Annotated in this window: 48 protein-coding genes, 2 rRNA genes and 2 pseudogenes (1 of these 52 running past the window's edge); 39 read left to right on the forward strand and 13 right to left on the reverse strand. The window is 72.8% G+C overall.

Annotated elements, in window-relative coordinates; all coding sequences use genetic code 11:
* The 4 genes and pseudogenes from E6R62_RS20260 to E6R62_RS20275 form a co-directional block, all read left to right on the forward strand.
* Positions 1-95: ribosomal RNA gene (locus E6R62_RS20260) — 23S ribosomal RNA — on the forward strand; the annotation flags it as partial.
* 106 nt (positions 96-201) lie between these two features.
* Positions 202-318: ribosomal RNA gene (gene rrf / locus E6R62_RS20265) — 5S ribosomal RNA — on the forward strand.
* Between the two features lie 180 nt (positions 319-498).
* Positions 499-1131, forward strand: a pseudogene (locus tag E6R62_RS42190) (RNA helicase); the annotation flags it as partial.
* A 765-nt stretch (positions 1132-1896) separates the two neighbouring features.
* Positions 1897-2724, forward strand: coding sequence for a tetratricopeptide repeat protein (locus E6R62_RS20275; RefSeq protein WP_136215018.1), 828 nt, complete (start codon positions 1897-1899; stop codon positions 2722-2724).
* A 75-nt stretch (positions 2725-2799) separates the two neighbouring features.
* Here the strand turns inward: E6R62_RS20275 and E6R62_RS20280 are convergent, their stop codons facing one another.
* Positions 2800-4071 carry a DUF1015 domain-containing protein gene (locus E6R62_RS20280; protein WP_136214908.1) on the reverse strand — a complete coding sequence of 424 codons (1272 nt, stop codon included), beginning with the start codon at positions 4069-4071 and terminating at the stop codon, positions 2800-2802.
* A gap of 109 nt (positions 4072-4180) precedes the next feature.
* Between E6R62_RS20280 and E6R62_RS20285 the strand changes: the two genes are divergently transcribed.
* From E6R62_RS20285 to E6R62_RS20300, 4 genes are read left to right on the forward strand one after another with little or no spacing between them, the layout of a single operon-like run.
* Positions 4181-5215, forward strand: a complete 1035-nt coding sequence (locus tag E6R62_RS20285; RefSeq protein ID WP_136214909.1) for an HAD-IIA family hydrolase — start codon at positions 4181-4183, stop codon at positions 5213-5215.
* A gap of 49 nt (positions 5216-5264) precedes the next feature.
* Complete coding sequence (locus tag E6R62_RS20290; RefSeq protein ID WP_206308784.1) at positions 5265-6311, forward strand: iron ABC transporter permease; 1047 nt, start codon at positions 5265-5267, stop codon at positions 6309-6311.
* Positions 6308-7384, forward strand: coding sequence for an iron chelate uptake ABC transporter family permease subunit (locus E6R62_RS20295; protein WP_136214910.1), 1077 nt, complete (start codon positions 6308-6310; stop codon positions 7382-7384). Before E6R62_RS20290 ends, E6R62_RS20295 begins: the two co-directional genes overlap by 4 nt.
* The gene (locus E6R62_RS20300; protein WP_136214911.1) at positions 7381-8211 is read left to right on the forward strand and encodes an ABC transporter ATP-binding protein; all 831 of its coding nucleotides are present in this window, start codon (positions 7381-7383) and stop codon (positions 8209-8211) included. The genes E6R62_RS20295 and E6R62_RS20300 overlap by 4 nt, the downstream gene beginning before the upstream one ends.
* Before the next feature lie 49 nt (positions 8212-8260).
* On the opposite strand, the gene E6R62_RS20305 is transcribed toward E6R62_RS20300, so the two are convergent.
* Positions 8261-8608, reverse strand: coding sequence for an SCP2 sterol-binding domain-containing protein (locus E6R62_RS20305; protein ID WP_136215020.1), 348 nt, complete (start codon positions 8606-8608; stop codon positions 8261-8263).
* A 64-nt stretch (positions 8609-8672) separates the two neighbouring features.
* On the opposite strand from E6R62_RS20305, the gene E6R62_RS20310 reads away from it, so the two are divergent.
* From E6R62_RS20310 to E6R62_RS20330, 5 genes are all read left to right on the forward strand, one after another.
* Positions 8673-8933, forward strand: a complete 261-nt coding sequence (locus E6R62_RS20310) for a hypothetical protein (protein WP_136214912.1) — start codon at positions 8673-8675, stop codon at positions 8931-8933.
* 7 nt (positions 8934-8940) lie between these two features.
* Positions 8941-9756, forward strand: a complete 816-nt coding sequence (locus tag E6R62_RS20315) for a TlyA family RNA methyltransferase (RefSeq protein ID WP_136214913.1) — start codon at positions 8941-8943, stop codon at positions 9754-9756.
* On the forward strand, positions 9753-10709 hold the full coding sequence (locus E6R62_RS20320; RefSeq protein WP_136214914.1) for an NAD kinase: 957 nt from the start codon (positions 9753-9755) through the stop codon (positions 10707-10709). The genes E6R62_RS20315 and E6R62_RS20320 overlap by 4 nt, the downstream gene beginning before the upstream one ends.
* A gap of 93 nt (positions 10710-10802) precedes the next feature.
* Entirely contained in the window at positions 10803-12521 is a 1719-nt protein-coding gene (gene recN / locus E6R62_RS20325) for a DNA repair protein RecN (protein WP_136215021.1), read from the forward strand.
* Between the two features lie 227 nt (positions 12522-12748).
* On the forward strand, positions 12749-13876 hold the full coding sequence (locus E6R62_RS20330; protein ID WP_136214915.1) for a glycosyltransferase family 4 protein: 1128 nt from the start codon (positions 12749-12751) through the stop codon (positions 13874-13876).
* A gap of 527 nt (positions 13877-14403) precedes the next feature.
* On the opposite strand, the gene E6R62_RS20335 is transcribed toward E6R62_RS20330, so the two are convergent.
* Entirely contained in the window at positions 14404-16026 is a 1623-nt protein-coding gene (locus E6R62_RS20335; RefSeq protein ID WP_136214916.1) for a PucR family transcriptional regulator, read from the reverse strand.
* 183 nt (positions 16027-16209) lie between these two features.
* On the opposite strand from E6R62_RS20335, the gene E6R62_RS20340 reads away from it, so the two are divergent.
* Both E6R62_RS20340 and E6R62_RS20345 read left to right on the forward strand, forming a co-directional pair.
* Positions 16210-17745 (forward strand): APC family permease, encoded by a 1536-nt coding sequence (locus E6R62_RS20340; RefSeq protein WP_136214917.1) that lies wholly within the window; start codon positions 16210-16212, stop codon positions 17743-17745.
* Positions 17746-17923: 178 nt separating this feature from the next.
* Entirely contained in the window at positions 17924-19552 is a 1629-nt protein-coding gene (locus tag E6R62_RS20345; protein ID WP_168714118.1) for an NAD(P)/FAD-dependent oxidoreductase, read from the forward strand.
* A gap of 26 nt (positions 19553-19578) precedes the next feature.
* Here E6R62_RS20345 and E6R62_RS20350 read toward each other — a convergent pair whose 3' ends face one another.
* The gene (locus E6R62_RS20350; RefSeq protein ID WP_136214918.1) at positions 19579-20961 is read right to left on the reverse strand and encodes an FAD-binding oxidoreductase; all 1383 of its coding nucleotides are present in this window, start codon (positions 20959-20961) and stop codon (positions 19579-19581) included.
* Positions 20962-21052: 91 nt separating this feature from the next.
* Entirely contained in the window at positions 21053-22858 is a 1806-nt protein-coding gene (locus E6R62_RS20355) for a glycoside hydrolase family 15 protein (RefSeq protein ID WP_206308785.1), read from the reverse strand.
* A gap of 472 nt (positions 22859-23330) precedes the next feature.
* Here E6R62_RS20355 and E6R62_RS20360 point away from each other — a divergent pair, with 472 nt between their 5' ends.
* From E6R62_RS20360 to E6R62_RS20420, 13 genes are all read left to right on the forward strand, one after another.
* A complete protein-coding gene (locus tag E6R62_RS20360) occupies positions 23331-24992 on the forward strand; it encodes a CTP synthase (protein WP_136214919.1) in 1662 nt (553 codons plus the stop codon).
* 77 nt (positions 24993-25069) lie between these two features.
* The gene (locus tag E6R62_RS20365) at positions 25070-25747 is read left to right on the forward strand and encodes an NUDIX hydrolase (protein WP_240801787.1); all 678 of its coding nucleotides are present in this window, start codon (positions 25070-25072) and stop codon (positions 25745-25747) included.
* Between the two features lie 142 nt (positions 25748-25889).
* Complete coding sequence (locus E6R62_RS20370) at positions 25890-27854, forward strand: AAA family ATPase (RefSeq protein ID WP_240801788.1); 1965 nt, start codon at positions 25890-25892, stop codon at positions 27852-27854.
* 152 nt (positions 27855-28006) lie between these two features.
* Complete coding sequence (gene ald / locus E6R62_RS20375) at positions 28007-29122, forward strand: alanine dehydrogenase (RefSeq protein ID WP_136214921.1); 1116 nt, start codon at positions 28007-28009, stop codon at positions 29120-29122.
* Between the two features lie 449 nt (positions 29123-29571).
* Positions 29572-30609: a ParA family protein gene (locus E6R62_RS20380; RefSeq protein WP_240801789.1), complete on the forward strand. Its 1038-nt coding sequence runs from the start codon at positions 29572-29574 to the stop codon at positions 30607-30609.
* The gene (locus tag E6R62_RS20385; protein WP_136214923.1) at positions 30594-31103 is read left to right on the forward strand and encodes a hypothetical protein; all 510 of its coding nucleotides are present in this window, start codon (positions 30594-30596) and stop codon (positions 31101-31103) included. Before E6R62_RS20380 ends, E6R62_RS20385 begins: the two co-directional genes overlap by 16 nt.
* A gap of 503 nt (positions 31104-31606) precedes the next feature.
* Positions 31607-32776: a ScpA family protein gene (locus E6R62_RS20390; protein ID WP_136214924.1), complete on the forward strand. Its 1170-nt coding sequence runs from the start codon at positions 31607-31609 to the stop codon at positions 32774-32776.
* The gene (gene scpB, locus E6R62_RS20395; protein WP_136214925.1) at positions 32773-33402 is read left to right on the forward strand and encodes an SMC-Scp complex subunit ScpB; all 630 of its coding nucleotides are present in this window, start codon (positions 32773-32775) and stop codon (positions 33400-33402) included. The genes E6R62_RS20390 and scpB overlap by 4 nt, the downstream gene beginning before the upstream one ends.
* Positions 33402-34721, forward strand: a complete 1320-nt coding sequence (locus tag E6R62_RS20400; RefSeq protein ID WP_136214926.1) for a pseudouridine synthase — start codon at positions 33402-33404, stop codon at positions 34719-34721. Before scpB ends, E6R62_RS20400 begins: the two co-directional genes overlap by 1 nt.
* 163 nt (positions 34722-34884) lie before the next feature.
* Positions 34885-35496 carry a nicotinamide riboside transporter PnuC gene (gene pnuC / locus E6R62_RS20405; RefSeq protein WP_136214927.1) on the forward strand — a complete coding sequence of 204 codons (612 nt, stop codon included), beginning with the start codon at positions 34885-34887 and terminating at the stop codon, positions 35494-35496.
* Positions 35493-36650, forward strand: coding sequence for an AAA family ATPase (locus E6R62_RS20410; protein WP_136214928.1), 1158 nt, complete (start codon positions 35493-35495; stop codon positions 36648-36650). Before pnuC ends, E6R62_RS20410 begins: the two co-directional genes overlap by 4 nt.
* A complete protein-coding gene (locus E6R62_RS20415; RefSeq protein WP_136214929.1) occupies positions 36647-37378 on the forward strand; it encodes an NUDIX domain-containing protein in 732 nt (243 codons plus the stop codon). The genes E6R62_RS20410 and E6R62_RS20415 overlap by 4 nt, the downstream gene beginning before the upstream one ends.
* Positions 37375-38424, forward strand: coding sequence for an ADP-ribosylglycohydrolase family protein (locus E6R62_RS20420; protein ID WP_136214930.1), 1050 nt, complete (start codon positions 37375-37377; stop codon positions 38422-38424). Before E6R62_RS20415 ends, E6R62_RS20420 begins: the two co-directional genes overlap by 4 nt.
* A 44-nt stretch (positions 38425-38468) precedes the next feature.
* On the opposite strand, the gene E6R62_RS20425 is transcribed toward E6R62_RS20420, so the two are convergent.
* The 3 genes from E6R62_RS20425 to E6R62_RS20435 all read right to left on the reverse strand — a co-directional run bounded on the left by E6R62_RS20425 (position 38469) and on the right by E6R62_RS20435 (position 40124).
* Positions 38469-39182, reverse strand: a complete 714-nt coding sequence (locus tag E6R62_RS20425) for a nucleotidyltransferase domain-containing protein (RefSeq protein WP_136214931.1) — start codon at positions 39180-39182, stop codon at positions 38469-38471.
* Between the two features lie 28 nt (positions 39183-39210).
* Entirely contained in the window at positions 39211-39684 is a 474-nt protein-coding gene (locus tag E6R62_RS20430) for a Rieske (2Fe-2S) protein (protein ID WP_136214932.1), read from the reverse strand.
* Between the two features lie 98 nt (positions 39685-39782).
* Positions 39783-40124 carry a DUF952 domain-containing protein gene (locus E6R62_RS20435; RefSeq protein WP_136214933.1) on the reverse strand — a complete coding sequence of 114 codons (342 nt, stop codon included), beginning with the start codon at positions 40122-40124 and terminating at the stop codon, positions 39783-39785.
* A 97-nt stretch (positions 40125-40221) separates the two neighbouring features.
* On the opposite strand from E6R62_RS20435, the gene E6R62_RS20440 reads away from it, so the two are divergent.
* The 4 genes from E6R62_RS20440 (at position 40222) to der (ending at position 44307) form a co-directional block, all read left to right on the forward strand.
* The gene (locus E6R62_RS20440) at positions 40222-41310 is read left to right on the forward strand and encodes a prephenate dehydrogenase (RefSeq protein WP_136214934.1); all 1089 of its coding nucleotides are present in this window, start codon (positions 40222-40224) and stop codon (positions 41308-41310) included.
* A gap of 106 nt (positions 41311-41416) precedes the next feature.
* Positions 41417-42124, forward strand: a complete 708-nt coding sequence (cmk, locus tag E6R62_RS20445; protein ID WP_136214935.1) for a (d)CMP kinase — start codon at positions 41417-41419, stop codon at positions 42122-42124.
* Between the two features lie 56 nt (positions 42125-42180).
* Positions 42181-42768: a 1-acyl-sn-glycerol-3-phosphate acyltransferase gene (locus tag E6R62_RS20450; protein ID WP_240801796.1), complete on the forward strand. Its 588-nt coding sequence runs from the start codon at positions 42181-42183 to the stop codon at positions 42766-42768.
* Between the two features lie 75 nt (positions 42769-42843).
* Positions 42844-44307, forward strand: coding sequence for a ribosome biogenesis GTPase Der (gene der, locus E6R62_RS20455; RefSeq protein WP_136214937.1), 1464 nt, complete (start codon positions 42844-42846; stop codon positions 44305-44307).
* 44 nt (positions 44308-44351) lie between these two features.
* Here the strand turns inward: der and E6R62_RS20460 are convergent, their stop codons facing one another.
* Positions 44352-44771, reverse strand: a complete 420-nt coding sequence (locus E6R62_RS20460) for a hypothetical protein (protein ID WP_240801790.1) — start codon at positions 44769-44771, stop codon at positions 44352-44354.
* A gap of 230 nt (positions 44772-45001) precedes the next feature.
* Positions 45002-45817, reverse strand: coding sequence for a hypothetical protein (locus E6R62_RS20465; protein WP_136214939.1), 816 nt, complete (start codon positions 45815-45817; stop codon positions 45002-45004).
* Between the two features lie 299 nt (positions 45818-46116).
* Between E6R62_RS20465 and E6R62_RS20470 the strand changes: the two genes are divergently transcribed.
* Positions 46117-46836 carry a transglycosylase family protein gene (locus tag E6R62_RS20470; RefSeq protein ID WP_136214940.1) on the forward strand — a complete coding sequence of 240 codons (720 nt, stop codon included), beginning with the start codon at positions 46117-46119 and terminating at the stop codon, positions 46834-46836.
* 300 nt (positions 46837-47136) lie between these two features.
* Positions 47137-48090 (forward strand): annotated as a pseudogene (locus tag E6R62_RS20475) (helix-turn-helix transcriptional regulator); the annotation flags it as partial.
* Between the two features lie 364 nt (positions 48091-48454).
* On the opposite strand, the gene E6R62_RS20480 reads toward E6R62_RS20475, so the two are convergent.
* Together E6R62_RS20480 and E6R62_RS20485 are read right to left on the reverse strand one after the other, a co-directional pair.
* Entirely contained in the window at positions 48455-49492 is a 1038-nt protein-coding gene (locus E6R62_RS20480; protein ID WP_136214942.1) for a phosphatase PAP2 family protein, read from the reverse strand.
* A 240-nt stretch (positions 49493-49732) separates the two neighbouring features.
* Complete coding sequence (locus E6R62_RS20485) at positions 49733-50842, reverse strand: glycosyltransferase family 39 protein (RefSeq protein ID WP_306432449.1); 1110 nt, start codon at positions 50840-50842, stop codon at positions 49733-49735.
* 382 nt (positions 50843-51224) lie between these two features.
* Here E6R62_RS20485 and E6R62_RS20490 point away from each other — a divergent pair, with 382 nt between their 5' ends.
* Together E6R62_RS20490 and E6R62_RS20495 are read left to right on the forward strand one after the other, a co-directional pair.
* Entirely contained in the window at positions 51225-52820 is a 1596-nt protein-coding gene (locus E6R62_RS20490) for an MFS transporter (protein WP_136215026.1), read from the forward strand.
* A gap of 133 nt (positions 52821-52953) precedes the next feature.
* Positions 52954-54123: an acyl-CoA dehydrogenase family protein gene (locus E6R62_RS20495; RefSeq protein WP_136214943.1), complete on the forward strand. Its 1170-nt coding sequence runs from the start codon at positions 52954-52956 to the stop codon at positions 54121-54123.
* 9 nt (positions 54124-54132) lie between these two features.
* On the opposite strand, the gene E6R62_RS20500 is transcribed toward E6R62_RS20495, so the two are convergent.
* On the reverse strand, positions 54133-54594 hold the full coding sequence (locus tag E6R62_RS20500) for a cell division protein SepF (protein ID WP_136214944.1): 462 nt from the start codon (positions 54592-54594) through the stop codon (positions 54133-54135).
* 283 nt (positions 54595-54877) lie between these two features.
* On the opposite strand from E6R62_RS20500, the gene E6R62_RS20505 reads away from it, so the two are divergent.
* The 3 genes from E6R62_RS20505 to E6R62_RS20515 form a co-directional block, all read left to right on the forward strand.
* Positions 54878-56149, forward strand: coding sequence for a DUF5685 family protein (locus E6R62_RS20505; RefSeq protein ID WP_136214945.1), 1272 nt, complete (start codon positions 54878-54880; stop codon positions 56147-56149).
* A 79-nt stretch (positions 56150-56228) separates the two neighbouring features.
* Positions 56229-57062, forward strand: coding sequence for a DUF1684 domain-containing protein (locus E6R62_RS20510; protein ID WP_136214946.1), 834 nt, complete (start codon positions 56229-56231; stop codon positions 57060-57062).
* 143 nt (positions 57063-57205) lie between these two features.
* Positions 57206-57671: the 5' portion of a S1 family peptidase gene (locus tag E6R62_RS20515; RefSeq protein ID WP_136214947.1), read on the forward strand. The gene runs 416 nt beyond the window's last position; the window shows 466 of its 882 coding nt (coding positions 1-466); the start codon lies at positions 57206-57208; the stop codon falls past the right edge of the window.

A 57671-nucleotide genomic window follows, 5' to 3' on the forward strand; every position in this document is an offset into this window, starting at 1 on the left:
AAGGCTCCCAGTAGACGACTGGGTTGATAGGCCAGATGTGGAAGCCCGGTAACGGGTGGAGCTGACTGGTACTAATAGGCCGAGGGCTTGTCCTCAGTTGCTCGCGTCCACTGTGTTAGTTCTGAAGCAACGAACAGTTGCTGGTTTCTTGAGCTGGAACACAACTACAAAGTGTGCTTGTTCGCTCGAAACCGATAGGGTTTCGGTGGTCATAGCGTTAGGGAAACGCCCGGTTACATTCCGAACCCGGAAGCTAAGCCTTTCAGCGCCGATGGTACTGCAGGGGGGACCCTGTGGGAGAGTAGGACACCGCCGAACAATCTTTCAAAGGACCCTTGGTCCAGCGTTCAACGCTGGACCAAGGGTCCTTTTGTTTTTGTATCTCTTTACGCCGAAGCGCGGCCATGGGTTGGTTGCGCGAGAATGACTAGCGGTACCCCGAAGACAGGAGTCACACCCATGTCCAACTCTCCCGACGATCGTCCGGAGCGCGAGCCTCGGCGCAACGACGGTGGTGACAGGGGCGGCTACCGCGGGGGCCGTGACGACCGTGGCGGTGACCGTGGTGGTTTCCGTCGCGACGACCGCGGTGGCCGCCCGGCCGGTGGCGGTGCCGGTGGCAGCTTCCGCCGTGACGACCGTGGTGGGCGCCCCGCCGGCGGCGCCGACCGTCCCTCTGGTGGTGGCTACCGGGGTCGCGACGACCGCGGTGACCGCCCGTCCGGTGGTGGTTTCCAGCGTCGCGACGACCGTGGTGGGGATCGTCCGAGCTACCCGCGTCGTGACGACCGCGGTGACCGTCCCTCCGGTGGTGGCTTCCAGCGTCGCGATGATCGTGGCGAGCGTCCGAGCTACCCGCGTCGTGATGACGACCGTGGTGGGCGTCCCTCCGGTGGTGGTTTCCAGCGCCGTGACGACCGTGGCGGCGACCGTCCCAGCTACCCGCGTCGTGACGACCGTGGTGGGGATCGTCCGAGCTACCCGCGCCGCGATGACGACCGTGGTGGGCGTCCCTCCGGTGGTGGTTTCCAGCGTCGCGATGACCGTGGTGGCGACCGCCCGAGCTTCCCCCGTCGCGACGACCGCGGTGGGGATCGTCCGAGCTACCCCCGTCGCGATGACGACCGTGGTGGTTTCCGTGGCGGTCGCGACGACCGTGGCGGTGACCGTCCCAGCTACCCGCGTCGTGACGACCGCGGTGGCGAGCGTCCGAGCTACCCGCGTCGTGATGACGACCGTGGTGGGCGTCCCTCCGGTGGTGGTTTCCAGCGCCGTGACGACCGTGGTGGCGACCGCCCCAGCTACCCCCGTCGCGATGACGACCGCGGTGGTTTCCGTGGCGGTCGCGACGACCGTGGCGGCGAGCGTCCGAGCTACCCGCGTCGTGACGACCGCGGTGGGGATCGCCCCTCGTTCCGTCGCGATGACCGTGGCGAGCGTCCGAGCTACCCGCGTCGTGATGACGACCGTGGTGGGCGTCCGTCCGGTGGTGGTTTCCAGCGCCGTGACGACCGTGGCGGCGACCGTCCCAGCTACCCGCGTCGAGACGACCGTGGCGACCGTCCCTCCGGTGGTGGTTTCCAGCGTCGCGATGACCGTGGTGGGGATCGTCCGAGCTACCCGCGTCGAGACGACCGTGGCGACCGTCCCTCCGGTGGTGGTTTCCAGCGTCGTGACGACCGTGGTGGCGACCGCCCGAGCTACCCCCGTCGCGATGACCGTGGCGACCGGGGCGGCGACCGTGGTGGGTTCCGTGGCGGTCGCGATGATCGTGGTGGCTTCCGTGGTCGTGATGACCGCGGTGGCGATCGCGACTTCCGCGCCGACCGCGACCGCGACCCGGTCAAGCGGCTTCCGATCGACGAGGACATCACCGGTCACGAGATCGACGCCGATGTGCGTCAGGAGCTCCTGAGCCTGCCCAAGGGCCTGGCCGAGGAGGTCTCGCGCAACCTGGTCATGGTGGCCCGGCTGATCGACGAGGACCCCGAGCAGGCGTACGCGTACGCCCGTATCGCCCTGCGGCTCGCCTCCCGCGTCGCCGCCGTCCGTGAGGCCGCCGGCTTCGCCGCGTACGCCACGCAGAAGTACAGCGAGGCGCTCGCGGAGTTCCGCGCCGCCAAGCGCATGACCGGCTCGGTCGAGCTGTGGCCGGTCATGGCCGACTGCGAGCGCGGCCTCGGCCGTCCGGAGCGGGCGCTGGCGATGGCCGGTGAGCCCGAGGTGCAGAAGTTGGACAAGGCCGGCCAGGTCGAGATGCGTCTCGTGGCCGCCGGTGCCCGGCGGGACATGGGCGAGCTGGACGCCGCCATCGTGACCCTGCAGAGCCCGGAGCTGGCGTCGAACTCCGTGCAGCCGTGGACCGCGCGCCTGCGGTACGCCTACGCCGACGCCCTGCTGGCCGCAGGTCGTGAGGACGAGGCCCGCGAGTGGTTCGCCAAGACCGCCGAGGCCGACAAGGACCAGGCGACGGACGCCTCCGACCGGCTGGCCGAGCTCGACGGGGTCGAGTTCGTCGACGCCGCCCTGCCCGACGACGAGGACGACGACCTCGCCGACGTCGAAGAGGACGACGACGAGGGCGACGAGGACGACGCCGAGGTGGCGGCCGCCGAGCGCGCCGCCGACCAGGCCGAGTACTACGACGAGGACGACGAGGAGTACGAGCCCCTCGACGCCGCCGCCGACACCGCGGAGCGGGCCGAGGGCCGCGACAAGGCCTGACGGCCGAACTGAAAGGGCGGTACCCCCTTCCCGGGGGTACCGCCCTTTCGCATGTCCGGAGCCGGCCGACGCGGGTCAGTCCAGGCTGCGCAGCACCAGACCCGTCGCCGGCTTCGGGCCGAAGGACGTGGACTTGCGGGGCATGGTGACGCCCTGGCGGGCGAGGTCCCGGACCACGTCCTCGCGAACCGGGTGAAGCAGCACCGCCGTGCCGCCGTGGCGTTCGGCCATCTCCACGGTCGCGGCGGCGTCGTGGATGTAGGAGATGTGCTCCGGCTCGTCGGGGATCTGCCACAGGGTGTCGAGGAGGGCGGCGTGCAGCACCGTCGCGTCCAGCCGGCGCCAGGCCTCGGGGCGATCGTGACGGACGGTGCGTTCGATGAGGGCCGGGTCCGGGTCGGTGACCAGGTGGAAGGTGCCGTCGCCGGTGAGCAGGAAGGCGTTGCCGCGTTCCGACGCGTCGGTGAGGGCTTCCAGGGCGAGCGGGAGCGGGCCCTCGATCGGGCGGACACGGAACGATCCGTCGAGCGCGGCCAGCGCCCGCGCCTTCGGCAGCCGGCGCAGCATCCGGTGGATGGCGCGGACCTGGAGCGGGTAGCGGGCGGTGTCCACGAGCAGCACGAGGCCGAAGTCCCAGGCGGTGGGCGACGGGTGTTCCTGCTGGAGGCGCAGGTACGTCGCCCAGCGGTGGTGGCCGTCGGCGATGAGGGCCTGGCGGTCGCCGAGGTCGGCGGTGACGGTGGCCAGGTCGGCGGGGTCGGTGATGGCCCACAGGCTGTGCCGGAAGCCGTCCTCGGTGACCGTCGACAGCAGTGGCTCCCCCTGCGCCGTCCGTTCGATGACGGCGGCCGCGCCCGTCGCGGGGTCGCCGCCACGGTAGGTGAGCAGGAGGGGTTCGAGGTTCGCGGAGGTGGCGCGCATCAGGCCCGCGCGGTCGGTGACCACGTGCGGCATGACGTCCTCGTGGGGCAGGACGATCCCGGCGTCGGCCGTGGTCAGGGCCAGGGCACCGATGACGCCGCGCTGGAGTACGCCCGGCTTGCGCTGCTCGTAGACGTACAGGGCAGGCTCGGGGTCGGCGCTGAGGACGCCTTCGTCGAGCCAGTGGCGCATGGTGCGCGCGGCCTGTTCGTTGCGGGCGGCGGGGGTGTCGGCCTGGGGGAGGATCAGGCGGACGATGTTGTGCGGGTCGGCGGATTCGAGGTAGTCGACTCCGTCGGGTCGGACGACCACGTCGTAGGGCGGTGAGGTGACGGCGGCCAGGCTGCCGACGCGTTCGGGGTCATAGCGCAGTCCGGGGAAGGGGATCAGGCGCAGTCCTCGGTCCGCGTTACCAGGTGTGGTCATTGGTGCATGGTAAGACGCGTCTCACGGTGCGGGATGATCGGGGGAGCGCATGCTCAGGGCTACACCGGACAGATTCGATCGAGGATCGAGCGGATGAGGAGCGGACACGATGACCCGGCAGAGCAGGACCGGCCCCGCCGGCAGTGAGCGGAGTCTTCACCAGGCGTACGACACGGCCCTGCTGGACCTGGACGGGGTGGTGTACGCGGGCGGCCGGGCCATCGCGCACGCGGTGGAGTCGCTGGGGACCGCCCGGGCGGAGGGCATGCACCTCGCGTACGTCACCAACAACGCGCTGCGGACCCCCGACGCGGTCGCGGAGCACCTGTGTGAGCTGGGAATCCCGACGGAGGCGCGCGAGGTGATCACCTCGGCGCAGGCGGTGGCCCGGCTGATCGCCGATCAGGTGGCGGCGGGGTCGAAGGTGCTGGTGATCGGCGGGGAAGGGCTGCGGGTCGCGCTGCGGGAGCGTGGGCTGGTGCCGGTGGAGTCCGCCGACGAGGAGGACCTGGCGGCGGTCGTGCAGGGGTACGGCGGTCCGGAACTGGCGTGGGGGCGGTTCGCGGAGGCTTCCTACGCGGTCAACCGCGGGGTGCCCTGGTACGCGTCGAACACGGACCTGACGATCCCGGGGGCGCGTGGGATCGCGCCGGGCAACGGGGCCGCCGTGGAGGTGGTGCGGATCGCCACGGGCGCGGAGCCGCAGGTGGCGGGCAAGCCGTTGCCCCCGATGCACCGGGAGACGGTGCTGCGGACCGGTGCGCAGCGGCCGTTGGTGGTCGGGGACCGGCTGGACACCGACATCGAGGGCGCGTTCAACGGGGACGTGGACTCGCTGCTGGTGCTGACCGGGGTGACGGACGCGGCGCGGTTGCTGCGGGCCGAACCGAAGCACCGGCCGACGTACGTGGACCGGGATCTGCGCGGGCTGCTGACGGGGCAGCCGGAGGTCGTGGCGGCCGGGGACGGGTTCCGCTGTGGTGCCTGGACCGCGGTCGCGTCGGGCGACGGACTCACCCTGCGCGGTGAGGAGGGCGATCCGCTGGACGGGCTCCGGGCGCTGTGCGCGGCGGCCTGGACGGCGGCCGGGGAGGGCTCTTCGAAGCTGGACGCGGGGAAGGCGCTGGCGCGGCTGGGGTTGTAGGACGCGACCGCGGAATCCCGATGGCACAGGGTAGGCTAACCTAACTTCCGTGTTGGTCGAGAGTCCCCCCGAACCGAGCGCCGCGCCCGTCGCCGCCTCCCGCGCCCGCCACGGCGCCCGTGCGGCCGGTCTGTCGGCCGCGCTGGCGGTGTTGGCGTTGGTCGCGGTGGCGAGCATCGCCGTCGGCGCCAAACAGATGCCCCTCGATGAGGTCTGGCACGGCCTGTTCCACTATTCGGGGACCCCGAGTGACGTGGTGGTGCGCGACCTGCGGGTCCCGCGGACCCTCCTCGGGGTGCTGGTGGGGCTCGCGCTCGGGCTGTCCGGCGCGGTGATGCAGGCGCTGACCCGCAACCCCCTCGCGGAGCCCGGCATCCTCGGTGTCAACGCGGGCGCCGCGGCCGCCGTCGTCTCGGCGATCAGCTTCCTCGGCGCCTCCTCGCTCAGCGCGTTCGTGTGGTGGGCCTTCCTGGGGGCGGCCGTCGTCTCGGTCGTCGTGTACGTGCTCGGCGGCAGTCGCAGCGCGACGCCGGTGCGCCTCGCGCTCGCCGGTACCGCGGCCAGCGCCGCCCTGGTCGGCTACATCAACGCCGTGCAGCTGATGGACAGCAAGGCCCTGGACAAGCTGCGCTTTTGGACGGTCGGTTCGCTGGCGTCCGCCACCATGGACACCGTCCGCGAGGTCGCCCCCTTCCTGCTGGTCGGCGCGGTGCTCGCGCTGTCGCTCGGCCGGCCGCTCAACGCCATGGCCATGGGCGACGACACCGCCCGGGCGCTCGGCGCGCACCTGACGCGGACCCGGATCGCCGCGATGGTCGCCATCACCCTGCTGTGCGGGGCGGCGACCGCCGCCTGCGGGCCGATCGTCTTCATCGGACTGATGATCCCGCACCTGGTACGGCTCATCACCGGCCCGGACATGCGCTGGGTGCTCGCCTACTCGGCCGTTCTGTCCCCCGTACTGCTGCTGGGCACCGACGTCATCGGACGGATCGTCACCCGGCCCGCAGAGCTGCAAGTCGGCATCGTCACCGCGCTCGTCGGCGGCCCGGTCTTCATCTACCTCGTCCGGCGCAAGAGGATGGCCCAACTGTGACGCGGACGACGACCACGAAGCCGGAGAAGTCCACGAGGAGCCGGTCGCGGGTACTGCGCGGTCCCGGCGGGACGGCACTGCGCGTGGAGCCGCGGGCCCTGGCCGCCGGGCTGCTGCTCGCGTCGGTGGCGCTGGTCATGGCGGTCGTGCTGATCGGCACCGGCGACTTCGAGATCGCGCCCTGGGACGTGGTGCGGACCCTGCTGGGCGACGGGAGCCCCGCCGACGACTTCATCGTCAACGACCTCCGGTTGCCACGGGTGTTGGTCGCACTGCTCGTCGGGGCGTCGCTGGGGATGGCCGGCGCCGTCTTCCAGTCCGTGTCCCGCAACCCGCTGGGCTCCCCGGACCTGCTGGGCTTCGGCTACGGGTCCGCGGTCGGCGCGCTCACCGTCATCATCGTCTTCCACGGCGGCTCCACCGAGGTGGCCGCGGGGGCGGTGGTCGGCGGCCTGCTGACCGGCGCCGCCGTCTACCTCCTGGCGTACAAGCAGGGCGTCCACGGCTACCGGCTCGTGCTCGTCGGCATCGGCGCCTCCGCGATGCTCATCGCCCTCATCCAATTCCTGTTGACGAAGGCGAAGCTGGTCGAGGCGACCCGCGCCATGGTCTGGCTGACGGGCTCGCTGGCCGGGCGGGACTGGTCGCAGGTGTGGCCGCTGCTGGTGACCTGCGCCGTGGTGTTCCCGCTCGTCCTCGGGCAGGGCAGGGCGCTGCGGATGACGGAGATGGGCGACGACGCCGCGTACGCCCTGGGCGTCAGGGTGGAACGGAGCCGGCTGCTGCTGATGGCGGCGGCGATCGTACTGACCACGGCGGCCTCCGCCGCGGCCGGCCCGATCAGCTTCGTCGCGCTGGCCGCGCCCCAGCTGGCCCGGCGCCTGACCCGCTCGCCCGGGCCGAACCTGCTCACCGGCGCCCTGATGGGAGCGGTCGTGCTGCTGGTCTCGGACTGGGCCTCCCAGCGGGCCTTCGGCGCGGACCAACTGCCCGTGGGCGTGGTGACCGGCCTGGTCGGCGGTGTCTACCTGCTCTGGCTGCTCGTCACCGAGCGCAAGGCGGGACGTATATGAGCGACGCAAGGAGTGGGCAAGTGCAGCAGCGACTGACCGCGCGGAACGTGACCCTCGGCTACGACCGGCGGGTCATCGCCGAGGACCTCTCGGTGGAGATCCCCGACAACTCCTTCACGGTGATCGTCGGGCCCAACGCCTGTGGCAAGTCCACGCTGCTGCGCGCCTTGGCGCGGATGCTCAAACCGTCGGCCGGTCAGGTCCTGTTGGACGGCCAGAGCATCGCCTCGCTGCCGGCGAAGCAGGTGGCCAAGACCCTCGGGCTGCTCCCGCAGTCCTCGATCGCGCCCGACGGGATCACCGTCGCAGACCTCGTCTCGCGCGGCCGATACCCGCACCAGGGGCTGCTGCGGCAGTGGTCGCGGCAGGACGAGCGGATCGTCGCCGAGTCGATGGCCGCGACCGGGGTCGCCGAGCTGGCCGGCCGGGAGGTGGACGAGCTGTCGGGCGGGCAGCGCCAGCGGGTGTGGATCGCGATGGCGCTGGCCCAGCAGACACCGCTGCTGCTGCTCGACGAGCCGACCACGTACCTGGACATCCAGCACCAGCTGGACGTCCTCGACCTGTGCGCCGATCTGCACGAGAACCAGGGCCGGACGTTGGTCGCGGTGCTGCACGACCTCAACCACGCGGCCCGTTACGCCACGCACCTGATCGCCCTGCGCGGCGGTGTCGTCGTGGCCGAGGGGCCGCCCTCCGAGGTGGTCACCGCGGAGCTGGTGGAGCGGGTGTTCGGGCTGCGCTGCCAGATCATCGAGGATCCGGAGACCGGAACGCCCCTGGTGATCCCCGCCGCCCGGAAGGCGCGTACGCGGCTGTCCGCCTGAGACGGGCTTCCGGGGGCCGGGTGGGCGGGGCCGGACCGGGCGGCGCGCGTCACAGCACGCTCTTCAGGCGGAGCAGGTCGCGGATGCCGGCCTCCAGCCGCACCCGGCCCGAGGCCCAGGCGCGGGCGAAGTTCAGCTCGCCCGCGACCAGTGCGAGCAGGTCGTCACCCGTCATCGCGAGGCGGATCTGGGCCTTGGTGGCCGGCGGGCCGGGCGTCAGGGCGTCGACCCGGATCCGGCCCCCTTCGAGGCGGCCGGTGAAGGTCTGGTCCAGGTCGGTGACGTGGCAGCTGAGGGAGCGGTCGAGCGCGACCGCCCCGCGTACGCCGCCCTCGGCGCGGGCCAGGTTGTCTGAGAGTCGGTCGAGTGCCGCACGGCACTCCTCGGTGGTAGCCATCGTGATCTCGACCGTACCGCAGAGCCGTACGCGGTCGCGGCGCGCTTCGCGGTAGCGTCGGGGCATGACCGACGAAGCACCGGAAGCCGCCGCGGACGCCCCCGAGACCCCCGCCGAGCCCGCCGGGCCCGCGCCGCTGGGCGTCGCGCGCACCGCCACCGGCCACGCCGGGGTGGACGGTCTCCTGGAGCGGCTGGCGGCCGTCGACCACCTCACGGCGGACGGACACGTCGAGGTGTACGAGGATGTGCACAGGGGGTTGCGCGACGCGCTGAACGCGCTGGACGCACCGCCCGTCCCCGGACCGTACGAAAACAGGAGCTGAACCGAACGTGGCAGGAGTGGCACGCCGCCGCCTGGACGCCGAACTGGTACGCCGCAGCATGGCCCGCTCGCGGGAGCACGCGGCCCAGCTGATCGCCGCGGGCCGGGTGACCGTGGGCGGCACCACCGCCACCAAGGCGGCCACCCAGGTCGAGACCAGCGCGGCCCTCGTCGTCCTCAAGGACGACAGCGACCCCGACTACGTCTCCCGGGGCGGCCACAAACTGGCGGGCGCGCTCACGGCCTTCCGGCCGCGGGGCCTCGTCGTCGAAGGCCGCAGGGCCCTGGACGCCGGCGCCTCCACCGGCGGGTTCACCGACGTGCTGCTGCGCGCCGGGGTCGCCCACGTCATGGCCGTGGACGTCGGCTACGGGCAGCTCGCCTGGTCCCTGCAGAGCGACGACCGCGTCACCGTCAAGGACCGCACCAACGTCCGCGAGCTGACCGTCGAGCTGCTCGACGGAGTACCGGTGGACCTCGTCGTCGGCGACCTTTCCTTCATCTCCATCGGCCTGGTGCTGCCCGCGCTCGTCCGGTGCTGCGCGCCGGGCGCGGACCTGGTGCTGATGGTCAAGCCGCAGTTCGAGGTCGGCAAGGACCGGCTGGGCAGCGGCGGGGTGGTGCGCAGCCCCGAGCTGCGCGCCCAGGCCGTACGGGACGTCGCGGCGCAGGCTTGGAAACTCGGGCTGGGGGTGCTCGGGGTGACCGCGAGCCCGCTGCCCGGGCCGTCGGGCAACGTCGAGTACTTTCTGTGGCTGCGGGCGGGGGCACCGGCACTCGACCCGGGGGATGTCGATCGTGCAGTGGCGGAGGGGCCGCAGTGACCGATACAGCGGGAACATCAGAAGCGGGAACGTCAGGAGCGGGCGCGGCCGGTGCGACGGCGGGGCGGACCGTCTTCCTCGTCGCGCACACCGGCCGGCCGGCCGCCATCCGCAGCGCCGAGCTCGTGGTGCAGGGGCTGCTGAAATCGGGGCTGGGGGTGCGGGTCCTCGCGGACGAGGCGGTGGACCTGCCGCTGCCGCCCGAGGTGGAGCTGGTGGCCGAGTGCACGCACGAGGCCCTGGAGGGCTGCGAGCTGCTCATCGTCCTGGGCGGTGACGGGACCCTGTTGCGCGGCGCCGAGTTCGCGCGCGGCTCGGGGGTGCCGATGCTGGGCGTCAACCTGGGCCGCGTGGGCTTCCTCGCCGAGGCCGAGCGGGACGACCTGGACAAGGTCGTGGACCGGGTGGTGACGCGCGCGTACGAGGTCGAGGAGCGGATGACCCTCGACGTGCTGGTGCGGACCAACGGCGACGTGGTCCACCGGGACTGGGCGCTGAACGAGGCCGCCGTCCAGAAGGTGTCCCCGGAGCGGATGCTGGAGGTGGTCCTGGAGGTCGACGGGCGCCCGGTGTCCGGGTTCGGCTGCGACGGGATCGTCTGCGCCACGCCGACCGGCTCCACGGCGTACGCCTTCTCGGCGGGCGGACCGGTGGTCTGGCCGGAGGTGGAGGCGTTGCTGATGGTGCCGATCAGCGCGCACGCGCTGTTCGCGAAACCGCTGGTGACCTCGCCGAACTCGGTGCTGGCGGTGGAGGTACAGACCGGGACCCCGCACGGGGTCCTGTGGTGTGACGGACGGCGCACGCTGGAGCTGCCGTCCGGCGCGCGGGTGGAGGTCCGGCGCGGGACGGTGCCCGTGCGGCTCGCCCGGCTGCACCACGCGTCCTTCACCGACCGGCTGGTGGCGAAGTTCGCCCTGCCCGTGTCGGGCTGGCGCGGAGCGCCGCATTAGTGCGCTATTAGCACATCCGTTCGGGAAACTCTCGAAGGGTGAGGTCACATGGCACCGCTGAAACCTCGGTATCGTCGTCCCGTGCTTGAGGAGATGCGGATACGGTCGCTCGGGGTCATCGACGACGCGGTGGTCGAGCTGTCGCCCGGTTTCACCGCGGTGACCGGTGAGACCGGCGCGGGCAAGACGATGGTCGTCACCAGCCTCGGGCTGCTGCTCGGCGGTCGCGCCGACCCGGCCCTGGTGCGGATCGGGTCCAAGGCGGCGGTGGTCGAGGGCCGCGTCGTGCTGCCGCCGGGCGCCTCCGCCGCCCTGCGGGCCGAGGAGGCGGGGGCCGAACTCGACGACGGCGCCCTGTTGATCAGCCGGACGATCTCCGCCGAGGGACGTTCGCGCGCCCACGTCGGCGGCCGCTCCGTACCCGTCGGCCTGCTCGCCGAACTCGCCGACGACCTCGCCGCCGTCCACGGACAGACCGACCAGCAGGGGCTGCTGCGCCCGGCCCGGCAGCGCCAGGCGCTCGACCGGTACGCGGGGGACGCCGTCGCCGTCCCCCTGGAGAAGTACACCGGTGCCTACCGGCGGCTGCGCGCGGTCGCCGGCGAGTTGGAGGAGATCACCACCCGGGCCCGGGAACGTGCCCAGGAGGCCGACCTGCTGCGGTTCGGGCTGGACGAGATCGCCGCCGTCGAACCCCTGCCCGGCGAGGACGCCGAACTGGCGGCGGAGGCGGAGCGGCTCGGCCACGCCGAATCCCTCGCCTCGGCGGCGCAGGCCGCGCACGCCGCCCTCGCGGGCAACCCCGAGGACCCGGAGGGCATCGACGCCAACACGCTGGTCGCGGGCGCGCACCGGGCGCTGGAGTCCGTACGCGCCCACGACCCGGCACTGGGCGCGCTCGCCGAACGCATCGGCGAGCTGGGCATCCTGCTGGCCGACGTGGCCGGGGAACTCGCCGGGTACGCCGACGACCTCGACGCCGACCCGCTGCGGCTGGCCGCGGTGGAGGAGCGCCGCGCGGCCCTCACCCAGCTCACCCGCAAGTACGGGGAATCCGTCGACTCCGTCCTCCAGTGGTCGCAGCAGAGCTCCGCACGGCTGCTGGAACTGGACGGCGACGACGAGCGGATCGCGGAGCTGACCGCCGAGCGGGACGGTCTGCGGACCGAACTCTCCCAACTGGCGCAGGCGTTGACCGACGCCCGGGTGGAGGCGGCCTCCCGGTTCGCCTCCGACGTCACCGCCGAGCTCGCCTCGCTGGCGATGCCGCACGCCCGGGTCACCTTCGACATCCGCCAGACCGAGGACCCCGAGGGCGTCGAGGTCGACGGCCGGCCGGTCGCGTACGGCCCCGCCGGCGCGGACGAGGTGGAGCTGCTGCTGGCCCCGCACCCGGGCGCGCAGCCCAGGCCGATCGCCAAGGGCGCCTCGGGCGGTGAGCTGTCGCGGGTGATGCTGGCGGTGGAGGTCGTCTTCGCCGGTTCCGACCCCGTGCCCACGTACCTCTTCGACGAGGTCGACGCGGGCGTCGGCGGCAAGGCGGCCGTGGAGGTCGGGCGGCGGCTGGCCAAACTGGCCCGCACGGCCCAGGTCGTCGTCGTCACCCACCTGCCGCAGGTGGCCGCCTTCGCCGACCGGCAACTGCTGGTGGAGAAGACCGTCGACGGATCGGTGACGCGCAGTGGGGTCACCGTGCTGGAGGGCGAGGACCGTATCCGTGAACTGTCGCGGATGCTCGCCGGCCAGGAGGACTCCGAGACGGCGCGCGCGCACGCCGAGGAACTGCTGGAGGCGGCCCGCGCGGACGGCTAGGGTCGCGCGGTCGGTCAGGGCCCGGGCGGACGACTTTGGCCCGCGCGGCCGGCCGGGGTCCGCCGCGCGGGGGGTCCGGCCGGGTGCGGGGGTAGCCCGTGTGGGTGAGGCCGGCGGGCGTCCGGCGGTACCTACGGCGGAATCCGCACCCGTATGGTCCCGGAACGCGCGTGCGGACTGGCATTCTGGGCGACGTCTCTGACTCCCTCACCCTGGAGCTTCGGCCCGTGAGCAGCTCCCCGGTTTCGCCACCCGCCCCCGCGCAGCCGTACGGGCGGGAACCGCTGCGTACCGTCCATGTCCTCGGCGGCGTGGGTCCCGGGAGCTGTGCCCATGTGCGCTCCCTCGCGACGGGGCTCGCCGCCCGAGGCGTGCGGGTCACGGTCTGCGCGCCCGTCGAGGCGGAGGGGGCGTACGACTTCACGGGCGCCGGCGCCGACTTCACGCCCGACGCGGCCACCGCCCTGCGGGCCGCCTGCGCGGGGGCCGACCTGGTGCACGCGCACGGGGTGCGGGCCGGGATGCGGGCCGCGCTGGCGCTGCGCGGGGACCGGCGCGCGCGAGGCGTACCGCTGGTGGTGACCTGGCACGGCGGCGCCCCCGAAGTGGAGGGCGCGCTCGGTCGGGTGGGCCGGTTGCTGGAACGGCACGTGGCGCGGGCGGCGTCGGTGGTGCTGGGCACCTCGTGGGACCAGGTCGATCTGGCGCGGCGGCGCGGGGCGCGGGACGCGCGGCTGGCGGCGGTGGCCGTTCCCGCGGCGGGGCCTGAACCGGCGCCGGAGCCCGAGAAGATCCGGGCGGAACTCGGCGTGGTGGAGCGCCCGTTACTGATCGCGGTCGGCAGCCTGGTGGCGCGGCGGGGGTACGGGCTGCTCCTGGAGGCGGCGCGGGAATGGCGGGCGCTGGACCCCGTACCGCTGCTGGTGATCGCGGGGGAGGGGCCGCTGCGGGCGGAGCTGTCCCGGCGCATCGAGGCGGAGGGCCTCCCGGTGCGGCTGCTGGGGCGGCGCCGGGACGCGGACCGGTTGCTGGCGGCGGCGGACGTGGCGGTGCTGCCGAGCCGGTGGGAGGGCCGGTCGCTACTGGCGCAGGAAGCCCTGCGGGCCGGGGTGGCGCTGGTTGCCACGCGGGTCGGGGGAGTACCGGAACTGGTCGGTGACGCGGCGGTGCTGGTGCCGTACGGCGACGCGGAGGCGCTGGCGGGCGCGGTGACCGCGCTCCTCGCCGACCCGGAGCGCCGGACCCGCCTGGCCGAGGCGGGCCGGGCCCAGGCGGCGACGTGGCCGTCGGAGGACGACACGGTGGCGCAGGTCCTGGCGGTGTACGACGAGTTGATGGACCGCCGGCGGACCTAGCGGTCCGAAGCAGGGCCCGGCGGGGCCGTCTCCGACCCCCTTCCGCCGGTCTTCCGCCGGACTCCGTCCGGGCGCCCCGGCTCCGCCCCGGACCCTCGCCTCGAACGCCGGCGAGGCTGAAACGGCGGCCGCGCCGGCCGTGATGCCTTCGGCCGCCGACTCACGGGTGCCCCGCCGGGCCGGCGGTGCGCGAGGCGTGCTGCCGTCACCCGACGCATGGCAGGGTCGCCGGTCGGCGACCTGCGGTGGGGTGGGCGCCGGACCCGCGCCTCTGACGCCGGCCCGGCGGGTCTTTCGGGCCCAGCCGGGTCGTGCGGCTCGCGGTTGTGGCGCGGTTCGCGCATGGCGGCCTCGCCGGCATTCGAGGCGCGGAGCCGGGGCGGAGCACCAGGACGACGGCGTGCCCGCCCGACCGTCCCGCGCCCCGGCCTCCGCCGGGCGGCGTGACGGGTGCGTCGAGGAGGGATGGCCCGCCGGGGCCGGGCGGTGTGCGGGGGCTTTGTAGAAGTGGCCCGGGGGGCGGGGGCTCAGGAAGGGTTCACGTGGCGGCGGGCGCGGAGGGCCAGGCTCAGCGAGAGGACCGTCTCGGGGTCGTCCAGGTCCGTGCCCAGCAGCTCCGAGATGCGCGCCAGCCGGTTGTACAGGGTCTGGCGGTTCAGGTGGAGCTCGCGGGCCGTCTCCGCCTTGCGGCCCGCGTGGGCCAGGTACGTCTCCAACGTCGGCAGCAGCGGCGGCCGCGACGCCGCGTCGTGCACCCGCAGCGCCCCGATCGCGCGGTCCACGAACGCCGCCAGGTCGGGGTGTTCCCGCAGCCGCCACAGCAGCAGGTCGATGTCCAGACGGCGCGCGTCGTACCAGGGCCGGGCCGGCAGGCCGTGGGCGGCCGTCGCCGTCTCCGCCGCGTGGCGCAGACCCGCCGACGCCGCCGCCCAACTGCCGGACACGCCGACGACCACCGCCGGCGGCGCCCCCGCCCGGACCAGGCCCGCGCGTTCCACCCCGGCCCGCAGCGCGGCCGCCACCCGGTCCGCCACCGCCGTGCGCTCCGACTCCGCCCGCAGGGACACCAACAGCGGGACCCGGCCCTCCACCGGCCGCACTCCCAGCAGCACCGGCACGCCGACCGCGGACAGTTCCTCCAGCACCGCCCGGGCCAGCACCGCCCAGTTCCCCGAAGGCCCCAGCTCCGAGGACAGCCGCATGACCACCGGCAGAAGCGGCCCCGCCCCGGGCTTGAAGCCGAGGACACGGGCCTGGGCCGGCGCGTCCTCCGCGGAGATGCGCCCCTCGGCCAGGTCGGTCAGGAAGTCGCCCCGACCGCGCGCGGCCAGCTCGTCCTCCTGACGTGCCTGCATCAGTACCACCGCGAGCACGCCCGCCGTCCGCTCCGCCGCCATCCGGTGTACCGGCAGCAGCGGCGAGGACACGCCCAGCAGGACGACCCGCGCCCGCACCGAGCCCGTGCCGGGGCCGCCCCCCGGGACGTCGACGACCACGGTGTTGGCGGAAGGTTCGGCCTCGCGCTGACCCCGCAGGCCCTCCCATACCTGGAGCGGGTCCGCGGCGGCGTCGCCGCCCGCCGGACCGGCCGCGTACAGCAACTGGCCGTCCGGGGTCTCCAGGAACACCGGGTTCGCCGTGAAGTCGGCCAGGATGCGCAGCACCTGGGGGATTCCGCCACCGCCCAGCAGCGCCTCAGTACATCGCCGGTGGACCTCCTCGGCCCGCTGGAGCAGGGCGTAGTGGCCGTTGACGATCTCGGTGTGGACCTCCTCCGTCACCGTGACGAAGGGGACCTCCCGGTGCAACTGGACGAGCGGCAGACCGGCGGCGCGGGCGGTCTCCACGATCGTGGCGGGCAGCCTGGTGAACCGCGGCCCCAGCTCGACGACGAGCGCGGCGATCCCCCGGTCCGCGAGGCGCCGTACGAAGGCCCGCTGCTCGGCGGGCCGGGTGCCCAGGCCCAGTCCGGTGGTCAGCAGCAGTTCCCCGCCCTTGAGCAGGGACGCGATGTTGGGGACCTCGCCCGCGTGCACCCAGCGCACGGTGCGGCCCAGGCGGTCGGCGCAGGCCACGACCTCCGGCAGTCCGCTGCGCAGTCCCGGCAGTTCCAGCGCCCGCTGAACAGTGATGCCGCCCTGATTGTCCATATCGCGGGACGGTACCGCCCGGCGTGTTCCCCGCACATCACCGGGCGGTTTCGAAGCCCGATCTGTCCACTTCCGGCCCGACAACTCGTATGACACGCAAGGAGATTATCGGACCGCTTGCCGATTGTGGTGTGCGTCACTCAGCGACAGAGTTGCGCCCCACCCGACAGGAACGAGGACGGCATGAGCACAGACGTCACCGGAACCCCGCCCACGGCGACCGGAGCCCCCCAGGTCCAGCGGCTCAAGGCCAATTCCGTCGGCCTGGTCGGGGTGGTCTTCATGGCCGTCGCCACCGCCGCGCCGATCACCGCGATGACCGGCAACCTGCCCATCGCGGTCGGCTTCGGCAACGGTACGGGCGCCCCCGCCGGCTACCTCTTCGCGACCGCCGTGCTCACCGTCTTCGCCGTCGGGTACGTGGCCATGGCCAAGCGGATCACCGCCGCCGGCGCCTTCTACGGGTACATCTCGCACGGCCTCGGCCGGATCGCCGGCATGGCCTCCGGCATGCTCGCCGTCCTCGCCTACATCGTCTTCGAGGCCTCGATCGTCGGCGTGTTCTCGTACTTCGCCAAGACCACGGTCCACAGCCGGCTCGGCGTGGACCTGCCCTGGATCGTCTACGCCGCGGCCATGCTCGCGGTCACCGCCGTCCTCGCCCACTTCGACATCAACCTGACCGCCAAGGCCCTCGGGGTGATGCTGGTCGCGGAGATCGCCGTGCTGTTCGCGGTCGCCACCGCCGTCCTGATCGCGGGCGGCGGCCCCGACGGCATCCCCGTCGAGCCGGTCGACCCGAAGAACGCCTTCACCGGCACCTCCGCGGGACTGGGCCTCTTCTTCGCCTTCTGGTCCTGGGTCGGCTTCGAGTCCACCGCGATGTACGGGGAGGAGTCCCGCGACCCGAAGCGGGTGATCCCCAAGGCGACCCTGATCTCCGTCGTCGGCGTCGGCCTCTTCTACATCTACGTCTCCTGGATGACCATCGCCGGCAACGGCCTGGCCAAGTCGGTGGAACTCTCGGCCTCCGCGAACCCGCTCGACCTGTTCTTCGCGCCCACCGAGACCTTCATCGGCGGCTGGGCCGTGGACGCCTTCCAATGGCTGCTGCTCACCGGATCGTTCGCCTGCGGCATGGCCTTCCACCAGTGCGCCGCCCGCTACCTGTACGCCATCGGCCGCGAGGGCTTCCTGCACCCCGCGCTCGGCCGCACCCACGTCAAGCACGGCTCGCCCCACATCTCCTCGGTCGTGCAGACCGCCATCGCCACCGCCCTGGTCGCGCTGTTCTGGCTCACCGGCCAGGACCCGTACATCCACCTCTACACGCTGCTCGCGATCCTCGGCACGATGGCGATCCTCATCGTCCAGACCCTGTGCTCCTTCGCGGTGATCGGCTACTTCCGCAAGAACCACCCCGAGGACCGGCACTGGTTCAAGACGTTCACGGCCCCGCTGACCGGCGGAATCGCCATGGCCGGCGTGGTCGTCCTGCTGGTGGTCAACATGGAGACCGCCGCCGGGCTCGCCGCCGGTTCGTTCTTCTTCACGTTGATCCCCTGGATCGTCGGTGTCGTCTTCTTCGGCGGCCTGGGCCTGGGCCTGTGGCTGAAGTTCAGGGCCCCCGAGCGTTACGAGATCATCGGCCGCGTCGTGCTGGAGGATTCCGCCGAACGCGCGGAAGAGCCCGCCCCGGCCACGACGCCGGTGCGCTGACGGACAGCCCCGCCCGGCGTCCCAGGGCCGGCCCGGGGCCGTCCCAGGGCCGGTCCCGGGGCCGTCCCCGAGGCACAGTCCCCGGAACTCCGTCGCACGTCCCGCCGCCGGCGCCCCCGTCGGCAGCACCCCATCGGCAGTACCCCCGTCTGCGTCGCCCCCCGACAGGAGCCCCGCCATGGCCCGTACGCCCCAGATGCACGCGCTCCGCAGGCTCGCCGCCGAACACGCGGCAGCCCGCCGTCTCGCCGTGCCGGTCGACGAGGTCCGCGGGCTCGGCCGCCGCGAACTGCTCGGCCGCGCCGCCGCCCTCGGTCTCGGAACCGTCCTCGCCTCCTCCGCCGGCGCCCACGCGGCCGAGTCCGCCCCCGCCCCGAAGCCGCCCGTCCCACCGGCCCGCGTGGCCGTCGTCGGCGCCGGGATATCCGGCCTCACGGCAGCCCTCACCCTCCAGGACGCGGGCGTCGCCTGCACGCTCTACGAAGCCAACCCCAGCCGGGTCGGCGGCCGCATGTACAGCCAGCGCACGCACTGGGCGTACGGCCAGACCTCCGAGATCGGCGGCGAGCTGATCGATACCAGCCACAAGAAGATCCTGGAACTCTGTCGACGCTTCAACCTACCCGTCGAGGACTTCCTCGGCGGCGGGCCGAACGGCGCCGAGGAAATCATCTGGGTGGGCGGCGCCTACTATCCGCGCAGCCAGGCCGACGAGGACTTCAAGGTCGTCTACCAGGCCCTGCACCGCGATCTCCAGGACGCCGGCGAGGTCTCCTGGAACTCCGCCACCCCCGCCGGCGTCGCCCTCGACGACATGACCCTCTACGAGTGGATCGAGACCCGTGTCCCCGGCGGCCACTCCTCGCGGCTCGGCCGTTTCATCGACGTCGCCTACAACGTCGAGTACGGGGCCGACACCACGGCCCAATCCGCCCTCGCCCTCGTCCTGTTGATGGGCTACCAGCCCAACCCGGGCAACTTCAACGTATGGGGCCTGTCCAACGAGCGCTACCACGTCATCGGCGGCAACGACCGGCTCCCCAACGCCATCGCCCAAGCCCTGCCGGCCGGTTCGCTCGTGATGGGACGAGAGCTGGTCGCGGTGAAGGTGGCGGCCGACGGCACGCAGACCCTGACCTTCGAAGACTCCGGGGCCGTCCGCACGGTCGTCGCCGACCACACCGTCCTGTGCCTGCCCCTGCCGATCCTCCAGCGGATCGACCTGTCCGGGGCGGGCTTCGACCCGCTGATGAAGAACCTGCTGCGCGACGCCCGCATGGGCTGCTGCACGAAGCTCAACATGCAGTTCACCGCCCGACCCTGGCGCGGCACGGGCCCCTGGCCGGGCGTCTCGGCCGGCGACTGCTTCACCGACTCGCCCGTCCAACAGGTCTGGGACACCACCAAGGTCCAGCCCGGCACGGGCGGCATCCTGCTCCAGTACGGCGGCGGCAGCCTCGCCGGGGCGCTCACCCCGGGCTCGCCCTTCGCCACCGAGACCGACCCCTACGTACGCGACCTCGCGGGGCGGGTCCTGACCGGCGTCGACGCGTTCTTCCCCGGCACCAAGGCCGTGTGGAACGGGCGCGCCCAGCTCTCGGCCTGGCACAAGAACCCGTACTCGCTGGGCGCTTACTCGTACTGGCCCACCGGCTACCTGCACCGGTACGCCAAGTACGAGGGGACCGCGCAGGGTCGCGTACACATCGGGGGCGAACACTGCAGCTACGACTTCCAGGGGTTCATGGAAGGCGGCGCCACCGAGGGCGAGCGGGCGGCGCGGGAGGTGATCGCCGCCCTGTCGTAGCGCCGACGCGGGGCCCGCGGCGGGTCCTACAGCGGCTTGACGTTGTGGTTGAAGCGGAAGACGTTGTCCGGGTCGTACTCCCGCTTCACCGCGCCCAGCCGCGCCAGGTTCCGGGCGCCGAGGCCGGCCGCCACCCGCTCGGGACCCTCGTCGCCGGTGAAGTTGAGGTAGACCGCGCCGGTGCTCCACGGCCGGGCGTCGGCGCGGACGTCCTTGACCCACTGCCGGCACCGCTCGTCGTCGGCGGGGTCCTCCCAGATGCCGAAGGGGTGCACGGCCCAGGGCGCGTCGCGGTAGGGGACCGGCCACTCGTGCGGGCCGGAGGCGACCGCGCCGCCCTGCGGCAGGACCAGGTGCTGGGTGCCCGTCGGCACGGGCATGGCCTGCCCGGCGGCGCAGAAGACGTCCACGAACTCGTCCGGCAGCCCGGTCAGGTACTCCGCCGACCAGTAGTTCCGCATGCCGGCCGGATCGTCGAGCATGCACTGGAGATCGGCGTACGGGATGCCCGTCACCATCTCCACCTCGTGCGGGATCGCGAGGAGTGGCTCCGCGAGCTTGCGCACCTCCTCCTCGGGGCCCGTGTAGGTCACCAACGCCCCTGCCAGCAGATGCCCGACCAGGTGCGGCGGGACGAACTCCGCGGGCGGCCCGGTCAGGTAGACCGCGGCCCCGCTCACCTCGGGGGGCCCGGCCTCGACGACCTCCCGGAACGCGCGGACCACGTCGCGTCCGTGCTCGGGCAGGTACAGCAGGAAGGCGATGGACATGGCCGGCAGGTCGTGCAGGCGCAGGGTCAGCGACGTGGCGACGCCGAAGTTGCCGCCCCCGCCGTGCAGGGCCCAGAACAGCTCGGGGTTCTCGTCGGCGGTGGCCTCCACCACGCTGCCGTCCGCCGTCACCAGCTCCGCGCCCAGCAGGTTGTCCACGGCCAGCCCGAACTTCCGGTCCAGCCAACCGCTTCCGCCGCCCAGGACGAAGCCGCCCACACCGGTGGTGGAGGCCCGGCCGCCGGTGGTCGCCAGGTCGTACGGCGCGCAGGCCCGGTCCAGGTGACTCATCGTGGCCCCGCCCTCGACCCGTACGGCCTTCGCCGCCGGGTGGACGGTCACCTCGTGCATCTCGCGCAGGTCGATGACCACACCGCCGTCGTTGACGGACATCCCGGCGACGCTGTGGCCGCCGCCGCGCACCGCGACGTGCAGGTCCAGGTCCCGCGCGAAACGCACGGCGGTGACGACATCGGGGACGCCCTGGCAGCGGGCGATGACGGCCGGTCTCCGGTCGATCATCGCGTTGAAGACGGTGCGGGCCTCGTCGTAGCCGGGATCGCCGGGGGCGAAGACCTCCCCGGCCAGGTCCTCGCGGAGTTCGGCGAGTGCGTCGGCCGCCTTGGAGAAGGGTGCCATGACCCACCCCTCCTTCCCTGGAGGGCGAAGAACCCTTCCAGCCTAGGCGGGGACCACCGTCCCGGCGCGGCGGAGCGCGCCGGGACCGGCGTCAGCCTCCGTAGGCCCCGCTGGCCGTCAGCCGCAGCGCCGTGTCGATCAGCGGAACGTGGCTGAAGGCCTGCGGGAAGTTGCCCACCTGGCGCTGGAGCTTGGGGTCCCACTCCTCCGCCAGCAGCCCCAGGTCGTTGCGCAGCGACAGCAGCTTCTCGAAGAGCCGGCGGGCCTCGTCGACCCGGCCGATCATCGCGAGGTCGTCGGCCATCCAGAACGAGCAGGCCAAGAACGCCCCCTCGTCGCCCTCCAGGCCGTCGACGCCCGCGTCCTCGCCGGCCGTCGGGTAGCGCAGGATGAAACCGTCGGGGGTGGACAGCTCGCGCTGGATCGCCTCGATGGTGCCGATGACCCGCTTGTCGTCCGGCGGCAGGAAGCCCATCTGCGGGATCAGCAGCAAGGAGGCGTCCAGTTCCTTCGACCCGTAGGACTGGGTGAAGGTGTTGCGCTCCTTGTCGTAGCCCTTCTCGCACACGTCGGCGTGGATCTCGTCGCGCAGCTCGCGCCAGCGCTCCAACGGGCCGTCCACGTCCCCGCTCTCGATCAGCTTGACCGTGCGGTCGACCGCGACCCAGGCCATCACCTTGGAGTGCACGAAGTGGCGGCGCGGCCCGCGCACTTCCCAGATGCCCTCGTCCGGCTCGTTCCAGTGCGTCTCCAGGTAGCGGATCAGCTTCAACTGGAGGACCGACGCGTAGTCGTTGCGGGCCAGTCCCGTCATGTGACCCAGGTGCAGGGCCTCGGTGACCTCGCCGTACACGTCGAGCTGGAGCTGGTGGGCGGCGCCGTTGCCGACGCGGACCGGGCGCGAGTTCTCGTAGCCCGGCAGCCAGTCCAGCTCGGTCTCGCCCAGTTCCCGCTCGCCCGCGATCCCGTACATGATCTGCAGGTTCTCCGGGTCGCCGGCGACCGCGCGCAGCAGCCAGTCCCGCCAGGCGGAGGCCTCGTCGCGGTAGCCGGTGCGCAGCAGCGAGGAGAGGGTGATCGCCGCGTCCCGCAGCCAGGTGTAGCGGTAGTCCCAGTTCCGTACGCCGCCGATCTCCTCCGGGAGGGAGGTGGTCGGCGCGGCGACGATGCCGCCCGTGGGCGCGTAGGTCAGCGCCTTGAGCGTGATGAGCGAGCGGACCACCGCCTCGCGGTAGGGGCCGTGGTACGTGCAGTGCTCGACCCAGCCCCGCCAGAAGTCGGCGGTGGCCTCCAGGGCCGCCTCGGCGTCGGGCTCCTCGGGGGCGCCCTTGTGGGAGGGCTGCCAGCTGATGGCGAAGGTCACCCGGTCACCCGGCCCGACGGTGAAGTCGGAGTAGGTGGTCAGGTCCTTGCCGTAGGTCTGCGCGTCGGTGTCCAACCAGACCGAGTCCGGGCCGGCGACGGCGACGGTGCGCCCGTCCACCTTGTGCACCCACGGCACGATCCGCCCGTAGGAGAAGCGCATCCGCAGGGCCGAGCGCATGGGGACACGGCCGCTGACCCCCTCGACGATGCGGATCAGCTGCGGGGCGTGGTCCTCACGGGGAGGCATGAAGTCGATGACGCGCACGGTCCCCCGCGGCGTGTCCCACTCCGATTCCAGCACCAGCGAGTCACCGCGATAGCGCCGGCGGTCGGCCCGGGGGGCCGGGGTGCCGGACGGGACCGCGGGTGCCACCCGCCAGAACCCGTGTTCCTCGGTGCCGAGAATGCTCGCGAAGACAGCATGGGAGTCGAAGCGTGGCAGGCATGCCCAATCCACGGCCCCGTCCCGGCAGACCAAAGCCGCGGTCTGCATGTCGCCGATCAGTGCGTAATCCTCGATGCGCCCGGACACGTTGCATCTCCAGTCGAACAGCCACGTCCGCCCCTGAGGGCGCTTGCAATGCGCGGATGCGCGGTCTCGTGTGTGTGTAGTTCCCGCGTCGAGCCTAGATTGCCGGATGTGGCGTGGTTACACCGTATGCCGGACTGCTCGGCGGCGATGTGCAGCGATATTCGAGCAGGATATGACGGCACACTAGTGATCCCCTTAAGCCCCGGGACAATACGACTCAGCCGAACGGGTGACCAGGGCGGATACCCGGGCAGGACCGGTCGCAACCGGGCTCGGCGAAGGTCCGGGAAGCGCCGCCGGAGGCGGACGGGTCCGGGCGCTGATAGGCTGGTACCCCGTGGACCGGTGGTCTGCCTGTGCGAACCAGGAGCCCCGAAACCGCAGCTTCGGCGCCCCCTGAGACCCCTCCGGATCTCCGCGGAACGGCGTCGGACGCACCTCACCTCGCGACCACGGGAGCCCCCTCTTGGCGATGCCGGCACGAAATTCGTCATCCTCGACGACCAAGCACATCTTCGTCACCGGGGGTGTCGCTTCGTCCCTCGGCAAGGGCCTGACTGCCTCCAGCCTGGGTGCGCTGCTGAAGGCGCGGGGCCTGCGGGTCACGATGCAGAAGCTCGACCCGTACCTGAACGTCGACCCGGGCACGATGAACCCCTTCCAGCACGGCGAGGTGTTCGTCACCAACGACGGCGCCGAGACCGACCTGGACATCGGCCACTACGAGCGTTTCCTCGACGTCGACCTCGACGGCTCGGCCAACGTCACCACCGGCCAGGTCTACTCGCAGGTCATCGCCAAGGAGCGGCGCGGCGAGTACCTCGGTGACACCGTGCAGGTCATCCCGCACATCACCAACGAGATCAAGCACCGCATCCGGCGCATGGCGACCGACGACGTCGACGTCGTCATCACCGAGGTCGGCGGCACCGTCGGCGACATCGAGTCGCTGCCGTTCCTGGAGACCGTCCGTCAGGTCCGCCACGAGGTCGGCCGCGACAACGTCTTCGTCGTGCACATCTCGCTGCTCCCCTACATCGGCCCGTCCGGGGAGCTGAAGACCAAGCCGACCCAGCACTCGGTCGCGGCGCTGCGCAACATCGGCATCCAGCCCGACGCGATCGTGCTGCGCGCCGACCGCGAGGTGCCGACCTCCATCAAGCGCAAGATCTCGCTGATGTGCGACGTCGACGAGGCCGCGGTGGTCGCCGCGATCGACGCCAAGTCGATCTACGACATCCCGAAGGTGCTGCACACCGAGGGATTGGACGCCTACGTCGTCCGCAAGCTCGACCTGCCCTTCCGCGACGTCGACTGGACGGTGTGGGAGGACCTGCTGGACCGGGTCCACAACCCCGACCACGAGGTCAAGGTCGCGCTCGTCGGCAAGTACATCGACCTGCCCGACGCCTACCTGTCGGTGACCGAGGCGCTGCGCGCCGGCGGCTTCGCCAACAGGGCCCGAGTGCAGATCAAGTGGGTCACCTCCGACGACTGCAAGACGCCGGAGGACGCCGCCGCGCAGCTCGGTGACGTCGACGCGATCTGCGTGCCCGGCGGCTTCGGCGACCGGGGCGTCAACGGCAAGGTCGGCGCGATCACCTACGCCCGCGAGAACAAGATCCCCCTGCTGGGCCTGTGCCTGGGCCTGCAGTGCGTGGTCATCGAGGCCGCGCGCAACCTGGCGGGCATCGAGGAGGCGAACTCCACCGAGTTCGACGCGTCCACCCCGCACCCGGTCATCTCGACCATGGAGGAGCAGCTGGCCTTCGTCGAGGGCGCGGGCGACCTGGGCGGCACCATGCGCCTGGGCATGTACCCGGCGAAGCTCGCCGAGGGTTCGATCGTGCGCGAGGTCTACGGCGACCAGGCGTACGTGGACGAGCGCCACCGCCACCGCTACGAGGTGAACAACGCCTACCGCGGCGAGCTGGAGAAGAAGGCCGGCCTGGTCTTCTCCGGAACCTCCCCGGACAACAAGCTCGTCGAGTACGTCGAGTACCCGCGCGAGGTCCACCCCTACCTGGTGGCCACCCAGGCCCACCCGGAGCTCCGCTCCCGCCCGACCCGACCGCACCCGCTGTTCGCGGGCCTGGTCAAGGCCGCGGTGGAGCGCAAGCAGGCGGCGAAGTGATCTCCTGAGCGCATAACGTAGGCAGCCGGGGCACGGATCGTGCCCCGGCTGTCGCGTTTCTCCGGAAGGTACTGGGCATGGGCGTCACCATGGGCAACGACAACGGGATCGGCACCGGGATCGGCACCGACATCGCGGACACACCTCAGTCCTGGGAGGTCGTCGACTCCGACACCCCCTTCCGGGGCGCGAAGACGGCGGTCCGCTCGGAGCGGGTGCGGATGCCGGACGGGGCGGTGGCGCGCCGCGACTACCAGGTGCACCCCGGTTCCGTGTGCGTCCTCGCCTTCGACGAGCAGCAGCGCGTCCTGGTCCTCAAGCAGTACCGGCACCCGGTGCGGCACAAGCTGTGGGAGCTGCCCGCCGGACTGCTGGACGTGCCGGGCGAGAACCCGCTGCACGCGGCGCAGCGGGAGCTGTACGAGGAGGCACACGTCGAGGCGGGGGACTGGCGGGTGCTGGTCGACTTCTTCTCCAGCCCCGGCGGCTCCGACGAGGCGGTCCGGATCTTCCTCGCCCGCGACCTGGCGCCGGCGTCCAGGGAGCGCTTCGAGGTGTCCGAGGAAGAGGCCGACATGGAGTCGGCCCGGGTCCCGCTGACGGAACTGGTGCACGGCGTGCTCACGGGCGAACTGGGCAATCCCGGCCTGGTGACCGGGGTCCTCGCGCTATCCGCTGCCCTCGCCCGCGACGGCGGGACGGACTCCCTGCGCCCGGCCCTCGCACCCTGGCCGGCCCGCCCCTTCGAGGCGTAGGAAGCGACCGCTGGGCCGTATGGCCGCTGATGTGACGATCGGCTGATCCGATCGGGCGATCTATCCGCCGCGCTCCACACGGACCGTCGCTCTGCGTGAACTACGCTCGGCAACCCTAAGGGCAGGGAGAGGAGCGGATTCCGTGACGGATTTCGTCGGGCGGCGGCGTGAGCTCAAGGAGCTGCGCGAGGACATCGCGCGGACCGGACTCGACACCCTCTCGGGCCGCAAGGCCAAGGCCCCCCGCGCGCGGGTGCTCCTCATCGCCGGGCGTCCCGGCTCGGGGCGCACGGCGCTGGCCGAGGAACTCGTGCGGGAGGTCCGCGACGAATACCCCGACGGGCTGCTGAAAGTACGGCTCACCCTGCCCGGTGGGGGAACCGTCGCCACCGAACGGGCGGTGCGCACCCTGCTGGAGGGGCTGGGGCGGCCCACCCCGCCCGGCGCCGGCGAGGACGACCTCAGCTCCGCCCTGCGCACCGCGCTCAAGGGCAAGCGGGCCGTCCTGCTCGTCGACGACGCCGCCGACCCGCACCAGGTCGACGCCTTGTTGCCCGACACCCCGGAATGCCTGGTCGTCGTCACCTCCGAGGGCCCCCTCACCGGGATTCCGGACGTCCGCCCGTGCACCCTGGGCGGGCTCGACACCCCCTCGGCGGTCAAGATGCTCGCCGGCGGCATCCGGGACACCCGGATCACCGTCGACCCGCTCGCCGCCGAAGCCCTGGCCCAGGAGTGCGGGGGGCAGCCCGCCGCGCTCAAGCTGGCCGGAGGCTGGCTCGCCGCGCATCCGCAGGCCTCCGTCGCCGACGTGGCCAAGCAGCTCCACGACATGCCGCCCGGCACCGACGGACCGCTCGGCCGTGCCTTCCGGCTCGTCTACGAGTCCCTGCCGCAGCCCGCCCAGCGCACCCTGCGGCTGCTTCCGCTCGCGCCCGCCGGGATCGTCGACTCGCACACCGCCTCCGCCCTCGCCGGCTGCTCCGTGGCCGCCGCGCAGTCCACCCTGGAGGACTTCGCCGGGCTGGGCCTCGTCCGGCACGCGCAGGACGGACTGTTCCTGCTGCCCGGTTGCCTCGCACCGCTGCTGCGGGCGCTGCTGGAGACCAAGGAGCGCCCGACCGAGGTGCAGCTGGCCCGGGCCAGGATGCTGGAGCGGACCGTACGGCTGCTGGGCTCCTGCCGGGCGATGGCCGGGGACGACGAGGAACACGTAAGGGAGCGGCTGGACGGGCTGCCGCGCGCGCTGCGCTTCCCCGACCGGCGCGCGGCGGCCACCTGGCTCGACACCCGGCTGCCCGCCCTGATCGCCTCGGCCTCGCTGGCCGTGGCGGACGGGGAGCTGGACACGCTCGCCCGACGGCTGGTCGCCGCCCTGGTGCGCGCCCTGGCCGAGCACCGCGGCACCGCCGCCGCGGCGCCCGAGCTGTACGGGCTGCACCGCCTGGTCCTGGGTGTCGCGGAACGCCGCGGCCTGCACCGGGAGCGGGCCGCCGCGCTGCTGAACCTGGCCGATCTGGACGCCGAGACGGGCCGCACCCAGGAGGCCCTGGAGCGCTATCGGGCCGCGTTGGACGCGGGAAAGGCGGCGAACGACCCGTACGCGACGGGCCGCGCGATGGAATCCGTAGGCGGCGCCTACCAGGAGATGGCGGACTGGCACCGGGCCTGCGACTGGTTCGGCCGGGCCCTGTCCCAGGCGCTCACCCGGGGGGAGCGCGCGGACGAGGCGAGGCTGTACGGACGGCTGGGCAACGTACACACCTACGCGGGTCGGTACGGGGACGCGCTGCGCAGTTGGCGGGCGGCCGCGGCGGGGTACCGGAAACTGGCCGATGTCCCGGGCCAGGCAAAGGCGTTGAGCGAGATGGCGCGCATTCAGGAATACGCCGGCAGGCCCGCCGAATCGCTCCACACCTGCCGCCAGGCGGTGGAGCTGGCCCGCAAGGCGGGAGACCTGCGACTCCAGGCCGCGCTCCAGGTCCGGCTGGCCGACACCCTCGACCGGCTGGGCGACCCGGCGGCGGCGCGACTGCACAGGTCCGCAGCCGACAGGTTGCTGGGAGACGACCCCGCAGCCTGCGAAATCCGCAGTGATTTCGACTGAGATTATTTGTTTGCAAGGCTAGACAGCGCGTCGTCCTTCATTAGACTGGCTTCACCACGACATCCCGTGGTGCATCCCGTTGCGCGTTCTTGTGGGCGGGTATGTATGGAAGTGCCCCGTTATATCCCCTGAGTCAAGGACCGTGATCGACGATGAAGGTCGGCATCCCCCGCGAGGTCAAGAACAACGAGTTCCGCGTGGCCATCACCCCCGCCGGTGTCCACGAGCTCGTCCGTAACGGCCACCAGGTCTTCGTCGAGCAGAACGCCGGTGTCGGCTCCTCGATCACGGACGCCGAGTACGTCGCCGCGGGCGCCGAGATCCTCGGTACCGCCGACGAGGTCTGGCAGACCGCCGACCTGCTGCTGAAGGTCAAGGAGCCGATCGCCGAGGAGTACCACCGCCTCCGCAAGGACCAGACCCTCTTCACCTACCTGCACCTGGCGGCCTCCCGCGAGTGCACGGACGCCCTGCTGGAGTCCGGCACCACCGCCATCGCGTACGAGACGGTCGAGCTCGCGAACCGCGCGCTCCCGCTGCTCGCCCCGATGTCCGAGGTCGCGGGCCGTCTGGCCCCGCAGGTCGGCGCCTACCACCTGATGCGCTCGGCCGGCGGCCGCGGCGTGCTCCCCGGCGGTGTCCCCGGCACCCACGCCGGCGAGTGCGTGGTCATCGGCGGCGGCGTCTCCGGCTGGAACGCCGCGCAGATCGCCATCGGCATGGGCTTCCACGTGACCCTGCTCGACAAGGACATCAACAAGCTCCGCGAGGCCGACAAGGTCTTCGGCACGAAGATCAAGACGATCGTCTCCAACGCCTACGAGCTGGAGAAGGCCGTCATCGAGGCCGACCTGGTCATCGGCGCGGTGCTGATCCCGGGTGCGAAGGCGCCCAAGCTGGTCACCAACGAGCTCGTCGCCAAGATGAAGCCCGGAAGTGTCCTTGTCGACATTGCGATCGACCAGGGCGGCTGCTTCGAGGACTCCCGTCCGACCACCCACGCCGAGCCGACCTTCCAGGTCCACAACTCGGTCTTCTACTGCGTCGCCAACATGCCGGGCGCCGTGCCGAACACCTCCACCTACGCCCTCACCAACGCGACCCTGCCGTACATCGTGCAGCTCGCGAACCTCGGCTGGGTCGAGGCGCTGCGTCGTGACCCGGCGCTCGCGCTGGGTCTCAACACGCATGACGGCAAGGTCGTTTACGGCCCGGTCGCCGAGGCCCACGGTCTTGAGGTCCTGCCGGTGAACACGCTGCTCGGCTGACCCGTCAACGACTGACGTCAATCTCACGTCTCCGGCCGGACCTTGCCCCCAAGGTCCGGCCGGACGCGTTTGCGCGGTGCGCGGGGATGCCGTTCAACTCGCCTCGAACGTAACCCTTTAACCCTTTCGCGCACCCGCGAAACTTCGTAGTGACAGCTCGTACGCCCTTGACAGAGTGGTGTTCGCTTGCCGACACAACGCGGCGGGTCCGGTGGATTGTGTTGCCGCTGAGTGGTGACACGCCATAGAGTCGCCAACCGTCGGCATGGTGCCACGCTGACCTATCGATAAGTGTCCTGGTCACGTCCGAGGAGGTAAGACGACTTGTGAATGAGTCGACATTTGCTCCTGGGGGTGGTCGAGCAGGAGCGCCAGAGCGGGACCGAGGTTCCGCCGGGGCCGAGGCTGTCGGCTCCGTCGCAGTCCGCACCTTCGCAAACCACCAGCACATGACGACGCCCCGAAAGAGCATGGACGGCCTAGACGTGAACTCCAGGGCCGGCGACCCGAGCGGCGAACAGCCCGTGGGATTCGCCGACTACGACCAGGTGCCCGAAGGGCACTTCTACGACCCCGACGCGGAGTACGAGCCCGACCCCGAGTACGCGGCCACTCTCGCCCCGGACGCTGCCCGCCAGCGCCGCGAGCGGATCGGCCCGACCGGACGGCCGCTGCCGTACTTCCCGATCCCGGGCCCGCTGACCGACCACGGTCCCGCGAAGATCATCGCGATGTGCAACCAGAAGGGCGGCGTGGGCAAGACCACGTCGACCATCAACCTGGGCGCCGCGCTCGCCGAGTACGGGCGCCGCGTGCTGCTCGTCGACTTCGACCCCCAGGGCGCGCTGTCCGTGGGCCTCGGTGTCAACCCGATGGAACTCGACCTGACGGTCTACAACCTGCTCATGGAGCGGGGCATGTCGGCCGACGAGGTGCTGCTCAAGACGGCCGTTCCGAACATGGACCTGCTGCCGAGCAACATCGACCTGTCCGCCGCCGAAGTGCAGTTGGTCAGCGAGGTCGCGCGCGAGTCCACGCTCCAGCGGGCGCTCAAGCCGCTGATGCAGGACTACGACTACATCGTGATCGACTGTCAGCCCTCGCTCGGCCTGCTGACCGTGAACGCCCTGACGGCGGCTCACAAGGTCATCGTCCCGCTGGAGTGCGAGTTCTTCGCGCTGCGCGGTGTGGCGCTGCTGACCGAGACGATCGAGAAGGTGCAGGAGCGGCTCAACCCGGAGTTGGAGCTGGACGGCATCCTCGCCACGATGTACGACTCCCGCACGGTGCACAGCCGCGAGGTGCTGGCGCGCGTCGTCGAGGCGTTCGACGACCACGTCTACCACACGGTCATCGGCCGTACGGTGCGCTTCCCGGAGACCACGGTCGCCGGTGAGCCGATCACCACGTACGCCTCCAACTCCGTCGGCGCCGCCGCCTACCGCCAGCTGGCCAGGGAGGTGCTCGCCCGGTGTCCCGCCGAGTGAGTCTGCCCGGAGCCGACGAACTGTTCCGTACGACCGGGGGGATGGCGCTCCAGTCGTCCTCGCCGAGGCGGGGCGTGGACGAACCGGCGACGACGGGTTCACCAGCGCCTTCGTCTTCGGCCGCGCCGGAGCACACGGCGGCCGAGGGTCGGGTCGGCCGGGAGGCCGGCGAACCCGCGGTGGGCGCGCAACGGCGGCCGCAGGAAGGTTCTGCCACCGCCGCCGGGGCGTCGTCGCCCCGGTCCGGCAAGGGGCAGGGCCGGGGTGCGAACCGGCGCCCCAGCGGGCGCGAGCGGCACGACGAGAAGATCACGGTCTACGTCTCCGCCGAGGAGCTGATGGACCTGGAGCACGCGCGGCTGGTGTTGCGCGGGGAGCACGGCCTGGCGGTCGACCGCGGCCGTATCGTCCGCGAGGCGGTGGCGGTGGTCCTGGCCGACCTGGAGTCCCGCGGGGACGCGAGCATCCTGGTCCGCCGCCTGCGCGGCCGCTGAGACCGCCGGACGGCCCCGACCGCGGGGACCCCGGCCCGCGCTCCCGTGGCGGGCCGCCGGCCGACGAACGCGACGGCCCGGCCCCTGCGCCGGCGGAGTCCGTATCGATTCGCTCGGGGCGTCCGTGGCAACCCGCTTTCCCGGTCTCCTTGGTACCGGCGAGGTCTGCCGGCCGCGCCCCGGCTCCCCGGACGGGTGCCCGACGCCGCAGGGGCACCCATCTTTCACACCGGGGCCGCGCCCCGAGGCCACGTCGGGCACCGCCGGTCCGGCGCGTCCCTGAGGGGAGGCCCACCGGAGGGTGTGACCGGTGTCGCCGGCACGGGCCGGGCGTGGCCCGGACGGCGCCGTCGCGGGCGATCGCGGTACGGCGCCGCTCCCGTTCGACCGGACGCCGCCGGCGCTCGGGCGCGGGGGCGGCGGTGGGGCGCGGGGGCTGCGGCCGGGCCGGTGGTTAGGCTGCTGGCACGCTCTTCCCCCGCACCACCCGAATCTGGATTCCGATGTCCGCTCCCGCCGAACCCGGCCGCCCGGCCCGTCGCCATCTGGGGCGCGGCCCGGGTGGCGCTGCCCCGGACGCCCCGCAGGTGGTCCCGACCGCCCCCGACGCGGACGGCGCCGAGGCCGAGGGACACGGACCACGCCGTCCGGAGGCGGGCCGTGCGCCGGCCGAGGACCCCGCCGTCCCCGCCGCCGACGGTCCGGTTCGCGACCCCCGTGTACCCGGGGCCCCGGTCGCCGGCGTCCTCGCCCCCGCGCACCCGCCGGCCCCCGCCGAGACCCACCACCACGGCTCGTCCGAGCCGGCCGGGGACCCGCGTCCGGCGGCGGACCCGGGCGCGGGCCCGCCGGACCCGTCCCAGGGGCGGGGAGCGGGGGAGCGGCGGTTCACCTTGCGGCTGGCCAACTTCGAGGGGCCCTTCGACCTGCTCCTCCAGTTGATCTCCCGGCACAAGCTCGACGTCACCGAAGTCGCCCTCTCCCGGGTCACCGACGAGTTCATGGCGTACATCCGGGCCATGGGCCCCGACTGGGACCTCGACCAGACCAGCGAGTTCCTCGTCGTGGCCGCGACCCTCCTCGACCTCAAGGCCGCCCGCCTCCTTCCCGCCGCCGAGGTCGAGGACGAGGCCGACCTCGCCCTGCTGGAGGCCCGCGACCTGCTCTTCGCCCGGCTGCTCCAGTACCGCGCGTACAAGCAGGTCGCCGGCCTCTTCGAGGACTGGTCCCGGCAGGAGGGCAAGCGGTACCCCCGTACCGTGGGGCTGGAGCCGCACCACGCCGAGCTGCTGCCCGAGGTCGTCATCAGCATCGGCGCCGACGGTTTCGCCCGGCTCGCCGTGCAGGCCATGCGTCCGCGCGCGGAGCCCCAGGTCTACGTCGAGCACATCCACGCCCCGCTCGTCAGCGTCCGCGAGCAGGCCGGCCTGGTCGTCGCCCTGCTCAAGGCGCGCGGCGAGGCCACTTTCCAGGAGCTCACCGCCGGCGCCCCCGACACGCTCACCGTCGTCGCGCGCTTCCTGGCCCTGCTGGAGCTCTACCGGGAGAAGGCCGTGGTCCTCGACCAGGAGGAGGCCCTCGGTGCGCTCACGGTGCGCTGGAGCGGCGGGGACGGCGACGGTATGCCGAGGGTGACGGACGAGTTCGATCAGATCGTGGAGGCGAAGGAATGACGGAGGTGGCCGAGCCGGCCGGGCTCGCGCTCAAGGGCGCCCTGGAGGCCGTCCTCATGGTCGTGGACGAGCCCGCGACCGAGGAACACCTCGCCAAGGTGCTGGACCGCACCCCCCGGGAGGTGGCGGACGCCCTGCGCGAGCTGGCCGACGAGTACACCGTCCAGCGGCGCGGATTCGAGTTGCGCCCCGTCGCCGGCGGCTGGCGGTTCTACAGCCGCGCCGAGTACGCCCCGGCGGTCGAGGCCTTCGTACTGGACGGCCAACAGGCCCGTCTCACCCAGGCGGCCCTGGAGACCCTGGCGATCGTCGCGTACCGCCAGCCGGTGAGCCGGTCACGGGTCTCGGCGGTCCGCGGGGTCAACTGCGACGGGGTCATGCGGACCCTGCTCCAGCGCGGTCTGGTGGCCGAGGCGGGGACGGAACCCGAAACAGGTGCGATCCTGTACAGGACGACGAACTACTTTCTGGAGCGGATGGGCCTGCGCGGCCTGGACGAGCTCCCGGAGCTCGCGCCCTTCCTCCCCGAGGCGGACGCGATCGAAGCCGAGACGCAAGAGGGTGTTCCGTCGTTCGATCCGGATGCACCGGATAACGATGAAGACGACAAGACGACGGAACTTTGATGCGAAGCAGCGGTAACGGCAACGGCGGCGGCAACAGGAACAGCGGCGGCGGTGGTGGCGGACGCGGGAGCTCCCGCGGCGGCGGCTCCGGCGCGGGCGGTGGTTACCGCGGCGGCGGTAGCGGCTCCGGCGGTGGCGGCGGCTACCGCGGTAGCGGCTCCGGCGGCGGTGGTGGCTACCGCGGCGGCGGCGGCTCGGGTACGAGCGCGGGAGCGGGCGGCTTCCGCGACCGTGACCGCGACCAGGCGCCCCAGCGTCCGCGCAACCCCCGCCCCGAGGAGCGGCGCTACGACGTCGGCCCCGAGGGCGAGCGGTCGGGCCGCAGCGGCCCGAAGGCGGGCGGCGGCGGCGCGCGCGGCGCCTCCGACGGCGGCCGGGGCGGTGCCCGCGGCACGGCGGCGCGCGGTGGCGCCAAGGGCGGCCCCAAGACCTCCAAGACCCCCGGCATCGGCGGGGCGGGCGGCCCGCGCCGCGGCCCCGGCAGCCGCAGCGGCCAGTCGCGCCCCCGCGAGCTGGACGCGCGGATCGAGGAGCGCGTGCGCGACCGGTACGCCGACAAGCCCGTGATCAAGACCCCGAAGACCTTCCCGGGCGCCGAGGAGGAGGGCGAGCGTCTGCAGAAGGTGCTCGCCCGCGCCGGCATGGGCTCGCGCCGCGCCTGCGAGGAGCTCATCGAGCAGGCCCGCGTCGAGGTCAACGGCGAGGTCGTGCTGGAGCAGGGCAAGCGCGTCCAGCCGAAGGACGAGATCAAGGTGGACGGTCTGACCGTCGCCACCCAGTCGTACCTGTTCTTCGCGCTGAACAAGCCCGCCGGCGTCGTCTCCACCATGGAGGACCCGGACGGCCGTCAGTGCCTCGGCGACTACGTCACCAACCGCGAGACGCGGCTGTTCCACGTGGGTCGGCTCGACACCGAGACCGAGGGCATCATCCTGCTCACCAACCACGGTGAGCTGGCCCACCGCCTCACGCACCCCAAGTACGGCGTGCAGAAGACCTACGTCGCGGCCATCACCGGCTCCCTGCCCCGGGACATCGGCAAGCGCCTCAAGGACGGCATCGAGTTGGAGGACGGCTACGCCCGCGCCGACAACTTCCGCGTCCTGGACCAGGTCGGCAAGAACTACATGGTCGAGGTGACCCTGCACGAGGGCCGCAAGCACATCGTCCGCCGCATGCTGGCGGAGGCCGGCTTCCCGGTCGACAAGCTCGTGCGCACCTCCTTCGGGCCGATCGAGCTGGGCGACCAGAAGTCCGGCTGGCTGCGCCGCCTGACCAACACCGAGGTCGGCATGCTGATGCGCGAGGTCGGTCTGTAGCCATTACGCGGCCTTCCGCCGAGCGCGTATGACGCGCGGAACCGTACGGGAGAACCCGCGGTGCCTTCGGGCGCCGCGGGTTCTCCCGTATGCGGGCTTTCCCCTTGTCCGTCGACGCGGGGATGTTTATAGTCATCATGACTATAAAAGGAGTGGGGCCGTCATGGGCTGGAACACGAGCTGGACCGAGATCCTCGGATCGGCCACGGGCGCCTGGTGCGTGTGGCTGGTGGCCCGGCAGCACATCGCCAACTGGCCGATCGGCATCGCCAACAACATTTTCTTCATCGTGCTGTTCGCGCGGTCCGGCCTCTACGCGGACGCCGGACTGCAGATCGTCTTCATCGCCCTCGCCGCGTACGGCTGGTGGTCCTGGACCCACGGGGGTGGACCAGGAACCGCCACGGCCCTGCCGGTGCGCCGCACCACGCGCGCCGAATGGGCCGCGCTCGCCGCGGCGGGGGCGGTGGGGGTGCTCGGCCTGACGCTGCTGCTCGGCCGGGTGACCGACTCCACCGTGCCGTTCTGGGACGCGCTGACCACCGCGCTGTCCCTCATGGCGACCTACGGACAGTGCCGCAAGCTGTTCGAGTCCTGGTGGCTGTGGATCGCCGCCGACCTCGTCTACATCCCGCTGTACGTCTACAAGGGGCTCTACCTGACCTCCGTCCTCTACGGCGGCTTCCTCCTCCTGTGCGTGGTCGGGCTGGCGGGCTGGCGCCGCGAGCTGTCGACCGGCCGTGGCGCCCGTACGGCCGCGGAGGCGACGGCGTGAGCGGCGGGAAGCGGTACGGGCACGGGCTGGTGTTGGGCAAGTTCTATCCGCCGCACGCCGGCCACCACCACCTGGTGCGCACCGCGCAGGACCAGTGCGAGCGGTTGACCGTCCTGGTCTGCGCGGCCTCGGTCGAGACGGTGCCGCTGGCGGACCGGGTCGCCTGGATGAGTGAGGAACACCCGGGCGCCCACGTGGTCGGCGCGGTCGACGACATCCCCGTCGACCTGCACGACCCGGCGGTCTGGGAGGCCCACATGGCGATCTTCCGGGCCGCGGTGCCCCGGCGCGTGGACGCCGTCTTCACCTCGGAGGCGTACGGGAGCGAACTGGCGCGGCGGTTCGGCGCCCAGGAGGTCCTCGTGGACCGGGAGCGGACCTTGTTCCCCGTCTCGGGGACGGCCGTGCGCGCCGACCCGGCCGGCTGCTGGGAGTTCCTCGGAGCCGGGGTACGGGCCGCCCTGACCCGGCGGGTCGTCGTCCTGGGCGCCGAGTCCACGGGCACGACGACGCTGTCCCTCGACCTGGCTGCCCACTACCGGCGGCGGGGCGGGGTGTGGTCCAAGACCGGCTGGGTCGCCGAGTACGGCCGCCGGTACAGCGAGGAGAAGCTCGCGGCGGCGCGGGCGGCCGATCGGGACGCCTCCTGGGCGGACGTGACGTTCGCCTCCCGCGAGTTCCCGGTGATCGCCCGGCGGCAGGACGCGGACGAGGAGCGGGCCGCCAGGTCGGGCTCGCCGGTGCTGTTCTGCGACACCGACTCCTTCGCCACCGGGATCTGGCACGAGCGGTACCTGGGGGAGCGCAACGAGGAGGTGGAGAAGATCGCCGCCCAGACCCGGCGCGACCTGTACCTGCTGACGGACGACGCGGACGTGCCGTTCGAGGACGACGGCCTGCGCGACGGAGAGCACCTGCGGCCCTGGATGACGAGCCGGTTCCGGGAGGAACTGGAGCGGACCGGCAGGCGGTTCCTCGTCATGCGCGGCGACCGCGAGGCGCGACTGGCCGCGGCCGTGACGGCGGTCGACGGACTGCTCGCCGAGGGCTGGTACTTCGCGGACCCGCTGCCCGAGAACGTACGCCGGCCCGACCACGCAAGGCGGCCGGAGCACCCACCGCGGCCGGGCGGCGTCGGTTCGGAGGAACCGTGAACGCGGTCTACGACCCGCACGCCTTCGCGCCGTTCGCCGTGACGGTGGACCTCGCCGTCCTCACCGTCCGCGGCGGCGCCCTGCACGTCCTGCTGATCCGGCGCGGGCAGGAACCGTACGCCGGCGCCTGGGCGCTCCCCGGCGGCTTCATCCTGCCCCGGGAGTCGGCTGAGACCGCCGCCCGCCGGGAACTCGCCGAGGAGACCGGCCTGGCGCCCGAGCTGGTGGAGGCCCTGCACCTCGAACAACTGCGCACCTACAGCGAACCCGACCGCGACCCCCGGATGCGGGTGGTCTCGGTGGCGTTCACGGCGCTGGTCCCCGACCTGCCCGAGCCGGCGGCGACCGGCGGCGGTGACGCCGACCGGGCCCGCTGGGTGCCCGTGGACGAGGCGGTCGGCCTGGCGTTCGACCACGCGGTGATCCTGGCGGACGCCCGCTCCCGGGTGGGTTCGAAGCTGGAGTACACCTGCCTGGCCACCGCCTTCTGCCCGCCCGAGTTCACCCTCGGCGAGCTCCAAGCCGTTTACGAGACCGTATGGGGCACGGCCCTGGACCGCCCCAACTTCCGCCGCAAGGTCCTTGCGACGCCCGGCTTCGTCGAGGCCGTCCCCGGAGCCGCCCGGCTGACCGGCGGCCGAGGCAAACCGGCCGCGCTGTACCGCCCCGGGCCGGCGACGGCCCTGCACCCTCCCCTGCTCCGCCCCACGGAAGGACACCAGCGATGACGCAGACGACGACCGCGAAGCCCGCCCAGGACCGGGCGGCGAAGCGCGCCGCGACCGGCGCCCTGATCGGGCTGGCCCTGGGCGACGCCCTCGGCTTCCCGACGGAGTTCAACGACGTGCCGTCGATCCTCGCGAAGACCGGGCCGTGGCGGGAGATGGCGTTGCCCCGCCCGGCGCTCATCACGGACGACACCCAGATGACACTGGCGCTGGCCCGCGGCATCCGCACGGCGACGGACCGCGGCCCGATCGGCCCGCTGCGGCTGACGCGGCCGGTCCGGGAGGAGTTCGTCGACTGGTACCACTCCCCGGAGAACAACCGGGCCCCCGGCAACACCTGCCTGCGGGCCTGCCGGCTGCTGGACGAGCCTCGGCGGGACTGGCGCGACGCCTCCCAGATCGGCTCCAAGGGGTGTGGGGCGAACATGCGGGTCGCCCCCGTGGGCCTGGTGCCCGGCTGGACGGACGAGGAGCGGGCGGGCGCGGCCCAGCTCCAGTCGGCCCTCACGCACGGCCACCCGACGGCGCTGGCCGCCTCCGACCTCACGGCGCACGCCGTCCACCTGCTGGCGCGGGGCGCCGAGCCCACGGGCCTCGTCGGCCTGCTGCGCTCCTACGCCCTGGACAACCGCACCCGCTACCACGAGCGCTGGCTGGGCGACCTGTGGATGCGCACCGCCTCGGACGCCGGCCCGGAGTCCTTCATGGCGCGGGGCTGGGACGAGTGCCTAGCCGTCCTCGACCGCCTCGCCGCGGCCCTGCGGAGCCCCTCTCCCGAGACGGACCCCTGCCTCACCACGGGCGACGGCTGGATCGCCGAGGAGGCCCTCGCGACGGCCCTGCAGTGCTTCCTCCTCTTCCCCGACGCCCCGCTCCTGGCCCTGCGCCGCGCCGCCTGCACCCGGGGCGACTCGGACTCCCTCGCCTGCCTCGCCGGCGCCTTCGCGGGCGCCCACCTCGGCGCGTCGGCCTGGCCCGCCGACTGGCAGGACCGTATCGAACACCGCGACGAGCTGCTGGAGTTCGGGTCTCTCTGGGACGCCTAGGCTGTGCGCCGACCGCGGGGCCGGGCGGGACCTCGACGAGGGGCCTACGACGCCAGGGCGGCCGAGGCGCGGCGGGCGCGGTGGAGGAAGTCCGCCACACGGGCGGTGTCCGGCTCGGCGGGCAGCGGGCTCATGGCGAGGGCCGACTCGCACTCCTGCGTGAGAAGGGACATCCAGGCGTCCGTCTCGGCCCAGGTCGCCTCGCCGCGCTTGACCGCGAGGAGCGCTTCGCGGTGTGGGCTCACGTCGATCGTCAGGCGGCCCGTGCGCAGCAGGTCGCGGCAGGACAGGAGCAGCCGCAGCAGGTGCATGGCGTGCTTCCAGCGGGGAGCGCCGTGGACACGGACGTCCGCGAGGAGTTTGCGGTGCTGGCCGGCGGCGTAACGGGTGAAACTGGCGTGGGCCTTGCGCGAGAGGAAGGCGGGGCGCAGGGAGAGGAGTTCCTCGCCCATCGGGGAGAGCCGTTCCACCAGCGGTGAGTGCAGGCACTCCAGGACGTTCGGATTGGCGCGCAGGGCAAGCTCGCAGAATCGTTCCAGCTCCCAGGAGAACTCCTCGTCCCGGGGCCCCTCCACATGGGTGGGCGGCTTCTCGAACCGCCAGAACAGCGGCGTCGGGGCGAGGTAGACGCCGCGCCGGTCGGTGTCGCTCGCCTCGGTCGCCAGGCCGAACGCCCGGGAGCCCATGACGCACGCGTACACCGTGTGGTCGCGTACGAGGGCGAGGTGGGTCTCCCGGGACGTGGTCGGCTCGTTCATCCCCGGAGCGTAGGCGGGGACGCGCCCCCTACGCGAGGGAGATATCGCCGTCCGGGGCCACGGTGATCCGCTGCTCCGCGAGCGGGCGGGTCGCCGGGCCGTGGGCCACCGCCCCGTCGGCGATCTTGAACTTGCTGCCGTGGCAGGGGCAGTCGATGGTGCCGTTCGCCACCGTCCCCACGATGCAGCCCTGGTGCGTGCACACCGCCGTGAAGCAGCGGAAGGAGCCCGCCGTCGGCTGGGTGACGACCAGCTTCTCGGCCTTCAGGATCGTCCCGCCGCCGACGGGCACGGCCGAGGACTTCAGGAGGGTCTTGCCGGCGCCTCCCGAGGAAGGCGCTGCGGACGCGGGTGCGGAGGCGGGCGACTCCGGGGCCGGAGCGCTGCCGGAGTCCCCCTTGGGCTTGTCGTCACTGCCGCAGGCGGCCAGGGTGCCGCCTGCGAGGGCCACCGCCCCTGCCGCCAGGACGGTGCGCCGGGCGGCGGGTGTGGGCTCGCTCATGGGACGTTCTCCTCGCTTCGTGGCCTCTGGGCGAGCAGCATCCTGGCGCGGTCCGGCCCCCGAGAGAAGCCCGCCGCGCCATGCTGTCCGACCTTGCCTCAGATTCCCGGCCCCCATGGGGCCAGTGAGGCGGGACGGCCTGGTGTGCGTACGACTTCCCACACGCGGCTCACCGCGTCCCGGTTCAACGGACCGTGTACATGGGGGTAGCGCCCCCCGGGATCACCCTCGCGGCGGACCTCCGCAAGCAGCGCGCCCTCGTCGAGTTCCACGGCCAGCAGGGTCCCGGGCGTCTCCCGGTAGTGGGTCTCGACGATCGCGAGGGCGGTCGCCCGGTCGGCCGAGCAGTGCACGAACCCCTCCGAGGCGAGCGAGGGCGGGGCGTACGGCAGGTCCGGGGCGGCGGTCCAGTCGGCGAGCGGGACGATGTGGAAGATCATGGCGCCCGTTCTACCGCACCGGGCGGCGGGCCCCCTCCCGCCTGGGCCGGCTACCCTGAGTCAGGCCCGCCGTCACGCGATCACCCTGGAGCACCCCGTGAGAACCGCCGTCGTCATCGGAACCGGACTGATCGGCACCTCCGCGGCGCTCGCCCTGACCGCCCGGGGCGTCAACGTCCACCTCGTCGACCACGACCCGGCGCAGGCCCGTACGGCGGCGGCCTTGGGCGCGGGCACCGACGAGCCCCTCGAAGGGACGGTCGACCTCGCGATCGTGGCCGTGCCACCGGCGCATGTCGCGGCGGCGCTGGCCGACGCGATCGGACGCGGCCTGGCCCGCGCCTACGTCGACGTCGCGAGCGTCAAGGGCGGCCCCCGACGGGAGCTGGCGGCGCTCGGCGCGGACGTGTCGGCGTACATCGGCACCCACCCGATGGCCGGCAAGGAGCGGTCGGGCCCCCTCGCCGCGACCGCGGACCTGTTCGAGGGCCGGCCCTGGGTGCTCACCCCCACCCGGGACACCGACCACGAGGTGCTGAACCTGGCGTTGGAACTGGTGGCCCTGTGCCGGGCCGTGCCGGTGGTGATGGACGCGGACGCGCACGACCGGGCGGTGGCCCTGGTCTCGCACACCCCGCAGCTGGTGTCGAGCATGGTGGCGGCGCGGCTGGAGGACGCGGACGAGACGGCGGTCCGGCTCTGCGGACAGGGCATCCGGGACGTGACGCGCATCGCGGCCTCCGACCCTCGGATGTGGGTGGAGATCCTGTCCGCGAACCCGGGGCCGGTGGCCGACGTGCTGGCCGGGATCGCCGCCGACCTGGAGGAGACGGTCGAGGCCCTGCGCGGGCTCCAGTCCGGCGACGAGGCCGAGCGGCGCGGCGGCGCGGCCGGCATCGAGGACGTCCTGAGGCGGGGCAACGCGGGCCGGGTCCGGGTCCCGGGCAAGCACGGGGCGGCGCCCATGGCGTACGAGACGGTCGGGGTGTTCATCAGCGACCGCCCGGGCGAGCTGGCCCGCATCTTCGCGGACGCCGGCCGGGCGGGGGTCAACATCGAGGACGTGCGGATCGAGCACGCGACCGGGCAGCAGGCGGGCCTCGTGCAGCTGATGGTGGAGCCGAAGGCCGTGCCCGTCCTGGAGGCGGAGCTGCGCGAGCGCGGCTGGGCGCTGCGCCAGCAGTAGCGCGTGGCCGGACAGGAGAGGGGGCGCCGGAAAGCCCGGTAACCTGGGGGAGGGGCGCTCTTGGCGCGCCCGGACACGTACGCGCAACCAGGAAGGTGCCCGCACCGTGGAAACCGCAGCTCCGGCCGCCGTGATCGTCGCCATCGACGGTCCCTCCGGCACGGGCAAGTCCAGCACGTCCAAGGCCGTGGCCGCGAAGCTCGGCCTGCGCTACCTGGACACCGGTGCCCAGTACCGGGCCATCACCTGGTGGATGATCACCAACGGCGTCGACACCGACGACCCCTACGCGATCGCCCTCGCGGCCGGCAAGCCCGCCATCGTCTCCGGCACGGACCCGAGCGCGCCGACCATCACGGTCGACGGTCTCGACGCCTCCGGCCCGATCCGCACCCAGGAGGTCACCTCCAAGGTCAGCGCCGTCAGCGCGGTACCCGAGGTGCGCGCCCTGATCACCGACCTCCAGCGTTCCATCGCCGCCGAGGCCGCCCGGGACGCCGACGGCATCGTGGTCGAGGGCCGCGACATCGGGACCACCGTCCTGCCCGACGCCGACCTCAAGGTGTTCCTCACCGCCTCCGCCGAGGCCCGCGCCGCCCGCCGCAACGGAGAGCTGCGCGGCAAGGAGGCCACGGACCTCGCGGCGACCAAGGAAGCCCTGATCAAGCGGGACGCGGCCGACTCCGGGCGCAAGACCTCCCCGCTGGCCAAGGCCGCCGACGCCGTCGAGGTCGACACCACCGACCTGACGATGGAGCAGGTCATAGAGTGCGTGGTCACCCTGGTGGAAGAGAAGCGGGCGGTACGCAGGTGAGCGATACGCCCTCCCTCAAGGGTGCGGCGATCGGGCGGCGGATCGGCATCGGCCTCATGTACGGGCTGTGGAAGCCGCGCGTACTGGGCGCCTGGCGGGTGCCCGCCACGGGCCCCGTGATCCTCGCCGTGAATCACTCCCACAACATAGACGGCCCCATGGTCATGGGCACCGCGCCGCGGCCGCTGCACTTCCTGATCAAGAAGGAAGCGTACGTCGGCCCCCTCGGACCCTTCCTGGAAGGGATCGGGCAGGTGAAGGTGGACCGGACCGGGACCGACCGGACCGCCGTCAGCCGCGCCCTCGGCGTCCTGGAGAACGGCGGCGCGCTCGGGATCTTCCCCGAGGGCACCCGCGGCGACGGCGACTTCGCCTCGCTGCGCGCCGGACTCGCGTACTTCGCCGTGCGCAGCGGCGCGCCCATCGTGCCCGTCGCGGTCCTCGGCAGCACCGAGAGCCGCGGCAGGCTCGTGAAGGGACTACCGGCGTTCAAGAGCCGGGTGGACGTCGTGTTCGGCTCCGCCTTCGACGCCGGGGACGGCACCGGCCGCCGCACGCGCACCGCGCTGGACGGGGCCACCGTACGCATCCAGGACCGGCTGACCGCCCACCTGGCCGACGCCAAGCGCCTCACCGGGCGCTGAGCGAGACTTGACCTAGTAGTGGAACCGCGCTGCGCGGTTGCCACCGATCACCACGGACGACGAGGAACGGACTTCATGAACGACCAGCACGACCACGGAGCACTTGGCGACGCCGAGTACGCGGAGTTCATGGAGCTCGCCGCGGAGGAAGGCTTCGACCTCGAAGACGTCGAAGGCGCGATCGAGGAGGCCGGCCACGGCCCGCTCCCCGTCCTCGCCGTCGTCGGCCGCCCGAACGTCGGCAAGTCGACCCTGGTGAACCGCATCATCGGCCGCCGCGAGGCGGTCGTCGAGGACAAGCCCGGCGTCACCCGCGACCGCGTCACCTACGAGGCCGAATGGGCCGGCCGCCGATTCAAGGTCGTCGACACCGGCGGCTGGGAGCAGGACGTCCTCGGTATCGACGCGGCCGTCGCCGCCCAGGCCGAGTACGCCATCGAGACCGCCGACGCGGTCGTCTTCGTCGTGGACGCCAAGGTCGGCGCCACCGACAGCGACGAGGCCGTCGTCAAGCTGCTGCGCCGGGCCGGCAAGCCCGTCGTGCTGTGCGCCAACAAGGTCGACGGTCTGAGCGGCGAGTCCGACGCCGCCTCCCTGTGGTCGCTCGGCCTCGGCCTGCCGCACCCGGTGTCCTCCCTCCACGGCCGCGGCACCGGCGACATGCTGGACGCCGTCCTCGACGCACTGCCCGAGGCGCCCGCCCAGACCTTCGGCGCCGCCCCCCTCGGCGGCCCGCGCCGCATCGCGCTGATCGGCCGGCCCAACGTCGGCAAGTCCTCCCTCCTGAACAAGGTCGCCAAGGAGGACCGCGTCGTCGTCAACGAGCTGGCCGGCACCACCCGTGACCCGGTCGACGAGCTGATCCAGCTCGGCGGCGTCACCTGGAAGTTCGTCGACACCGCCGGCATCCGCAAGAAGGTCCACCTCCAGCAGGGCGCCGACTACTACGCCTCCCTGCGCACGGCCGCCGCCGTCGAGAAGGCGGAGGTCGCGGTCATCCTGATCGACTCGACCGAGACCATCAGCGTCCAGGACCAGCGCATCATCACCATGGCCGTCGAGGCGGGCCGGGCCATCGTGATCGCGTACAACAAGTGGGACGAGCTCGACGAGGAGCGCCGCTACTACCTGGAGCGCGAGATCGAGACCGAGATGCAGCAGGTCTCCTGGGCGCCGCGGGTGAACGTCTCGGCGCTCACCGGCCGCCACATGGAGAAGCTGGTCCCGGCGATCGAGACCGCCCTCGCCGGCTGGGAGACGCGCGTCCCCACCGGCCGGCTGAACGCCTTCCTCGGCGAGGTCGTCGCCGCGCACCCGCACCCGATCCGCGGCGGCAAGCAGCCCCGCATCCTGTTCGGCACCCAGGCGGGCAGCAAGCCGCCGCGGTTCGTCCTCTTCGCCTCCGGCTTCCTGGAGCACGGCTACCGCCGCTTCATCGAGCGTCGCCTGCGCGAGGAGTTCGGCTTCGAGGGCACCCCGATCCACATCTCGGTCCGGGTCCGCGAGAAGCGCGGCGCCCAGTACAAGAAGAAGAAGTAGGCGTACGCGAAGAAGCAGGCGTACGCGGTGACGTGCCGCCGGGGTCAGTAGCCCCGGCGCGGAGCGGGCGGCAGGGCCGCCGGGATGTGGTGCATCCCGGTCTGGTGCTGCCGCCCGTTGCCGTTGGCGTCGTAACCGCCGGTGCCGCCGCTGCTTCCGGCGTACGCGTACGAGGGCTGCGGCAGCGGCTGGGGGGTCGGGGCGTACGCGGGCTGCCAGCCCTCCGCCGGCTGCCAGGAGGAACGGGTCCAGCCGTTGCCGTACGCGCTGCCGCCGGTGCTGGCGGAGTAGGCGAAGCCGGTGGAGGTGCCGCCGTAGGAGAACGAGGTGAAGCCCAGGTCCTCCTCGCCCGAACGGTCGCCCGGCAGCGCCCGGAAGGCGCGCAGGTACTCCGAGTACAGCAGGTCGTAGATCGGGGTGTGCGAGGCGGCCGGGGCGGTGTCCAGGTCCCGGGACGGGCGCATCGGGGGGACGCTGCTCGAAAAGGACGGGGCGCGGGAGGAGTCGTATGGATGCACGTATCAGCCAACGAACCCGGAGCCCTGCGGATGCGGCCTGACCGGGGCGAAAACGCGGTTCGACAGGCGGGGCGGCGGAACGTCGCGCGGCCGCCCGGCCCCTTCGGCGAGGGGCCGGGCGGCCGTTGCGACGCGGGCGGACCGGTTGTCGGGGCCCGACCCGTCGGGGGCGGGCGTCAGGCGCCCGGAGTACCCGCCAGGGGCATCGACGCGGCGACGAGCTGGCCGTCGGCGGCGGCCTTGTCGAGGGCGTCGCGGAGCAGGTCCTCACGGGGCTGCTGACCGATCGAGCCGACCGGGGCGGCGTAGACGAGGACGCGCTGGGTCTTGTTGACGGCGGCCCTCCAGCCGTCGGTCACGGACAGCGCCTGGTGTGCCTGCCACCAGTGGATGGGGCTGCCGCCCTGCGGCCCGGGCTGGAGCACCGCGTGCAGCTGACCGGCGGCGAGCAGCACCGACCAGCCGTGCAGGGGGGAGGGCAGCTCACTGGTGTCGGTGACGGGGATGAAGCCCTGCTCGATGAGGAGCGGCAGGAAGTCGTCGCCGGGGCCGGTCGAGCCGGGACGGGCGATCGGCGCGGTCGGCTCGACGACCAGCGCGGGGTGCAGCTCGCCGCCGATCAGGACCAGGCCGCTGGTGATGCCGAGGACGGCCTGGCCACCGGGCACGGCCTGCGGCTCGTCACCGGACGAGGGCACGGCCGCCGGTGCCGGGCTGTCGCCCGTGATGGAGCGGACGGCGCCCTGGAGCTGCTCCTCGGAGACGGAGACGACCTGCGAGGGGATGCAGTTGGCGTGCGCGAAGGCCAGGACGGCGGTCTCCTCGCCGACGAACAGCACCGTGCTGGTGGGTTCGCGCTCGGGGTCGCCGGGGGTGCGGCAGGAGGTGCAGTCGTAACTGCCCGGCGCGTCGTCGCCGACGAGCAGCCTGTCGGCTTCTTCGTCACCGATCTCGGCACGTACCTCATCACTGACGTCGAGCATGCGCGGCACGGGGTGGCTCCTCGGACTAGGCGAGCGGGCGCCGGGTGGTTCCCGGCTCGCCGGGCACAACGGAGGAGCGGTGCGCGGGGTCACGCCGTTTGAGGGAACGGAATCGAACCGGCCACCCGGGAGAGTGAACGGCCCGGTGGGCACTTTCTTTTGTGGCAACTCTCGTCCGGTTCAGTGCAGTTGTCGGCCGAAGCTGCCCGGTTCGCGGGGTGGGTGGCGGGTCGGCCGTCCGGGTGGCGCGCGGAGGTCGGCCGCGTGGCGGGTCGGGAGCGCGTCGCGGGCGTGCCTAGCGTGACCCGATGCCCGACCTCCGCACCCGGTTGACCGCGTCGGCGGCCGTGACCGCAGCCGCGCTGGTGTTCGTACTCCCCTTCCGCGCGACCTCGGCCCCACCGCCGCCGGCGCCCGGGCCCGCCGGGGCGGCGCATCCCGGGGCGCCCGGGGTGATCGGGCAGGGGCCGGGGGACTGCGGGCCGGGCGGGGAGTGGCCCTGGGACTGCGTGGCCGACTGCGAGAGCAGCGGGCGCTGGGCGGTCAACACGGGCAACGGGTTCTTCGGGGGGCTGCAGTTCCGGCAGCCGACCTGGGAGGAGTACGGGGGGCTCGTCTTCGCGCCGCGGGCCGACCTGGCGCGACGGGAGCAGCAGATCAGGGTGGGCGAGGAAGTGCTGGGCACCCAGGGGTGGGAGGCGTGGCCGGTGTGCTCGAAGCGGTACGGGTTGGCGGGGCGGATGCACGTGGTGCGGCAGGGGGAGTCGTTGGACTCGATCGCGCGGCGGCGGAGGGTGGCGGGGGGTTGGAAGGCGCTGTACGAGGCGAACCGGGCGGTGATCGGGGGGAAGCCGGAGGCGGTGGCGGTGGGGACGATGCTGGTGTTGCCGGTTGCTCCGCCGGTTGCTCCGCCGGCTGGTCCGGTGGTGGCTTCGCCGGTGCCGGTGGCTTCGCCGGCTGGCGTGCCGGTGCCGGTGCCGGTGGCTTCGGCGGGCGGGGCGGTACCGAAGCGGCCGACCCGGCGCTGACCCCCGGCCGGTGCTCCGCCCGGCCGTGCGCCTCGATCGCCGGCGGGGCTGGGATGGGTAGGCGGGCTGGTGGGGGAGGCGCGGGCGGTATCGGGACTCCGCCCGGACCCCGCGCTGACTCCCCGGCCGGTGCTCCGGCCGGCCGTGCGCCTCGATCGCCGGCGGGCTGGGATGGGTCGGCCGGGGTGGATAGGTCGGCGAGCTGGAGGGGGCGGTGGGGGTGGGTGGGCCGGCTTCGGCCGGGTCGCGCCTGGGGCGCCGGTGGGGAAGGGGTGGGTGGGGGACCGGCAGACTTCGGGGATGCTTGAGACCTCCGCGCGGTTGTTGCATCTGTTGTCGCTGTTGCAGGCCCATCGGGAGTGGACCGGGGCCGCCCTCGCCGAACGGCTCGGGGTGACCCCGCGCACCGTGCGGCGGGACGTCGACCGGCTGCGGCAGTTGGGGTACCCGGTGAACGCCAGTCCCGGCACCGGCGGCGGGTACCAGTTGGGGGCCGGGGCGGAACTGCCGCCGCTGCTGCTCGACGACGACGAGGCCGTCGCGGTGGCCGTGGGCCTGCGCACCGCCGCCGGGAACGGCGTCGAGGGGATCGGGGAGTCCTCCGTACGGGCCCTGGCCAAGCTGGAGCAGGTGCTGCCGTCCCGGCTGCGTCGAAGGATCTCGGCGCTCAACGAGTTCACCGTGCCCATGCTGAGGGGCCCGCAGGGCCCCACCGTCGACCCCGCCGTGCTCACCGGGCTCGCCGCCGTCTGCCGGGACAGCGAGCGGCTGCGCTTCGCGTACCGCGACCACGACGGCGTCGTCACCCACCGCACCGTGGAGCCGCACCGACTGGTGTGCACCGAGCGGCGCTGGTACCTCGTCGCCTGGGACCTCGACCGGGAGGGCTGGCGTACCTTCCGCGCCGACCGGATCGAACCCCGGCCCCCGCACGGCCCGCGCTTCACCCCGCGCCCGCCCCCGGCCGCGGACCTCGCCGCGTACGTCTCCCGGGGCGTGTCCCAGCGCGCGTACGCCGCACGGGCGCTGGTGCGCCTCAAGGTGTCGGCGGAGGAGGCGGCGCGGACCGTCGGGCCGAGCGACGGGACCTTGGAGCCGCTCGACGCGCGCAGCTGCCTGCTGCGCACGGGGGCGGTGAACCTCGACGTCCTCGTGATTCACCTCATGCTGCTCGGCTGTGAGTTCGAGGTGGTCGAGCCGGTGGAGCTGACCGAGCGCCTGCGGGGCATGCGGGACCTTCTCGACCGGTCCGTGAAGGACGTGGGGAGAAACTGAGGGGGATTCAGTCCGGGCGCCGCGCGGCGCAATTCCCCGCGGGTAATAGGCCGGAGCCGGGGGCGCGGGTGGAATTCCGAAGGCGTTGTCCGCGCATGCCGCAATCGCCTTCCGCGCGCCCTCTTTTCCCGCTTCCCGGCGCGGTGCCGCGGCCAAGGGGCTCGGCAAGGAACTGTCGACAATTCGTGACACAAGCGTGACCCGGTACGGAGGAACGTCCTGGCGTCGGGGTGACGGGCTGGGCATATCAACGACGACGGCGGGCCGGTTCGGAGAACCGGCCCGCCGTCGCGTGCCTGGTGCGGGGTGGCTGTGCGTACCCTCCCGCCGGGGTCGGGCCGGCTCAGCCGCCCGCGACCGGCCGGGCCGCCGTCCCCCGGGCGCCGGCCCGTTCGGCGTGCGCCGGACGGCGGCTGCCCGCCGGGGTGACCGGGGTGCGTTCGGACCGTATGACGTGCGGTCGGGCGGCGGCGTGCGCCACCGGGCGCGGCGCGGGGGCGTGGCCGCCGGACGGGCCGGCTCCGGCCGTCGCGTCGGCGGCGCGCCGCAGCTGCCACTTGCCGCCCGCGGAGACCAGCGGGACGAGCGCGGCGGCGACCGGCTCGGACACCTGCCCCTCCTCCAGACGGTTGCGCAGGCGCTCGCGCAGCTCGAAGACGTAGGCCTCGGACCGGGCGATCAGCGGCTCGAACCACGGCAGGGCCAGCAGCACCAACAGCCCGGCGGTCCAACCGAGCAGGACGTCGCTGACCCAGTGGGTGCCGAGGTACACGGTGGTGGCGCCGACGCTCAGCGAGACGATCGCCGAGACCATCGACAGGACCCGCCGGGTGACCACGGTGGAGGCCAGGTAGGCCAGGATTCCCCAGGTGACGACGGCGTTGGCGGTGTGACCGGAAGGGAATATATCGCCGCCGGCGAAGAGCTCGGCGGAACCGATCTGGGTGGCATAGTGCGGACCGAGCCGCCCGAGGCCGAGCTTCACCGAGCCCACGGTGACGTTCAGCAGCAGCAGTGCCACGCCGAGCGTGATCAGCGGGCGGAGCGTGTGCTGGCGCCAGGAGCGCCAGCCGAGCCAGGCCGCGACCATGACCGCGGTGGGTCCGCGCTGGCCCAGGACCACGAGGTAGTCGAGGAAGGCGTGCAGCTGCGGCCACTGTTCGTAGGGCCGGAAGAACATGATCTGCCAGTCCAGCCGGACGAGCCAGGACGTCGTCAGTACGGCCACGACGATCGCGACGTAGAAGACGAGGGTCGACGCGAGGAGCACGACGCGATGCCGGCTCATCCGCGGGGTTTGCAGATGGGCCGGTCGCTCTGGTTCCCGGTCCAGCCGGGCGAAGACCCGCTCCAGACGGGTCAGGATTTGGTCGGTACGCACTCAATCGACGTTACCGCGCGTCGAAGCGCGGCCCGGGCGAATCGCGGGCTTTGTGATGACCATGTGATGTGGAGTTGGTCTCACGCGAGCTGAATTCCCGTTAATTAGCCTGCGGTTGGAACTCTCGCGCGGCAATTATCCGCACACTTACTCGTCGTTTATTGCCGCAGCTCAATCACTTTGCTCAAACATGGATCGGAATGATCCATTCCGTGATCACCCCGTCGACCCCGCCGGTTCCTACGGCGGACCCGACCCGTTCAGCCAGAAGGCCCCGTACGCGGCGGACACGAGGGCCAGCGCCCCGAGGACGGCGACCGCCCGCCCCGTGCGCCACTTCGCCAGCCCCACCGCCACCGGCAGCAGCAGCGGGAAGGCGGGCAGCAGCAGCCGGGGCTTCGAGCCGAAGTACCCGGACGCGCACAGCGCCAGCGCCACCACGATCCCGCAGTACACCAGCAACGCCGCCGGCTGACGCTGCCGGACGCACAGCCCGTACAACCACAGCACCAGCCCCACCCCGGCGAGCAGCCCCACCCCGGCCGCGAACGCCGGTGACGCCAGTCGGGCACCGATGAACCGGGCGAAGGCCAAGCCGCCGTCGAAGCCGTTGCCCCAGCCGGCTTGCACGTCGAGGTAGCCGAGCAGCCCGGTCCCCGTGTGCGCGCCCACCCACAGGACGTACGCCGCCGCACCCGTCGGGGCCAGCAGGGCCCCGACCGCCGACCGCCAGGACCGCTCGCCGCGCCGCCAGGCCAGTACGACCGCCACCCACACCGCCGCGACCACCGCGGCGCCGACCGGGCGGGTCAGTCCGGCCCCCGCGGCGAGCAGGCCCGCCGTCAGCCACCGGCCGCGCAGCACGGCGTAAAGGGCCCAGGCCGCCAGTGCGGTGAAAAGCGACTCGCTGTACGCCATGGACTGCACCACGGCGACGGGCAGCGCCGCCCACAGCGCCACGGCGATCACCCCGGTCCGACGGCCGTGGAGGAGGGAGGCGACGGCGAAGATGCCCCAGGCCGCCGCGAGCCCCGCGACCACCGACACCACCAGGCCCGCGGAGCCGTACGACAGCCCCGTGGGCGCGGCGACGAGCCGCTCCAGCCAGGGCAGCAGCGGGAAGAAAGCCAGGTTGGAATGGACGCCGCCGTTCGGCAGGACCACCTCGTACCCGTATCCCTCGGCGGCGATCCGGGCGTACCAGAGCGAATCCCAGCGCGCCGAGAGCAAGGTGTGCGGACTGCTGCCGACCGCCGCACCCCACACGGCGAGCGCTGCCAGCCCGAGCAGCCGTATCGCCGCGAAGGCGGTCAGCGCGGGAGCGGCCCGGCGCAATACGAGATCTTTCACGGGCACGATTATCGACTCCGCCGCCCCCGGTCCAGGGCCCGCGACCACGGGCGGCGGCCACGCGGGCGGGGTGGGGGAGCGGGACGAGTGGCGCACGCCACAAGGAGGGCCTCGCCGTGATGAGAGCTTGACCACGCGTCGGTCAGGCGAACTCGCGTACGCTGACCCTTCACTCGCGCGAGTCGATGCCGGACCCCGCAGGACGCCGCAAGCGCACCACCCTCCGCGGCCCCCACAAGACGCTGGTCCGCCGAGTGCGAGGGATCACCTGGGAGGTACATGCATGTCGGGGACGAACACGACCGGCGACGGTGAGCGCTCTACGGTTCCCCCCGTGTCGGTTCCCCCCGCCTCGCCCTCCCCCTTGTCCGCCCGGCAACGGATGGGCGCCGTCTCCGGCGGGACCAACCGCTGGCTGGTGCTGGGCGTGCTGTGCGTGAGCCTCGTGCTGGTCGCGCTCGACGCGACGATCCTGCACGTCGCCGTCCCCTCCGTCACCGAGGACCTGCGCCCCGGGGCGATGGAACTCCTGTGGATCGTCGACGCCTATCCGCTGGTGTGCGCGGCCCTGCTGATCCTCTTCGGCACCCTCGGTGACCGGGTCGGGCGTCGCCGGATACTCCTGCTCGGATACGGACTCTTCGGCGTCGCCTCGGCGGTCGCCGCCCTCGCCGACAACGCGCAGGTCCTGATCGCCGCGCGCGCCCTGCTCGGCGTCGGTGGCGCGATGATCATGCCCGCCACCCTGTCGATCCTGCGCCAGGTCTTCCCCGACCGGCGTGAGCGGGCGCTGGCCATCGGGATATGGACCGCCGTAGCGGCCATCGGGGCGGCGAGCGGGCCGGTGCTCGGCGGGTTCCTCGTCCAGCACTTCTGGTGGGGTTCGGTCTTCCTCATCAACATCCCGCTGATGGCGCTGATCCTTCCGCTGGGCCGGTGGCTGCTGCCCGAGTCGAAGGGCTCCGCCGACGGACCCTGGGACGTCCTGGGCGCGCTGATGGCGGCCGGCGGCGTGCTGGGAGCGGTGCTCGGGGTCAAGCGGCTGGGCGCGGAGCGGCAGCTCGCCGACGCGCAGGCGCTGGTGCCGTTGCTGCTGGGCGCGGCGCTGCTCGTGCTGTTCGTGCGGCGCCAGAGGCGGCGGACGCACCCGCTGATCGACATGCGGATGTTCTCCCGCGCCGCCTTCTCCACATCCGTCGGCTGCATCGTGCTCGCCATGCTGGCGCTGGTCGGCCTGGAGCTGATCGCCGTCCAGTACCTCCAGCTGGTGTTGCACCTCACCCCGCTGCAGACGGGTCTGCGACTGCTGCCGCTGACCTTCGCGGCGATGGCCGCGGGCGCGACCGGCTCGTACACCCTCCAGCGGATCGGGCCGCGCACGATGGTCTCGCTGGGCTTCGTGCTGACCGGCTGCTCGGTGTTGTTGTTGACGCTGATGGGGCAGCAGGACCGGCCGGTGCTGCTGACCGTCGGGTTCGTGCTGCTCGGCTTCGGGCTCCAGACGACGTTGTTCGCGGCGTACGAGTCCATGCTGAGCGAGGTGCCGGCGACCAAGGCGGGCGGCGCGGCGTCCATAGGCGAGACCTCCTACCAGCTCGGGGCGGGCATGGGCATCGCGCTCCTGGGGAGCGTGATGAACGCGGCGTACGCGCCCGGGCTGGCGGACGTACCGGGGGTGTCGGCCGCCGACTCGGGGAACGCGGCGCATTCCCTGGGCGAGGCGTACCAGATCGCGGCGCGGTTGGGCGGGTCGGCGGGAGAGTCGCTGTACGCGGCGGCGCGGCACTCGTTCGTGCACGGGCTGCACGTGACGCTGGTGGTGAGCGCGCTGTTGTTGTTCGCGGGGGCGGTGATGGCGTTGAAGCTGCCGAGGGCGATGGAGTGCGGGGACGCGTCGGAGACGGCGCGGGTGCCGGCGCAGGGGCGGTCGACCGGTGAGCAGGCGGAGTGCGACGCGGCCGTGGGCCGGCGGGGCTGAGCGTGGCCGGCGGGGCTGAGCGTGGCCGCCGGGGCCGAGCGTGGCCGGCGGGTCGCCGGGGGGGCTGGAAAAGAGGGCGGCGGGGGGAGAAACTTGCGGCGCTAGGTTTCGCTCCAGGCCGCCGGGAGGCCACGTGTCCTTCGTACCCACCGACCCGCTCGGGCTCGACGATCTGCTGAGCCCCGAGGACCGCGCCGTCCGAGACACCGTGCGCGGCTGGGCCGCGGACCGGGTGCTGCCGGAGATCGCCGACTGGTACGAGCGCGGGGAGCTGCCCGGCATCCGGGAGCTGGCCCGGGAGCTCGGGGCGATCGGGGCGCTCGGGATGTCCCTTCAGGGGTACGGGTGCGCCGGGGCCAGCGCCGTGCAGTACGGGTTGGCCTGCCTGGAGCTGGAGGCCGCCGACTCCGGCATCCGGTCCCTGGTTTCCGTACAGGGCTCGCTCGCGATGTACGCCATCCACCGCTACGGCTCGGAGGAGCAGAAGCAGCGCTGGCTCCCGGGCATGGCGGCCGGCGAGCTGATCGGCTGCTTCGGACTGACCGAGCCGGACGTCGGCTCCGACCCGGCCGCGATGCGCACGTACGCCAAGCGCGACGGTACCGACTGGGTGCTGAACGGCCGCAAGATGTGGATCACCAACGGCAGCGTCGCCGCCGTCGCCGTGGTCTGGGCGCAGACCGACGAGGGAATCCGCGGATTCGCCGTCCCCACGGACAGCGCCGGCTTTTCCGCGCCGGAGATCAAGCACAAGTGGTCGCTGCGCGCGTCGGTGACGAGCGAGCTGGTGATGGACGACGTACGGCTGCCCGCCGACGCGGTGCTTCCCGGCGTCACCGGGCTCAAGGGGCCGCTGGGCTGCCTCAGCCACGCGCGGTACGGGATCATCTGGGGTGCCATGGGCGCGGCGCGCGCCTGCTTCGAGGCGGCGCTCGACTACGCGAAGACGCGGGAGCAGTTCGGCAAGCCGATCGGCGGCTTCCAGCTCACCCAGGCCAAGCTCGCGGACATGGCGCTGGAACTCCACAAGGGCATCCTGCTCGCCCACCACCTGGGCCGGCGCATGGACGCGGGGTCCCTGCGACCGGAGCAGATCAGTTTCGGCAAGCTCAACAACGTCCGCGAGGCCATCGACATCTGCCGCACCGCGCGGACCATCCTGGGTGCCAACGGGATCTCGCTCGAATACCCCGTCATGCGGCACGCCACCAACCTCGAATCGGTCCTCACCTACGAGGGAACCGTCGAGATGCACCAGTTGGTGCTGGGCAAGGCGCTCACCGGGCTCGACGCCTTCCGGTGAGGGCCCTGCTCAGCTCTGGTTGAAGAAGTCCCGGGCGCGACCGCCCGCTTCGCCGCTGACGATCTGGGTGTCGGCCGGGGTCAGCAGGAAGACCCTGGTCGCCACCCGCTCGATCGAGCCGCGGAGCCCGAAGGTCAGACCGGCGGCGAAGTCGACCACGCGCTTCGCGTCGGCCGGCTCCATGGACGAGAGGTTGACGATCACCGGGACGCCCTCGCGGAACAGCTCGCCGATTCCACGCGCGTCACGGAATCCGTCGGGCGTCACGGTCGCGATCCGCCGACCCTGCTCGACCGCGGACTCCGACGCCACCTTGACGCGCGGATCGGTGACCCACTGGTCGCCGGGTCCGGACACCGAGCCGCCGTGCTGACGCTCCACGGCCTCCGCGTAGTCGTCGTCGTAGTACCGCTCGTCGTCGTTGTCCTCCACGAGACCCAACCAGGCACTCGCCTTGCGCACCGAACCCATGGACGCCTCCTTTCACCGCGGTCAGTTGTCTTCTCTTCCGCTGCCCCTATGGTCGTCCATGATGCTGACAACGCGCCAAGTGGATAGTCGGCGCGCACGGGTTTCGTGACGGTACTGGTGCAGAACATCCGTTGCACCGTCAAGGTTCCGACCGCCTGTCGCTGCTGACTGAGTGAAAATACGACTGCGGACGCCGTCCGGGTGAGCCCTGCGGGCGTACGGGTGAACGACCGGGCTCGATACGATGCCCGCCAAGCACGCGTATGACACGGGGGAACCACACTTGTTCGGCATAGTCAGACCCTGCACGCACCGGCTGGGGGAGCGGTTCAAGACCGAGTGGATGGCCCATCTCTGCGGGCTGTGCCTGGCACTTCGCGGGGACCACGGCCAGTTCGCCAGGATCGTCACCAATTACGACGGGCTGCTGGTCTCCGTTCTGACGGAGGCTCAGTCTGGCCCGGCCCCCGGCTCGCGCCGCACCGCCGGGCCGTGTCCCCTGCGCGGGATGCGGACGGCCGCGGTGGCCGACGGGCAGGGTGCCCGCCTCGCCGCCGCGGTCTCACTGGTGCTCGCCTCCGCGAAGGTGCGGGACCACGTCGCGGACCGAGACGGGTTGTTGGCCCGGGCCCCGATCGCGGCCGCCGCCCGCCGGGTCGCCCGGGGCTGGGACCGGGCCGGCGCCCGGACCGGGGCCTCGCTGGGCTTCGACACGGCGGTGCTGGTCGACGCCGTCGACCGACAGGGCGGCATCGAGTCCCTGGCAGGCCCCGGCACACCCGTGCTGGTGGTCACCGAGCCGACGGAGACCGCGACGGCGGCCGCCTTCGCGCATACCGCGATCCTCGCCGGACGGCCAGGCAACGCCGCCGCGCTCGCCGAGGCGGGCCGTTACTTCGGGCGGCTCGCGCACCTGCTGGACGCCGTGGAGGATCGGGCCGCCGACGCCGAGGCGGGCGCCTGGAACCCCCTCACGGCCACCGGCACCACCCTCACCGAGGCCCGGCGACTGTGCGACGACGCCCTCCACGGCATCCGGCTCGCCCTGCGCGAGGTGGAGTTCGCCGACGCGGGCCTCGCGCACCGGCTGCTGGTGCACGAACTGCGCACCTCCGTGGACCGCGCCTTCGGGACCGGCGGCTGCGGTCACACGGCGGTGAACTCCGCGGGGCAGGGCGGCTTCGGGGCCGCGCCGCAGGGGTACGGGGGCCCGGGCGCCGGCGGGGCGCCGTACGGGAGCGGAGGCCCGTACGCCCCGTACCCGCCGGCCGGGCCGGGGATGCCCCCGCCGATGGGCCCGGGCGGCCCCGGCTGGGGCGGCGGTGGGGGCGGGCTGCCCCCGCGGAAGCCGCGCCGCGGGCTGCTCGCCGGCTGCGCGGTCGCCGTGGGGCTGTTCTGCACCTGCCAACTGTGCTGTACCGACTACGAGGGCCCGTGGTCGCGCGAGAAGCGGGACGCGTGGTGCGACGACTGCGACTGCGGTGACTGCGGCGGTTGCGACTGCGGCGGCTGCGACGGGTGCGAGTGCTGCTGCTGTCCCTGCGACGGCTGCTGACCGCCTGTCAGGTGACCCGCGGCCCCGGACGGAGTACCGGGCGGTTCCCCTCACCGCCCGTGTGGAAGGGCTGAGGGCCATGAGCGATCACGAAGCGGGCGGCCACGCGGCGGACGACCCGGACACCGCCTGGAAGCAGTGGCACGAACGCCGCCTGGCCACCGTGTCCGCCCCTTACGGACCACTCTCCCTGACCGGCACGCACTGGCTCGCCGACTACCCGGACGGTCGAATTCCGGCCGTTCCGGGGCGCTGGCGCGTCACCGAGGGCGCGGTGGCCCTCAACGCCGGACCGCGGGACGGACTCGGCCTCGACGGCCAGCCCTTCACGGGCGACGTCGAACTCGCCGCCGACGACGGTCCGGCCTCGCGGTCGCGGGTCACGGCCGGGGACGTACGCCTCGTGGTCGTCCTGCGGGAGGGGGAGTGGGCGGTCCGCGCCTTCGACCCGGCCGCGGCGGCCCGGCGCGCCTTCGGCGGTATCGAGGCGGGCCCCTACGATCCCGACTTCGTGCAGGTGGGCCACTTCCGCCCCTACGGCGAGGACCAGACCGTCCAGGTCGAGAACGCCGACGGACGAACCCGGGGGCTCGGCCTCGGGGGTGAGCTGAGCTTCGTCCACGGGGGCGTGGAGCACACCCTCCAGGTCGCGGTGGACCGTGAGGACGGCAGCCTCTGGGCCGTCTTCGCCGACGCCACCAGCGGCACGTCCAGTTACCGTTTCCGATTCCTGCGGCCCGGTACCCCCGCCGCGGACCGCTCCGTCACCGTCGATTTCAACCGGGCGCTGTTGCCTCCCTGTGCCTTCGCCGATCACTTCATCTGCCCCTTCCCCCCGCCCGGCAACATCCTGCCGTTCGCGGTCGCGGCGGGCGAGCGGAGGCTGAAACCCGCCCTTGCTCCAGCAATCTGACGCCAGGACACTCCCGTCAGCGTCTCTCTAGGGACTTGTCAGGGGCACGGCGAACGCCAGGCGTTCGCCGTGCCCCCGGCCGCTCCCTCACAGGCACCGGCACCCCCACGCGCCGGGCCCCGATCCCTTACCGGGAGGACGAAGTGAGGACCAAGATCACCCGTACCAGGCTGCTCGCGGCCGCCGTCGGCGCCGCCGCCGTCGCCGCGCTCGCGCTGCCCACCGCCGCCAGCGCGGACGCGAAGGACAGCGGTTTCAGTGCCGCCCGGCTGGCCTCGGCCGAGGCCTCCGTCCTGCGTGCCGACGTCGCCGGTACCGCCTGGAACACCGACCCCGCCACCGGGACCCTCGTGGTCACCGCCGACTCCACCGTCACGGCCGCCGACATCGCCAGGATCCGCCGCGAGGCCGGACCCGACGCCGCGGCCCTGCGGATCGAGCGCACCTCCGGCAAGCTGCGCAAGCTGCTCTCCGGCGGCGACGCCATCTACGCGTCGAGCTGGCGCTGCTCGCTCGGCTTCAACGTCAGGAGCGGGAGCAACTACTACATCCTCACGGCCGGGCACTGCACCGACGGCGCGGGCACCTGGTGGACCAGCACCTCCCACA

The organism is Streptomyces sp. A1136, assembly GCF_004795055.1.
Lineage (GTDB): Bacteria > Actinomycetota > Actinomycetes > Streptomycetales > Streptomycetaceae > Streptomyces.

Coding starts and splice junctions, on each gene's coding strand:
- E6R62_RS20300 (WP_136214911.1), top strand. CDS start 7,381: ATGAGCGACGCAAGGAGTGGGCAAGTGCAGCAGCGACTGACCGCGCGG.
- E6R62_RS20500 (WP_136214944.1), bottom strand. CDS start 54,594: ATGGGTTCGGTGCGCAAGGCGAGTGCCTGGTTGGGTCTCGTGGAGGAC.
- recN (WP_136215021.1), top strand. CDS start 10,803: ATGCGGATACGGTCGCTCGGGGTCATCGACGACGCGGTGGTCGAGCTG.
- E6R62_RS20425 (WP_136214931.1), bottom strand. CDS start 39,182: ATGAACGAGCCGACCACGTCCCGGGAGACCCACCTCGCCCTCGTACGC.
- ald (WP_136214921.1), top strand. CDS start 28,007: ATGAAGGTCGGCATCCCCCGCGAGGTCAAGAACAACGAGTTCCGCGTG.
- E6R62_RS20470 (WP_136214940.1), top strand. CDS start 46,117: ATGCCCGACCTCCGCACCCGGTTGACCGCGTCGGCGGCCGTGACCGCA.
- E6R62_RS20360 (WP_136214919.1), top strand. CDS start 23,331: ATGCCGGCACGAAATTCGTCATCCTCGACGACCAAGCACATCTTCGTC.
- pnuC (WP_136214927.1), top strand. CDS start 34,885: ATGGGCTGGAACACGAGCTGGACCGAGATCCTCGGATCGGCCACGGGC.
- E6R62_RS20390 (WP_136214924.1), top strand. CDS start 31,607: ATGTCCGCTCCCGCCGAACCCGGCCGCCCGGCCCGTCGCCATCTGGGG.
- der (WP_136214937.1), top strand. CDS start 42,844: ATGAACGACCAGCACGACCACGGAGCACTTGGCGACGCCGAGTACGCG.
- E6R62_RS20430 (WP_136214932.1), bottom strand. CDS start 39,684: ATGAGCGAGCCCACACCCGCCGCCCGGCGCACCGTCCTGGCGGCAGGG.
- E6R62_RS20335 (WP_136214916.1), bottom strand. CDS start 16,026: ATGGACAATCAGGGCGGCATCACTGTTCAGCGGGCGCTGGAACTGCCG.
- E6R62_RS20310 (WP_136214912.1), top strand. CDS start 8,673: ATGACCGACGAAGCACCGGAAGCCGCCGCGGACGCCCCCGAGACCCCC.
- E6R62_RS20510 (WP_136214946.1), top strand. CDS start 56,229: ATGAGCGATCACGAAGCGGGCGGCCACGCGGCGGACGACCCGGACACC.
- E6R62_RS20460 (WP_240801790.1), bottom strand. CDS start 44,771: ATGCGCCCGTCCCGGGACCTGGACACCGCCCCGGCCGCCTCGCACACC.
- E6R62_RS20280 (WP_136214908.1), bottom strand. CDS start 4,071: ATGACCACACCTGGTAACGCGGACCGAGGACTGCGCCTGATCCCCTTC.
- E6R62_RS20345 (WP_168714118.1), top strand. CDS start 17,924: ATGGCCCGTACGCCCCAGATGCACGCGCTCCGCAGGCTCGCCGCCGAA.
- E6R62_RS20380 (WP_240801789.1), top strand. CDS start 29,572: ATGACGACGCCCCGAAAGAGCATGGACGGCCTAGACGTGAACTCCAGG.
- E6R62_RS20450 (WP_240801796.1), top strand. CDS start 42,181: ATGTACGGGCTGTGGAAGCCGCGCGTACTGGGCGCCTGGCGGGTGCCC.
- E6R62_RS20340 (WP_136214917.1), top strand. CDS start 16,210: ATGAGCACAGACGTCACCGGAACCCCGCCCACGGCGACCGGAGCCCCC.
- E6R62_RS20305 (WP_136215020.1), bottom strand. CDS start 8,608: ATGGCTACCACCGAGGAGTGCCGTGCGGCACTCGACCGACTCTCAGAC.
- E6R62_RS20435 (WP_136214933.1), bottom strand. CDS start 40,124: ATGATCTTCCACATCGTCCCGCTCGCCGACTGGACCGCCGCCCCGGAC.
- E6R62_RS20400 (WP_136214926.1), top strand. CDS start 33,402: ATGCGAAGCAGCGGTAACGGCAACGGCGGCGGCAACAGGAACAGCGGC.
- E6R62_RS20365 (WP_240801787.1), top strand. CDS start 25,070: ATGGGCGTCACCATGGGCAACGACAACGGGATCGGCACCGGGATCGGC.
- scpB (WP_136214925.1), top strand. CDS start 32,773: ATGACGGAGGTGGCCGAGCCGGCCGGGCTCGCGCTCAAGGGCGCCCTG.
- E6R62_RS20490 (WP_136215026.1), top strand. CDS start 51,225: ATGGGCGCCGTCTCCGGCGGGACCAACCGCTGGCTGGTGCTGGGCGTG.
- E6R62_RS20420 (WP_136214930.1), top strand. CDS start 37,375: ATGACGCAGACGACGACCGCGAAGCCCGCCCAGGACCGGGCGGCGAAG.
- E6R62_RS20285 (WP_136214909.1), top strand. CDS start 4,181: ATGACCCGGCAGAGCAGGACCGGCCCCGCCGGCAGTGAGCGGAGTCTT.
- E6R62_RS20350 (WP_136214918.1), bottom strand. CDS start 20,961: ATGGCACCCTTCTCCAAGGCGGCCGACGCACTCGCCGAACTCCGCGAG.